A 57,671-nucleotide genomic window follows, 5' to 3' on the forward strand; every position below is an offset into this window, starting at 1 on the left:
CACGGCGCCGCGACGAACCGCCAACTCACGCAACCTGACACAGCATCGGCAACACACTCACACCTTGACCGAGCCGCCTAAACGATCGACGTTGGCCCGTACTGCGGTTTGTCGCAGGACCGAGTGCCGACGCTTGAGTATGAATGGGTCTTGTTGGAACCGGACATGACTCCGCTGGCCCATACGGTGCCGGCGGAGCATCGGTGGATCGAGCTCTCCGACGGTCGGGTCACCGTCTACGGAGTGTGTCCGCCAGATCCGTTTCAGCGGTGCCGTATCGAGCACCGGCTGGCCTGCTCGGCACAACGGCTACCGGATCTTTGGCCATGGTTGACGATGCTGCGAGCGGAGAACGGTCGGCGAGCGGAGCGGCAGTCGCAGGCTGACCCGGAGCCGCCAGAGCCTCCGGAGGAATGGCCAGATGCGGGGTAAGGGCCCGCGCTTCCGCAACAGCTCACCGAGCGGGGAAGGTGAGTCGCAGAACGATCTCGCCGTCGTCGATCTCCCCGGTGGGCTCGAACCCGAACTTCCGATAGAAGGGCCACGGTTCGCCGTCGCCGGGCTCGTAGCTGGTCAGCAGCTCGGTGGCGCCGTCCGCACGAACCAGGGCGGCGATCTGCGTGAGAGTCTCTCGACCGACCCCCCGCCCCTGGTGCCGCTTGTCGACGAGGAGGCGCCAGATGAAGTGCCGCCCCTTGTAAGGGCCGGCCGGCGGCTTCCACGAAAGCATGACGAACCCGACTGGCTCGTCGCCGCGGTACACGGCGCGGTACCAGGGGCTGGCCTCCGGTTTCTTGGTCGCCTCCTTGAGCGACTTGGACACGGAGGCGACGAACTGTTTCTGATCCCGTCGGACGCGGAGGGCACGAACAGCGTCCCGGTTGCCGTCGGTGATCTCCCGCAGGTGCACACCTGGAGGCCTCATGCCACACCCCTTCCTGCGTGCGGCGGCTGCGCCATCCGGGCCGACGTGAAGAGCCGCCACCGTGCGGCAGTCCGTTGTGTGCACGCACTATCAAGGACGTCAGGTTGGACGTCCTCGCAGCGTATTCGACGCCGCGAATCTGGAGCGTGACTGGCACGCCGGACTGTGGCCGCTCACCAGGCTGGCCGCGCTTATCGGCGACCATGAGGCAGCCGGCGGCGTCAGGAGGGATGTTCCGCACGTAGGTGCAGTGGTTCCGCAATAGTTCGGCAACAGGCGACAACGTGCTCGATCCGCGCCCGGCGGTCTCAGCAGTTTGCGCTATAGCGGATGCACCCGGGTGGTGGGGTGTGGCTGTGGTCCCACTCGTGCTGCGCAGCCGTCAGCGATCCGCCTGCCAGAAGGGCCACCAGCAGGTGTGCGATCACCGTCCAGCGGGCACGGAAGATTGCCGCGACAACTGCCAGAAGGAGTACGGCGATCAGCAGCATCCGTATCCGTTCGATGTGCGCCAGGCCGGCCGCGTCGATCCGTGCTTGCTCGCCTTGTGCTGCCCATGCCTCCAGGCCGTAGCCGTATATCCAGTCCAGCACGAGCCACGCGGTCTCCAACAGGAACAGCGGGATCGCGAGGGCGAGGTCCACGCCCAGGCGTGTTCCGTGCGACCAGGGGCGTCGGTGTTCCCGGGCTGGAAGCGTGTCGGTCATGGATGCAGGGTGCCGCGGCTGGTGGTGATGCGCATGAGTACCACTACTCAATCCTGGGCCTGGCATCCGCAACAGGCGCGGTACCTCTGCGGCGGTCCAAGAGCGGGCGTATCCGTCGCTGTCTGCGGACGTCGTCCGCCGGCCATGACGTTCTACGCCTCGCCCTCTCCGCTCCGAAGCGACGACAGGACCAGGCGCCCGTACCGTGTCGTCAAGGCCGCTGCCGTGGCGGCGACGGACAGCGCGAGTGCTATGAGCAGGTGTGTCACGGAGTCGTCGCCGAGGACTTGCAGGATGCTGAGGGCGGTGCCAAGGGGCAGGCCGAGGATGGTGAGGACGCCCAGGGCGCCGCTGATCTGCTGGCTTTCCTGTGTCTGTACGAGCCTGCTGTAGTCGGCGGCTTCGGCGAGGATCGCGTTGAAACGGGCGGGCAGCCGGTGCTGGTTTTGGAATGCGAGCAGCAGATCGTTCGCCGGGCCGTGAGCGGTGAGGTGTTGTCGCCAGTAGGTGCTGCGAAAGACGGCGATGTTCCGCTCCAGGCCGGCGACGCGATGTGCCAGCCGCGAAGACTCGAACACCCCGGAGAGTTCGTCGGTGAGCTCGTCGATGTGATCGCGCTGGAGAGCGCCGAGGAGCAGGGCGTCGAGGTAGACGGTTCGGGAGTGCAGTGCCCCGAAGTCGAAGAAGTCACCGGCACCGGTGTCGGGTCGGTGGCCGAGGAAGGCAGCTCCTTGTCGCAGTACCAGGGCGCTCCAGTCCGCCGAGATCCGCACGGTGTACTTGAGTTGTTCGTCGGCGCTCTCAGGTGGGAGGGGGAAGTCCTCCGGCGTGGAGCGTGAGGCCAGTTGCCATAGCCAGCGGTCCGCGGCGGCGGGCAGTTCCCCTTCCAGGCCCGCACGGAGGGCGGGAGCGTGCTGGGCCATTGGGGTCATGAAGGCGATGGTGTAGGGCCGTGCGGTGGCGAACGGTGCGCCCGGGGCACGGACGTCGGCGATGCCGGCGAGGAGCCCGGCCGGGTCGAACGGCCAGGTGAGCGGTTCGTCGGCCGAGGTCGGCCGCCGTCCGGCCACAGCCCGCAGCACCGGCAGCAGAGGTCGATCCATGCTGAAGTGCAGGACCGCGAGGGTGTGTTCCGGGTTGCCGGCAGTGGCCGCGCTCAGGAGTTCCATGCCGAGCAGGTGCATGCCGTCGTGTTTGACGTCCAGCGGCCTGTGCCAGCGGCGAGGCCGTCCGGGTGCCCCGTAAAGGGCGCGTGCCGAGGCGGGGGCGAAGTAGGTGGATCGCGTCTGGGTGTCGGTTCGGCGGCTGCCCAGCTCGAACGGGAAGGGCCCTTCGGCCCAGTTGGGGACGCGCAGCAGTTGCACGGGCAGGACGACGGTCAGCTCCTGGCGCGCACCTATGGCTTCGTCGAGCAGCGGAACGTCGGCGGTCACCGGTAGTACTCCGCCGGGTCGGGCTGGTCGAGGCGGATGACGAATTCCGCCCGGTCGGGGCTTTCGGCGCTGATGTGGAAGCGGACGCGTTCGCCGGTGCGGATGGTCCGGAATCCTTCGGTCACGATCTGCCGGTAGTCGAAGCCGTAGTATCGCTCGTCCTCGTCGTCCCGGACAATGTAAGAACTGAGCACACCGCGCGGTCCTCCGCCGCTCGGGCGTGTGTCGACGATGGTTCCTCGGCGGGGCCCGTCGCCGCTCATACTGCCGTCCCCTCTGTTCCGCCGCTATCGCTGTCGAGGTCCTGCACGCATCGGAAGCCGACCGCGTTGCTTGCACCGTGCTTCCGGTAGACGCTCTTGCTGCTGGCCTGCACCGCGCGCATCGGGTTGTCGTAGCTGCCGCCGCAGATGACGGCCTCGCCAGGGTCCGCCAGGCTGGTGGAGGTCCACTCCCAGCAGTTGCCCACCATGTCGAGGACGTTGAACGGTGAGCGGTTGCTAGGACGTTCCGTGACAGGCGTGACGCCGGCCCGGCGTACGGCGTCGCCCGCGAAGTCCCGGTACCACGCCTGGTACGTCACAACAGGCCGGCCGACCCACGAGTCGGCGCAGTTCACGCGGGTGCCGTCGGGCGTGTCGCCCCACGGGAACAGCCGCCCGTCGGCGCCGCGGGCGGCAGCCTCCCATTCGAGCGCGGTAGGCAGGCGCTTGCCTTCGAATGCGGCGAAGGCGTACGCGCTCCACCAGCTGACGCAGACGGCCGGGTGAGCGTCGTAGCGGGGGTTCTCGAAGTAGCCGGGCCGCCGCAGTCGGTCAGTCGAGGGGCGGTGTGTGACGTGGTCCGGCTGGTCTGGATGGTCCCACCGCGAGGTGCCGCCCGCGTCGAGAGCGTCGAGAAAACGGCGGTAGCGTGTGACCGTCACGGCATGGCGGTCGAAGCGTACGGGACGCTCGACGCGTCGCATCAGCAGCCGTTCAGCCGGACCGACTAGGTACGCCCCGGCGGGCAGCAAGCAGTCGTCAGTCTCCGGAGCACCGGGCATGCCGGCGAGGAAGGCGCGCACTTGCTCAGTGAGGAAGACACCGCCGGGAATGTCCGCTGCCGCGTTCCGGTTCGCGGGATCGGCGAGATACCGGGCGGCCAGCAATTCCTGGTACGCCGTGTGCACGAAGGCGACGTGATCGGCCCCGGCGGGACGCAGCAGTGGCGCGAGGACAAAGGCGTCGAGATCAAGCCGTCCCTCCATGAAGGCACCAGCGCCCAGCTGCCGGAATAAGTCAAGGAGCGAGAAGACCGTCCGGTCGGTGAGGAACGCCTGCCCGAACGTGGCGGGCAGGCGGCGCTCCAGATCGGGCTGCCCACGCTCGGCCAGCGTCCGCGTGACATGTGTGCCGAGGATGTCCGCCAGCGTCTGCCCCGACGGAAGCTCTAGCGTGGTGGTGAGTCGCTTCTCCAGTGGGGTGGCCTCGGGCTCGGCCAGGCGTACGACGTGGAAATGCGGTATGCGCGCCGGGTCCAGGCCGTTCGCGTACATCTGCTCGACCAACTGCTCGGAACGTCCTGCGCCGCTGTCCAGAAGTTGGCGTACCTGGGGTGAGTCCGCCAGGAAGGAGACCCGTGAACTCATGACCACAGCCGATTCGGCGGACAGGACGGCGGCGAGATCGGTGAAGAGCCGAAGGAATCCGGCGAGGCTCGATTCATCGACGCCCTCGTCCACGGCATCGAGCACGCACAGCGCGGTCCCGGACCGGATCAGGTAGAGGAAGAGGTCGTAGGCACGGGAGCGGTCCGACGGCGTCATGGCCGGCGCCAGCAGACGGCCTGCGTACTCGGAGAACGGTTCGTCCTTCGGTTTGAGGCCGAGGTCGAAGTAGAAGCGGAAGCGACGGACCTCAGGGTCGGCCGCCAGCGCGCGCAGAAGCGTGCTCTTTCCACTTCCGGGACGACCGGTCACCAATACGTTCGCACTGCCGCGCGCAAGTCGCGCGAGCAGCTCCGCCGCGTCCCCGGATTGCATCACCTGCGATTCACCGGTGCGCGGGTCGGTGGTCAGCGTCGCCGCAGCGACAGTGGCCCGCAGCTCGGCAGGGTCGACGGCAGAGACGAGAGGGGCGAGGTGATTGTCGAGATTGACGATGGCGTCGACGAAACCGTCGTAGCGCACGATCCGGAAGTCCAGGCCCAGCATCTGATGGAGCGCACCGGACGCCGTACTGCCGCCGCTGTCGTCGTCGAGGACGACGAACCGGGTGAGCTTGGGCAGGTGCGTCCGCAGCAATTCGCCACCGTTGGAGGCAAGGACGGTATTCAGGTCGTCCGCGTCCCGGGAGAGCATCAGCTCCACGTACTCCAGCCGCATCCCCGACTCGCGGCAGAACAGCTGGTACACGGTGTCGGGGCTGAGGACGAACCGCTTGGCCTGTCTGTAGCCGAGGGTGACGTACAGCCCGGCAAGGAACTCGCAGCGGCGCGCCACCTCGGGGGCCATGTCGGGTTCTCCGCCGAGCAGCGCAGCGCTACCCGTGTCGGTGAACCAGACAAGCACGTCGACGAGTCGGCGGACCGCCAGCAGACCGTCCTCGTCGCTGATGTCGTATCCGTCGTGCGTGGACCGGTTGCGGAGCCGCCGGATGTCGTCGAGCGCGTCCAGGACCGTACTGCTGCGGATGTAGGGACGGCAGCGCTTGACCAGGTCGTTCAGGGCCTTCGTCGAAGGGTCGCCCTCGACGCCGTGGTGCCGCCACAGCTCCTTGAGTAGCTTCTCGGTCAGTTTCCCGATCAGGGCGACCGCGTTCTCCGGATAACCGTCGTTGAGGGACCGCAGCGGCCGCTCCAGATCCAGCCCTAATCGATCCGCGATCCGCGAGTGGTCGTCGAGTTCACTCCTCAGACGCCGCAGCCGTTCGTCGACCACGGTGCTCACGCGCCTTCCCCTCGTCGCCACCCGAGGACGAAGGCAAACCGGTCCGGAAAGACGAGGACAGGCTCCGGGTGGGCGGCCTGCATCTCTTCGATGCCCTTCTCGACCTCACTGTCGGTGAAGGTGGACAGCAGTGACATGTAGCGGGCGCGCACCATGCCGAAGTACTTGTCCCGGTCGATGCGCAGCTCATGCTCGACATGGGTGAGACCGGCTTCCAGCCCGGCCGCACTCAAGTGCGCCTGGATGTCGGCCGGGTCCGGCTGCAGCTCCTCGAAGCGGTCGAGGGCCGCTTGGAACAGCGGGTACTGGATCGTGGCCGGGAGCATCACCACCAGCAGCCGTCCTCCGGGGGCCAGGCGCTCGGCCAGGCCCCGCAGCGTGCCCGCCTGATCGGTCACATGGTGCACCGACTCCTTCAGCCACATCGCGTCGAGCTGTTCGTACGGCAGGGCGGCGCGGCCTTCAGCGATGTCCTCTGCCGAAGCGACGATCGGCGCCAGGTCGGGCGGCGGTGTGCCGAGCTGACGGAGCATCGCCTCGGAAGGGTCGACGCACAGAATCGGATGGCGTGGCTGGAGCTGCTTGACCACTTCCCTGGCGAACAGGCCCGTTCCGGAGCCGATGTCGGCGATCCGGTCCGCGGAGCTGAGCCGCAGCGTCTCGGCGATCTGGCCGGACATCCAGGGAATGTAGTCCGGACCGTAGACCCAGTGCTCGTCGTACTCGGCTGCCAGTTCCTCGTAGTGCCCCCGCACCTCGCGCCGCTCCACGATCTCCCTCGTGTCTTTCGTGTGTCGCTGGCTGTGCCGGCGCTTGTGCCGCACAGGACATGTGCAGGCTATCGCGGGTAGGGAGACGGCAACAGGGTGTCACCTGGCCAGGGTTGGGCCTGTCGAGCCTGCCTCCAGCAGGGGCGAAGAGATGGAACACAGGGCGAAAACCCAGGCTGTTGTGCTGCCGCCGGGTGCTGCCCCGTCGGCCGGCGAGAGGGCGGGGAGTAGAGGCTAGAGGCGGATCTTGCTGTGGCGACCGTTGGAGTACCGCCGTAGGTGCCCTGGTGGAGGGACGCGGCCGAACTGGACAGGGCCGTCGGCGTTCCAGGTGGTGCCCCTGTAGTTCTTTGTACGGATAGGCGGCCGTGCACACAGTGGAGAAGCTGGTCCGTGCCAGCATCGCGAGGAGGGCCTGCTGGCCGGGGATGAGGCGGTGGTGCCGTACGCCGACGCTGGTCCAGTCGCTGCTGGCGACGATGCTGTTGCAGGCGTTCGCAGTGCGAGCTGGGCGCAACTCGGGGGAACGACGTCGATCAGCCTCGGAACCTGGTGAAGTCCGTCACCTTGGAGTAGGTGTTGCCCTTCAGGGCCTCGACGAAGGTGGTGAAGGCACCGGTTGGGATAGAGAGAGTGGCCCTGGGCGGGGATTTTGAGTCGCGGATGGCTATGTGGGTGCGGCGATGTGCAACCTCCACGCAGGCGTCGCCTTGGCCACCGCCGGAGTAAGACGACTTCTGCCAGGTATTGGGGGTCATCATGGACTCACAGCTCCTTCGTCATCTGGAGGATGAGGTCACGCGCACGTCCGGGTTCGAGCGATGCCGCTTCTACCCTAGGGAAGAGCGTTCGGTAGCGGCCGAGTTGGGCTTCGGCGTCGATGAACACAGGGCCATTGGGTCCGTCACGCACGACGGTGTCCAGCCTGGGGACCGGACCACCTGCATACACCATGGCGCTTCCTGCTCCGGCGAAGCCGTTCAGATCGAAGGGGGTGACGCGTACGGTGACGTGATCCGCTTCAGAGTGTTCCAGGACGCGGGCGAGCTGAGCCTGTGCTTCGGCTCGGTCACCGACCCTGATGCGCAGAGCTGCCTCGTGGATCACCGCCTCATACGGGAGCGGGTCGGGTCGTTCGATGATGACTCTGCGCTTCATCCGGTGTTGCACCGTGATCAAGGCCAAATGCGCCCCGTACCTGAAACACGGAAAACCCGCGCGGCAGACCTCGATGCTCAACTATGACGACTACACCATCGTCAGCATCTACGGCGCCAGGTACCGCGGAATCGTTCAGTACTGCCTGCTCGCCGGTGACGTCTTCCGACTGAACCGGTTGCACTGGGTCATGCAGTCCTCGCTGCTGTGCTCCCTGGCGAACAAGCATCGACCATGTCGAAGATGGCCCGCAAGTACAAGGTCACCATCCACACCCCGGCCGGGCCTCGCAAGTGTCTCCAGGCCGGCATCACCCGCGCCCCGAGCAGGAAACCGCTGATCGCACAGTTCGGTGGCATCCCACTCAAACGGACAGAAGTCCGCAGTCCTGAAGGACCGCGACCCTGCCCACAGTCCCCCTCGTCGGCGCGAGTTGACCAGGCGGCTGCTGGCAGGCTTCTGCGAACTATACGGACAGACCGAAAAAATCCAGGTCCACCAGATCCGCAAGCTAGCAGACCTCGACCGGCTCGGGCAGGAACAACCCAACTGGGCAGCCCTCATGGCCAGGAAACGACGCGAGACACTCGTAGTCTGCTCAACCTGCCACGACGGCATCCACGCTGGACGCGAAACCGCAGCTCACGGCAGTCACTGGAGAGCTCGTTGCGATTAACGTCGCACGACGGGTTCGGGAGGAGGTCGCTGGGAAAAGGAGCAGCTCCGCTGCCACCTCGCCCGGCGGCCCACCTCACGTTGGCCGCCGCGTAAGCCGCTCCGGCAACTTGAAGGTCTACGCGAAGTGCATGGATGACCAGGAGCAAGAGATGAACGGCACCTCATACAGGGTGCCTGGGAGGATTCGAACCTGTGCACACGACTCCGGAGGGCCCGTGTGTCGTGGGAGTCCGTGCAGGTCAGAGATGTCCTGCGAGGAACGTGAGTGTTGCGGTCCACGCCTGGTCCGCAAGATGAGTGCACACACTGCTACCTCTGAGATAGGCTAATTGGACCTGGCGTGGGGTCGGTAGGGGTGGGGAATGAGCAAGGGCCTGCAGGACATGCCGCTCGAGGTGCAGCACATCCGAAGCGCGCTGTTGCGGGAGTTCAAGGACCGTATCTCTATGGGGGACTTCGAAAAGAAGGACCCTACGGAACGCGAGACAGCCCTGCTGTCGAGAGCCGTTTCCGCTAAGGCCGCGCGTATTCTCACGGATTGCACGTCAGACGAGGCGGCAGCAGGGGTAATTGACGGCCGAGATGATTTCGGTATCGACTGTGTCGCGTTCTCCAACTCCGGGTCTGAACTTTGGCTAATCCAGGCCAAATGGAAAAACAAAGGAACCGCCGGCTTTGATACGGAAGCCGCCCTCAAGCTTGTGCATGGACTCAAGAAGCTCGATAATCGCGACCTCGATCACTTCAATGAGCGGCTGCAACTGCTCGCGGATCGCGTGCACGGTGTGCTTCGGCTTCCCACCTGTAAGGTCAATCTGATCATTGCCCTCATTGGCGACGGCCGTCTCTCTCCTGAGATCCAAAACATCCTCAATGATGCAGCCCATGAATTCGGCGGCCTTGGACGGACTGTCGAGTACAGAGTCCTAGACCAGAGAGACTTCCATCGAGCTGTTAGGGAAGACCTGGAACCCCAGCCCATCACTCTCAGGGCGACCATGGATAGGGAATGGTATACCAGGGAAACCCCGTACAAGGCTGTCATCGGAGAGGTCAGCGCTGACCAGCTCGCTCATTGGTATGGCGGCAAGGGGAACGACCAGGGCCATGACAAGGGTCACGGTGAGCGCCTTTACGACCGTAACGTTCGACAGTCGCTGGGCTTGACCGGGGTTAACCAGACCATGGTCGAGTCGATGATAGAAGATCCCGAAGGGTTCATGTACCGTCATAACGGAATCACGGTGCAATGCGACAGGATCGAACAGGAATATCATGCCAAGCGGGCAGTTGGTCAACCTACTACTCTCATCTTGCATAATGCGAGTGTGGTGAACGGCGCCCAGACGGTAACCTCGGCCTTCCGTGCCTATGAAAGGGACCCTGAGGCTGTCGCTGATGCCTACGTTCTAGTGCGGATCATTTCCCTTGATGGAGCGCCAGAGAATTTCGGGCGCTCGATCACCAAGGCGACAAATACCCAGAACCATATGGAGCGCCGGGACTTCATCGCAATCGACACCGTTCAAAGTGAAATTCAGAAGGATTTCCGGCTTTCCCTCGATAAGGAATACGTGTTCAGGCGGGGGGAGCTCGATCCCGCTCCGGAGTCGGGTTGTTCAGTCACCGAAGCTGCGACAGCCTTGGCGTGCATGCATAGGGAATCGTCCCTGGCTGTGCGGGTAAAGGGCTCCACAAATGTGCTGTGGGAAGAGGGACGCGGGGGCGCATACACACGGCTATTTGGGCAGCAGCCTACCGCTCAGCAGATTTGGCGTGCAGTGCAGGTTTTGAGGCTCGTGCGTGATCGGCTGACCGAGCTGCGTTCAAAGCTCTCCGGGCGTCCGGGCTCGGTGGTGGATAGTGGCTCCCTGCTAGTCGCTCATTTGGTGTTCCAGCGCATTGGCAGGGACAAGTTTGATGAGCCTGACGACGAATGGGCGGGTGTCTTTGCCGAGGTGCCCGCGCAAGTGGATGCTGTGCTCACATGCCTTGTTCCGATGGTGGACACACTTTTCACAAGTAAGAGTTTTGTCACGAGCACCTTTGCCAACGAGGAACGCTGTGCCCGTTTGGTCGCTGCCGTGCTCGGGATGCTCGAACGTGGCACCGGGCCGGACTCACCAATGAACTTGAGTGCGTTCATTGAGGGGGCCTCGCGGAATCGACGGCGCCGACCGCAGACCGTGCGTCTCCTTGTCGACCACGACGTAATTAAGGACGGTACCCCTCTCGTCTACGCGCCAAGCACCGCCGAAGAGGTGGCCATCGGGGCATGGCTCGACGCAGACCCGCGGCGTCGGCGAGCTAGTTGGGTCAATGATCGAAAGGCACCGCTTCTCTGGGAGGCTGACGGTAAGCGCTATTCGCCAACCGGACTTGTCTCTCAGATGTGGAACGCGGCCGACTGGAAAGAACAGTGGAGCACGGTCCAGGGCCCCAAGCAGTGGAAAATCTCAGGTGAGGGGACGCTTGTTGAGATCGCAGAGCGACTTTGGCGGCGAATCGTAGACGAGAGTGAAACAGAGGACGAGAGCTCGACCTAGCGCTTCAGATGGTGGGCGCGCCTGGCACCCCTGCACCCGGCTTGCGGCGGCAGCGGAACCAGGCGCGCACGGCAGGCAGGTTGCAGCTCCGCAGTGAGGCCGCCGACTACATTGGCCACTCCTCTATCTCTCAATCGGCCATCTGCATGCGCGGCTCAGCCACCTGATGAGCTTCGCCCTGGTCCGCTTGGGCTCGAGCCGGTGAGGAGCTTGCGGATATCGGCCTGAGCGCACACAGTGCAGGGCGGTGGACAGCTGTGTCGAGGGCGTGGGGTATATTGTGTCGTTTGGGATGGCCACTGGCGCATCGGGCGGCCGGCCTTCTATCGTTCGCTTAGGTGCCAATCGGAGGAAGCCCGTGACTGAGGTTCATGGTTCCCGCAGCAACATGTTCTGTGAGCGGGCGGTGTTGGGTAACGAGGCCAGCGTCGAACAGTTCTTTGTGAACCGGCTTATCTCCGCCCTCGACTACGCAGACGACCAGGTTCGCCCGAAAGAGTCCCTGGATGAATTGATGGTCAACCAGGGGCGCAGTCGCAAGAGGTACCGCCCGGATTATGCGCTCGAAGTCGACGGCACCGTGCGTTGGGTCATCGAGGCCAAGGCAGTGGGCGAGAGCCTTGAGTCCTTCGTCGGGCAGGCGGCCAGTTACTGCCACCACCTGAACGCTTCCCATCATGATGGCAACCCTGTCACTCATTTCTTGATGACTAATGGACTCACGACTGAGCTCTATCAATGGGACCGACAGGACCCGATTTTGAGGCTTTCATTCACTGATTTCGATGAGAGCAATCCGAAGTGGAAGCAGCTCAAGGAGATGCTGTGCCCCGATAGTCTCTCGTCGCGACGCTGGACGGTTCAACCGACGCTTTTTGAGTCTTCGCTCACCATCAATCAATCTTCCATCTCCGAAATTAACGCTGCTTTTGCTTGGTGTCACAAGCTCATCTATCGGCGGGAGAACTACAGCTATTCCGCGGCCTTCATGGAGTTCGTGAAGGTTGTCTTCTTGAAGTTGCTGAGTGATAAATCGGTGCATGGCAACAGCAGAGCTGTGTTCGCTGATGATGGATCGATTGCAGTTCCAGCCTCCGAGGTGAGATTTTCGCTGTCCTGGATCGAGAGGATGGAGGAAGATAGCCCCAACCCAGTGGCGGACATCCAGTTCCGCAACCTCGTTCGTCAACTGGAAGAGGAAATCAGGCAGCGCAAGAAGAAGCGCATCTTCAGTCCCGGTGAAATCCTCGACCTGTCGCCGGAGACCATAAAGGGTGTTGTCGGGAAGCTGGAAAAGATCGATCTTTACAGCATGGACTCGGACCTCAACGGTCGACTGTTTGAAACCTTCCTGAATGCAACTCTTCGAGGCAAAGATCTCGGGCAGTTCTTCACACCTCGTAGCGTTGTCAAACTGGCTACACGGCTAGCAGACCTGCAGGTGAGTCGCGAGCACGTCGACACCGTGATCGACGCGTGCTGTGGAACCGGCGGATTCCTTATTGAGTCGCTTTCCGATATGTGGGGGAAGGTTGAGGCGAGTCAAACTCTCTCCCCCTCGGAGAAGTCTCGTATTCGAGATGAGATCGCCACGGAACACATCTTTGGAATTGATGTAGCTAAAGAGCCAGCCCTGGCGCGAATTGCTCGGATCAACATGTACCTTCACGGCGATGGAGGCAGCCGTGTCTACCAGGTAGACGCTCTCGATAAACGCTTCCACAGTCATGCTGCTGAAAGTCAAGAGGTGCGCAGCGAGAAGGAAGAGTTCAAGCGCATCGCTGGGAAGCAAGTGTTCGACGTCGCGCTTACGAATCCTCCCTTCGCAAAGGAGTATGCGCGGAAGACGGACGCGGAGCGCCAGATCCTTGAACAGTACGTACTGGCTTATCAAAACACTGCTCGAAGCCGTACTCCCGTAGCCAGGCTGAAGTCCAGCATGATGTTCATCGAGCGTTATCACGATCTGCTGAAGCCCGGTGGACGGCTAGTGACCGTGATCGATGACTCAATTCTGGGTGGAGATCGTGAGGAAAGGGTGCGCTCTTTCATTCGCGAGAAATTCATTGTGGTGGCCGTCGTGTCACTTCCTGGGGACGCGTTTCAAAGGTCCCAAGCTCGAGTTAAGACCTCTATTGTGGTGCTGCAGAAAAAGAACTTCCCTGAGGAAGAGCAGCGACCCATTTTTATGTACTACTGCACCCGAGTCGGTATCGATGAGGTGGCGCGGCAGCGTGTCCTTCCGGTTGATGAGCTCAATCGGAAGGCTGCGGAGCAGGAGATTGAAGAGGTCGGCAAGCTTTATCGAGATTTCCTGAGTGGTGATAGCGCTATTAGCGACTGGATCGTGCCGGCTGAAGCAATCAGTAAGCGTATGGATGTAAAGGCATGTCTACCAAGTGCAGGTAGAAACGTAGAGAAGTGGGTGAGGGACGGCCACAGAGTCGCTGAAGTTGGAGAACTTCTTCGCTCCGCCTTCTTCGACCCAGAAGATGCCACCTTGCTGAGTTCTGATCGGTCCGAAGACGTCATCCTGGCCGCGGATAGCGATGAAATGGTTACTCTTCTCAGAGTGCGATATGACGGAACTCCCGAAGTGGGCGAGACGATCGCCGCTTCAGATTCCACATATGACACCCTTTACAGAGTGCGGGCTGGCGATATCGTCATTAGCCACATCAATGCAGTCCATGGTGCTGTTGCAGTGATTCCCGAGCAGCTGGATGGTCTGGTTGCTACAAAGGAGTACACGGTCTGTCGGCCGCGGGAGGGGTACCACCCGTTCTTGATCTGGCAGTTGCTACGGACGCCAGAGGCTAGAGCCGACCTTCTGCTTTCCTCAACAGGCATGGGTCGAACCCGAGTCGATTGGAGCATTGTGTCCAAGCTCCAGTTGCCCGTGCCCTCGGAGGAAGTAAGTAAAGCAACCGTCGAGGCAATTCAGAAAGCACGAGACTTGGAGCAGCAGGCTCGTGAGTTGTACCAATCGGCGGGCACGTCCATCGGCACTGCGTTGAACTTGGACAACGCAGAGGCACGAGCTCTGCTTGCTGCTTTTAAGCCTCCGCGGTAGCAGGACCTTAAGCGCTGTCCCGTAAATGATCTACGACGTGCCGATTGACCTGCCTGGTTCTTCGTCAGCCTGCGAGGGTGAGGTTGTGCAGGCGGGCAATGCCGAGCATGGCGTGGTGGACGCCGTCGCCCTTGAGACGGCAGTCTCGGAGGATCTTCCAGGTCTTCATGCGGGCGAAGGCGTGCTCCACGCGGGCGCGGACCTTTCGGTGGGAAGCGTTGTGTTCCTCCTTCCACGCGGGGAGTTCGGTCTGGCCTTTCTCTCGGCGGTGCGGGATGACCAGGCCGGTGCCTCGGTAGCCGCCGTCCGCGATGACGGTGGTCTTGCCAACCGCGTCTTTGGCGCCGGACAGCTCCCATGCCTTGCAGTCGTTGCGGTTGCCCGGCAGCGGCCGGCCGACAGCGACGACGAGCCGGGTGTCGGCGTCGACGACGACCTGGTGGTTGGTGGAGTACCGATAGTTCTTCGACTGCTCGGCGACGGTGTGGTCGCGGGTGGGCACCAAGGTGCCGTCCACGATCAGGACGGTGTCTTTGCGGAACCGCTTGCGCTGCTGCAGCGCGAGCGCCGGGCCGAGGCCGTCGATGATGCGGCCGACCGCGGACTTCGACACCCCGAACAGCGGGGCGAGTTGGCGCAATGTGAGGTTGGTGCGCCAGTACGCGGCGACCAGCAGCACCCGGTCCTCAAGCGGCAGACTCCACGGCCTGCCCTTGCGAACCGGATCCGCACCCTCACGCCGCAAGGAGGTAATCAGCTTGCTGAACTGACGTGGGCTCAACCCGGTGAACGGTCGTATCCAGGACGGCTCCGACGCCGTGATCACACCAGCCACGACGAGATCATTTCAGTTGCCGTCGCCCTGTCCCGAGGCCGATCCTGTGTGCTCGGTCAACGAGGAGGACGCGTGGGGCTCGTTCTGTTTCCAGGAGACGGCGACACCGGCAGCCCGGACGTGTCCTGGTCCTACACCGCCTTCGGAGTGTTCCGGCAGTGGCTGGCGCAGACCGAGGGGTTCGCACTGAACGAGATGCACGGCTTCGGAGGGCAACGCCCCTGGAACGACGTCTCCACCACCCTGGCACCACTTCTTGATCATCCCGACGACGACGGCCCCGACCTCACGCCGATCCAGTGCGCCGCGATCCTGCCCCGCCTGAAGGAGATCGCCGATCAGTCGCAAGAGGGACGCATCGACCCGCTCCTCCAGCGACACATCGACGACATCCGTCAGCTGGTCGTCGTCCTACAGCTCTGCATCGAGAAGGACGTCGATCTCCTCTTCGGCTGACGCCGGTCGGCGCTACAGGATCACTGTCGCCACCAGTTACGGGACAGCGCTTAGCCTGCGTGTGGACGCCGCAGTGACGATGCCGACCGCCCCAGACCAACACCGCTTGACTGATCAACCGCATCGGATGTCCGTCTCCGCCCCGCTTCAATCCGGCCAGCGCCCATGCCGCGCTCTGAGCAATCAGCCGCCTGATGCCCGAGAACGGGTCGTCGTGGCTGTTCTACCGGACCTACCCCGGCATGTACATCCCGCGCCCGATCGGCATCAGACCCGTCATCGCCGCCCGGGACCCCCGTGAACTGGCGTCCGAAGTCCTCGCCCTGACCAAGATGAACTGGAACCAGACCCGCCTGGACGGACGGCTCCCCGTCACCCTGCGCACCGCCAACCAGGTCAAGTCCGTCCTTCGCTTCTGCCCGCCCGACCAGGCTGTCGCCACCCGCTACGCCCACTACATGTAAGGCAAACCGGCAGGCGGCTGCCGATGCGAGCGGACGCTTCGGCCGCAAGCGGTAACCGGCGGACACATCACGGTCGCAGCGCGGCGCGAAGGCGCAGCCGCCGGGGACGTCGCCGAGTTCCGGGGGCATGCCGTCGATGGCGGTGAAGGCGCGGTCGGGGAGGGCCTGGAGGAGGCCGCGGCTGTAGGGGTGGCGGGGGCCTGGCTCGCCGAAGAAGGCGGCTGCGTCGGTGATTTCGACAATGCGGCCCGCGTACATGACCGCGACGCGCCTGAGCGCCTATGACCAGCCACCCGAGACAGACCTGTAGCGTCCGGGACGAGCCACGAAGCAGCAGCGATCGAGGAGTGCGCGGTTCAGGGCTTTATCACGGTGCCCGCCGTGCAGTGTGGTGAGGCTCCTTGCAGTCTTGGCGGCAGGGGGCACGCCGAGCTGTGCCTTCAGCTGAGAGCCTGCGCCGCATACAGCGCGCCAACCGCGGCGGCGAGAGTGCCCAGCAGTAGGCGAAGGAGCCGTTCGGGTATACGGGGTTGGAGGTGAGCGCCGAGGTAGCCGCCGGTCAGCCCGCCCAGTCCGCAGGCCAGTCCGAGGAGCCAGTCGGGGGCGATGTTGTCTCCTCCGGTGAGGGACAGCAATCCATAGGCGCCGGCGCTGACCAGTGAGGTCAGGAAGGTGGAGGCGAGCGCGGCAGGGGCGACCTGGGCGACGGGGATGCCGCGGCCCACCAGGATGGGCCCGAGTATTGAGCCGCCGCCGATGCCGTGGATTCCGCCGACCGTTCCGACGGCCACCGCCAGCGCGGTCACCGTACGCGGTGACGGTCCGGCCGGTGGGGCTGTGGTTGTGGGACGCAGAGTACGGGCGATGAGCCACAGGCCGAGCGGGAGCAGCAGGGCGGCGGCCAGGAGCCGGAAGACAGTTGGCCCTGGAATGGCGAAGACGCGGATGATCGCGCCGAGTATGACTCCGGGTAGCGTGCCGGCGTTCAGGCGGCGGGTCAGCGGGCCGTGGAGGAGACCGTCACGTCGGTGGCGCAGCAGGGCGCCAGGGTCGGCGACGACGTTGTAGAGCAGGTTCGTCGGTGTGACGGCTGGGCTGGGCACGCCGAGCACGCTCAGCTGTACGGGCAGCAGGAACACGGCGCCAGAGACGCCCACCGGTGCGGTGACGAGTGCGATCAGCACGCCCGCGGCGAACCCGATGGCCCCCGTTGACCAGTCCACCGTTCCCCCCCGTCCGAGCCGTCCGCTCAGTATCGGTCCCGGTCCGACGCTGCTGTACGGCGGCCTGCGATGTCCTGACCGGTGGAGTGTCCTGTGCCGCATCGTGCGAGCGGCGCCGTTCAACCGTCGCCTGCCCACCGAAGACTCCGGGTGCCTTGGCATGTGCCGCTCCGGCCGGCAGCCCAGGCCGCCGATCGTAGGTTCACGCCCGTCCGGAGATGCTCGGTGTCAACTGCGCAGCGTGTCCCAGTTGAGCGTGCGGTCGCACCAGCGGTTCAGGAGGGTGCGGTCGTGGCCGACGGCGAGCACGCCCGCGCCGGTGGTGTGGCGGTAGTTCTCGACGACCGTGACGAGTGCGGCGGTGGTGGAGGCGTCGAGCATGGCGGTCATCTCGTCGCAGATGAGCCAGCGTGGGCGTAGGACGAGGGCGCGGGCGAGGCAGGCACGTTGGAGCTGTCCGTCGCTGACTTCGTGGGGGCGTCTGGAGAGCAGGTCCGGGGTCAGGCCGACGGTTGCGGCGAGCTCGCCCACGCTCTCGGGTAGTGAGTCGCGGCGGCCGGTGGCGCGTAGTGGCTCGGCGATCATGTCGGTGAGCCGCAGTCTGGGGTCGGCGGAGAGGCGGGGCTGTTGGAAGACGATGCCGATGGCGGTGCGCTGTTTGCGCGGGGCGCGGTGGCGCCAGTGGCGTATCGGTGTGCCGTCGAGGCGGAGGGTTCCGGAGTCGGGGCGGTGCAGGAGTGCGGCGACGCGGGCGAGTGTGGATTTGCCGCAGCCGCTGGGGCCGAGCAGGCCGACGGCTTCGCCCGGTTCGACGGTGAGGGAGGCGCCTCGGACGACGGGGGCGTGGCGGTCGTATCCGGCGGTGATGGCGTGCAGTTCAAGCACGGGCGTCCTCCGCGACGTGTGGGTGGTGGCAGGCGACGGCGTTCGTCATCCGGGGCGCGGTGGCACACGTCCCGGTGGCACGGTCGCAGCGCGGTGCGAAGGCGCAGCCGTCGGGGAGGTCGCCGAGTTCCGGGGGCATGCCGTCGATGGCGGTGAAGGCGCGGTCGGGGAGGGCCTGGAGGAGGCCGCGGCTGTAGGGGTGGCGAGGGCCGGGGGCGCCGAAGAAGGAGGCTGCGTCGGTGATTTCGACGATGCGGCCCGCGTACATGACGGCGACGCGGTCGGCGATGCGTTCGGCGGCAGCGAGGTCGTGGGTGATCATCAGCAGGGCCCGGTCGGCGTCGTCGGTGTGGCGTCGTAGTTGGTCGACTGTGTGCTCGACCAGGTCACGGTCGAGTCCGGTGGTGGGTTCGTCGGCGAGCAGGAGAGGTGCGTCGCCGACCAGGGCCAGGGCGGTGGCGGCGCGCTGGGCGAGGCCGCCGGACAGCTCGTGCGGGTGGCGGTCGAGGTGGTCTGCGGGGAACGCCGCGCGTTCGGCTGCCGCTTCGGCAGCGGCGCGCAGGGCTGTGCGGCCCCGTACGCCGGTCAGTGCGGCGACCGTCTCCGCCAACTGGGAGCGGATGGTGCGGACGGGGGTCAGGTGCGCGGCCGGGCTCTGTGGGATGAGGCCGATCCGGCGGCCCCGTACGGTGCGGGCGAGGGTGCGCTCGTCGGAGGTGAGCAGTTCGAGGTCGCCGAGGCGGGCCTGGCCCGCGGTCTGGGCGTTGGCGGGGAGCAGGCCGAGGAGGGCGGAGGCGAGGACGGACTTGCCGCAGCCGCTCTCCCCGATCAGGGTGAGGCATTCGCCGGCCGCCACGTCGAAGTGCGCGTCGGTGACGGCGGCGATGCGGCGTCCGCCGGGCATCAGGAAGCGGACCGACAGCCCGCTCACCGACAGCACGGGCTGTCGCTCAGGGAGACTCACAGCATCAGCTCCGAACGGCGGCGAGGGTTGATCCGTTCCCGCCAGGCCCCGGCGAGGCCGGCGATGGCGAGGGTGGGGACGATGATGAACAGGCCGGGGAAGAGGGTCGGCCACCACTGTCCGGCCAGCAGTGAGCCGCGTGCGCTCTGGATGAGGTTGCCGAGGCTGGCCAGGTGGGTGGGCAGGCCGAGGCCGAGGAAGGACAGGGCCGACTCGTGCCACATGGCGTGCGGCACCATCAGGACGGCCGCGAGCGCGGCCTGGGGCAGCACACCGGGAAGCAGGTGCCGTACCGCGACCCGCCATCGCGACGCGCCGCCGGAGACGGCCGCGTCGATGTACGGGCGGGAACGCAGGGAGAGCACCTGGGCGCGGACGATCCGGGCGGTCGACAGCCAGTGGGTGAGCGCAACCGAGATGACCACCGGCCAGACGCCCGGCCGGAACATCGCGACGATGAAGATGCCGAGCAGCAGGTGGGGTACGGAGGAGACGGTGTCGACGACCCGCATGAGGGCGCGATCGGTCCAGCCGCCCAGAGCCCCGGCCGTGGCGCCCACGGCCGTGCCGATCACGGTCGCCGTGAGGGCAGCGGCCATGCCGACGAGCAGAGAGACCCGCAGCCCGTATACGCAGCGCAGGAGCAGGTCCCGGCCAACGTCGTCGGTGCCGAAGGGGTGTGCCCAGGAGGGCGGCAGCAGCTTGGCGGACAGGTCTACGGCCTGCTGGTCGAGCTGGACCAGCAGGGGTACGAGGAGGACGGCGAGAGCGGTCACGGTCACCAGCGCGGCCGAGGTTCGTACCCGCAGTGTGCGGGTCGAACGGCGGTTCGTGCCGGGGGAACGCCAGACGGTCCCGGACGGCTTCTCGGCGTCGACTGTGGCCTCAGCCATGGGAGTCACATTTCACTGAGCTTCACCCTCGGGTCGAACAGTCCGTAAAGGAGGTCGGCGAGCAGGTTGCCGATGAGGACGGCGGCGGTGGCCAGCGTGGTGAGGGCGGCGAGCAGGGAAAAGTCGACGGCGGTGGCCGCCTCGACAGTGGCCGCCGCGATGCCCGGCCAGCTGAAGACGCTCTCCACCAGCAGGGCGCCCGTGATCAGTTCGGGGACGCGGGAGCCGATCAGTGTGATGACCGGCAGCAGGCCGGAGCGCAGGGCGTGGCCGAGCAGGACGGTGCGCTCGCCCAATCCCCTGGCCCGAGCGCCGCGTACGGGGTCCTCCGCCAGGGCGTCGGCGACCCCTTGGCGTACGTAGAGGGTGAACCAGGGGAGCTGGGAGACGGCGAGCACGCCGGCGGGCAGGACCAGGTGGCTCGCCACCTGCCCCGGCGTGACCTGCTCGCTGGCGGTGTCCGTGAGACCGCCCGCCGGCAGGACGTCCAGTTGGAGGGCGAACAGCCAGACGGCCAGCAGCGCGATCCAGAAGACCGGAGCCGCCTCCAGGCTGTAGGCGAGCGAGCTGACGATCCGGTCGAGCCACGATCCGGGGCGCCGTGCGGCGAGCACCCCCAACAGCGTGCCCGCCAGCACGGCCGCGACGAACGCGACCGCGCACAACAGCGAGGACCACACGAGGCGTTCGCCGATCACCTGCGCCACCGGCTGCCGCATCACGCTGGACTGGCCGAGGTCTCCCCCGAGAGCGGACGTCAGCCAGTCCCACCAGCGGGCGGGGAAGGGCCGGTCCACGCCGAGGTTGTCCCGCAGCCGGTCCAGGGTCTCCTGGTCGGCGCCGAGGGCGGCCGTGCCCGCGTACGCCTTGACGGGGTCGAAGGGGGAGGCGGCGGCGATGGTGAACACGCCGAACGTGACGACGAGGAGGACGGGGACGGCGAACAGGATCCGCCGTCCCGCCAGGCGCGCCATCGCTCCCCAGGGCAGGGACGAGGCGCTCACTTCTTCGGCCGCCAGTCCTCTATGTTCCACCAGGGGCCGCTGGCGAAGCCGTGCTCGTGCGGCTCCAGTTGCGTGGTCAGCCCGGACCAGCGGTCGGCGAGCACGTAGAGGTGGTCGATGTGGGTGAGGAAGGTGTAGCCGGGGTCCTTCACGAGTGCGCGCTGAACTGTGCCGTAGGCGGCCTTGCGCATGGCCTGGTCCTGGCTGCGGCGGCCGGTGTCGAGCGCTTTGTCCACGGCCGGGTTGTCGTAGCGGGCCATGTTGTTGAAGCCGTCGCCGGCGAGCGAGGAGTGCAGCAGGGTGTAGAGGCCGAAGTCGGGGTCGCCGGTGCTGCCGAAGCCGGCGAGGACCGCGTCGCTCTTCATCCGCGGCTCGATGACCTCCCAGGTGGCGCTCTCCACCGTCACATCGATGCCGGCCTTCTTGGCGTCGGAGGCGTAGGCGAGGGCGTGGTCCTGGCGGACCTTGTCGCCCGAGGGGTAGAGGAGGGTGAAGGCCGCCCGTTGGCCGTCCTTGGCGCGGATGCCACCTTCGCCGGTCTTCCACCCTGCCTGGTGGAGGATCTGCTGGGCCTTGGTGAGGTCCTGGGGCCGCTCGATGCCTTTCGCGTACCAGGGGTCGTCGACGGGGAGAGGCCCGTACGCCGGCCGTCCCGCTCCGTCGAGGATCTTGTCGACCATGGCCTCGCGGTCGACGGCGGCGTCGAGGGCCTGCCGGACGGCGCGGTCGGCGGTGACCTTGTTCTCCTGCGGAAGGGTGACGGCGCGGAAGTCGTAGGACCTGGCGTCGTACGTCTTCAGCCCGTTGTTGTTCTTGAAGGTGGCGGCGAGGTTGGGCGGGAGGACCGCGCCGTCGAGGTCGCCGGAGCGCAGACGGGTGGCGCGTACGTTGTCGTCGGCGATGACGGCCGCGGTGAACGTCTTCACCGTCGGCTCCCCGCCCCAGTAGTGGGGGTTGGCCTTGAAGGTGAGCTTCTCGCCCTTGCTCCAGGCTGAGAGGACGTACGGGCCGGTGCCGACCGGCTTGGTGCTGAAGGAGCCGGTGTTGGGGTCCTGCTTGCCGGCGATGTGCTCGGGGACGATCGGCAGGACCGTGCGACTGGCGAACGGCGCGTAGGGGTACTTGAGCGTGAAGACCACCTTGTCGTCGCCGTCCGCCCGCACGTCCTTGATGGCGTCCAGTTCGCTGCGCGCGGTGTTGTTGGTCTTGGCGTCGAGGATCGTGTCGTATGTGAAGACCACGTCGGCGGAGGTGAGCGGCTCGCCGTCACTGAACTTCACGCCGTCACGTAGGGCGTAGGTGTAGGTGAGGCCGTCGGAGGCCACCTTGGGGAGTGCCTTCGCCAGGGCGGGTCTCAGCTTCAGGCCGGCATCGCGGGCAAGCAGGCCGTCGAAGATCTTGGAATTGCCGTCCTTGCCGTAGCCGAGCAGTGGGCTGAGGGTGTCCGGCTCGGACGCCACCCCGATCACGACGGAGCCGGCAGCCTTGCCGTCGCCTTCGCCGCTGCTGGGCGCCGAGCAGGCGGCGAGCCCGGTGACCATCGCCGCCGTGATGGCGGCACCTCGTATCCGACGGGTCGTCATCAGCCTCACCCTCTTGTTGCGATGAAATAGTTGTTGCCATCCATTTGCAGAAGAGGGCTACCCAAGGTCGTCGGGCGTCAGTCCGGTTCTCGGCCGTGATCCTTCGGGGTTGCGTGACAGACCACGGTGGGGCGGAGCAGTTCGGCGACAGCTACCTGCATTCGCCAGAGCGGGAGCGGCACGTCTGCCGCTGATCCGCCTCTGTTAGGCTCCCGACGTCTCCCTCGGGGGAAGTCCGGTGGAAGTCCGGCGCTGACCCGCAACGGTGTGCGCGGCGACCCGTGGTCGTTCGCGTGAGCCCGATCGCCCGTGGGTGGCGCGACCCGTTGACTGCTCGCCGTGGACTGCGAGAGGGGACCGCACGGTCATCGTGCCGTACGGGCTGTCTCCTTGAGTGAGGTGCCTCAGGCGGCCCCACGCGAAGGACCGCCCCGACCGTGCGCCGAAACCTCACCCCTGGCCGAATACCCCTGCCCGCCTTGGTACTTGGGCTCGGACTGCTGCTCCTGGTCTCACTCGTGTGCGGCGTCGGGCTGGGGGCCGCCGGCATCGGCTGGGCGGATGTGTTCCGGTTTCTGTGGGCCGGGAGCGCCGGCGGAACCGTGCATGCCGATGACGCCGCCGCATACACCATCGTCTGGGAGATCCGGCTACCGCGCGTCGTCCTCGGCGCGATCGTCGGGGCGGGTCTCGCGGCGGTCGGGGTGGCCGTGCAGGCGATGGTGCGCAACGCGCTCGCCGATCCCTTCGTGCTGGGTATTTCCTCGGGTGCGGCGGTCGGCGCCAATGCGGTCATCCTGCTGGGGGCGTTCGCCGGGCTGGGCGTGTGGGCGCTGTCGGTGTCGGCGTTCGCCTCGGCACTGGCGGCCATGGTCCTCGTGTATGCCGTGGCCCGGTCGCCGCAAGGGCTGACCCCGCTGCGGCTGATCCTGACCGGGACGGCGCTGGCGTACGGCTTCGAGGCCATCACCACGGTCATGGTGTTCGGGGCGGCCCGGGGCGAGGCGGCCCGCTCGGCGATGATGTGGCTGCTGGGCAGCCTGGGCGGGGCGACCTGGGCGCAGGTGCCGCTCGCCGCCGTGACCGTGGCCGCCGGGTGGGCGTGGCTGCGATGGCGGGCCGAACCGCTCAACGCACTCGCCATGGGCGACGAGACCGCCGCCGCACTGGGCGTCCAACCCGCCCGTCTGCGCCGGGAGTTGTTCGTCGTCACTGCCGCCGTGACCGGCACCGTGGTCGCGGTCAGCGGTGCCATCGGCTTCGTCGGGCTGATGGTCCCGCATGTCGTACGGATGCTGGTCGGGGCCGACCACCGGAAGGTGCTCGCGGTGGCGCCCCCAGCCGGGGCCGTGCTACTGGTCTGGGCGGACATCCTGTCCCGGCTCCTGCTCGCGCCCGCCGAGTTGCCCGTCGGCGTGATCACCGCGGTGGTCGGAGTCCCCGCCTTCCTGCTGCTCATACGGCGCGGGGGCTACGCGTTCGGAGGCCGGTGACGATGAGGCTCGACATCGAGGACGTGACGGTCGAGGCCGCCGGGATCCGGCTGGTCGAGGACGTACGGCTCGCTGTGGACAGCGGGGCGTTCGTCGGGCTCGTCGGCCCGAACGGCAGCGGCAAGTCGACGCTGCTGCGCTGCGTATACCGGGCGCTGCGCCCGGCCGGGGGAGTCGTACGTCTCGACGGGAACGACCTGCACGCCATGCAGCCGCGGGCCGCCGCACGGGAGATGGCCGCGCTGCCGCAGGAGTCGTCCGCCGAGTTCGACTTCACGGTCGCCGAGGTGGTCGCGATGGGCCGCCTTCCACACCGGAACCGCACGGCCGCCGAGGACCGCGCGGTGTGCGCTGCGGCCATGGAACGCACCGGCGTGGCACACCTCGCCGACCGCGGCTTCCTCGCCCTGTCCGGCGGCGAGAAACAGCGGGTCCTCATCGCCCGCGCACTCGCCCAGCAGCCCAAGGTGCTGGTCCTCGACGAACCCACCAACCACCTCGACATCGCACACCAATTGGAGGTGCTCTCGCTGGTCCGCGGCAGCGGGCTGACCGTGCTCGCCGCTCTGCACGACCTGAATCTGGCAGCCGCGCACTGCGACCTGCTGTACGTCATCGCCGGCGGCCGGACCGTCGTCTCCGGTCCGCCGCACGACGTACTCCAACCCGCCCTGCTCGCCGAGGTGTTCGGGGTGCGTGCGCACCCGGTGCGGCACCCGGAGACGGGCGCGGTCCAGCTCCTGTTCGACCTGCTTCAGCCCGTCAAGTAAGGACTCCCCAAGTAAGGACTCCCATGCGCAAGTTGCTCGCTGCCGCCCTCTGTCTCGCAGCCACCGTCACCGCAACCGGCTGCGGTGCGAGTGTCGAGTCGTCCGCGGACGCGAAGTCCCACGCCGTCTCGCTCACCAACTGCGGCAGGAAGGTGACGTACGACAAGGTCCCCCAGCGGGTTGTCACCAACGACGTCGGCATCACCGAGCTGATGTTCGCCCTCGGCCTGGAGAACCGCATGGCCGGGTTCGCCATGCCCGGCGACAAGGGCGACCTGACGGACGTGCCCTGGAAGGACGGCTACGACAAGGTCAAGTGGCTCTCCAAGGACTGGCTCACCAAGGAGAACGTCCTGGACGCCCGCGCCGACCTCGTCTTCGCCGGCTGGAGCTACGGCTTCCGCGAAGACAGTGGCTTCACCCCGGAGGCTCTTAAGAAGCTCGGTATCCCGACGTACATCCTCACCGAGTCCTGCCGCAACGGCCGCACCAAGACCTCGCGCGGTATCGTGCCGCCCCTGGACGCCCTGTACGCCGACCTCACCAACCTCGGGAAGCTCTTCGGTGTGGAGAAGCGGGCCGCCGCGCTGATCGCCGACTTCAAGAAGGAGATCGCCGACACCGCGGCGAAGGCCCCCGCCCACCGGCCCAAGGTCTTCCTCTACGACAGCGGTCAGGACCAGCCTTTGACGTCGGGCCGTTACGGCGCCCCCGACGAGATCATCAGCAAGGCCGGCGGGGACAACGTCATGCACGACATCGACGACTCCTGGACCGCCGTCGGCTGGGAGTTCGTCGTCGAGCGGAACCCGGACGTCATCGTCATCTGCAACTACGGCGACGTCAGCGCCGAACAGAAGCGGACGTTCCTGCTGTCGTACGCCCCGCTGCGCGGCGTCTCCGCCATCAAGCACAATCGGATCTTCGTCCTCGACTACGTCGACCTGGTGGAAAGCCCCCGCAACCCGTCCGCCATCGCCCGGCTCGGGGCGTACCTGCGGACGGTGTACCGGCACCAGTGAGGACCGTCAGCGGACCGCGCTGCGGCCCACGATCGCGCCCGCCCGGTCGATGCAGATCACGTCGACCGCGACGGGCGCCCCGCGCAGTACGGCGAGGGCCTCGTCGCGGGCTGCCGCCGCCACCAGGTCCCCGAGCGGGACCCCGGCAGCCGCGCACAACCGGAGTGCGGCCAGGCCCGTGCCGGCGTCCGCGACATCGACTGCGAGGGTCCCGTCCGCGCCGCCACGGCTGGCGAGTTCGGCCCGAGGAGCCCTTGCCGACGACCTGGGGTCGAGCGGAGGGCAGGTCCAGGTGGCCGGCGGCCGGCTTGGAGAGCTTGGCGAAGCCGCCGCAGATCGTGAGGCGGTCGACGGGATGGCGGCGGACGTACTTCAGCACCGCGCCCGCGAAGTCGCCATGTCGAGCAGGACGTCCTCGGGGAGGCCGTACGCGGTGACGACCGTCTTCTCCGAAGTCGAGCGGGTGCAGCCGGCCACGTGGGTGCGTCCGGCGACCCGTGCCACGTCGACGCCGCGCCGGATGGAGTCGATCCACGCCGAGCACGAGCACGGCACCACGATCCCCGTCGTCCCCAGGATGGACAGCCCGCCCAGAATCCCGAGCCGCGGGTTCCAGGTGGAGCGGGCGATCTCCTCGCCGTGGACGACGGAGACGGTGATCTCCACGTCTGTGCTGCCGCCGTTCGCGGCGGCGACCCGGGCGATGCGCTCGCGCATCATCTGGCGGGGCCACGCGTTGACGACCGGTTCGCCCACGGGCAGGGACAGGCCGGGCCGGGTGATCGTGCCGACGCCCGCGCCCGCCTTGAAGACGGCTCCGGTCCCGGCGGGCAGCCTTCGTACGGTCGCCCGGATCAGCGCGCCCTGGGTGACGTCCGGGTCGTCGCCCGCGTCCTTCGCAACCCCGGCCATGGCGGTCTCGTCCCTCAGTTCCTCTGCCGCCAGGGCGAACGACGGCGTCCGTCCCCTGGACAGCGTGATCGTCACCAGGTCGGGGAATTCGCCGGTCACCAGCGCGGTGCACCCGGCCGTCGCCGCCGCGTCGCGCAGGCACCGGGGGTCCATCCGGGCCACCTGTGGTTCCACGTACGGTCCGTGGACGCGCCCGAACCTCCCGCCTCGCCCCGCATGGAGGTGCTGGTCGACCGCGGCCCCCTTCACCCCCGACGGGGAGCGCGCGCTGCTGCGCCGGCACCGGATCGACATCGTCGTGACGAAGAACAGCGGGGGCACGGCCACCGCGCCGAAACTGACGGCCGCGCGCGAGGCCGGCCTGCCTGTGGTCATGGAGCGCAGGCAACCGGTCCCCGATGGCGTGCAGGCCGTGTCACTGCCGGAGCAACAGTAGCCACATGAGAGGCGGGCGATGTATCGCCCGCCTCTCACAGCTACGTGAACTGCTTAATTGCTGCCTTCGCGAGAAGCGAGTAACCCAGATAGAAGTGGCTGAGCTGGGCGACGACTTCTAGGTAGCGCAGCGTGTTCCATGCATGTTTAGCTTCATCGCTAGAAAGTTGGTCGAGTTCTTCCGCGCCATCTCCCCAGTGGATCAGGTCACCGTACAGGAAAAGTTTTATCAGTGCTTCCGGCTTGGCGTCGGCGTTAGGGATGCTTCCCGTGTGCCAGCCCCGCGCCTCACACACAGTGCGGTCTGCCATGTAGGTCAGGAGGTACGCGCGCAACTGTCCGTGAGCTCGGTTCCATCGCCTTTGTATCTCATCGCGGCGGTCGCGATCAGGGTCCGGGGTGCTGTGGATGCGGCGTCCGATAATCTTGCGCACCTTGGTGTAACTTGCTCGTTCCTCGTTGCTGTACAACTGTCGGAAGAGCACGGTGGTGCCTCTGATGGCTTCCCGAGGTGGAAATTTCGCCGTGAGTGTTTGTTTCTGACTTCCGTCTTCGGCGCGCTTGACGCTCAACTTAATTCCAGCATCGCTGCTGAGCACCGTTGACTCCGCTAGTTCTTCGCAACACCTGACGTAGCGTTTGATTATTCCGAGCTCTTCTGCGGAGAACCCATCCAACGAGGGGAGTTGTCGGGGGTCTGGCAGATCAAAAACGATCTTGAGTAGCTGCCACCAGTAGGAGTACCCAGCGGGGTTTGTTGTCCTGTCGGCGTAGGGAGGGGGGAACCGCAGTGGCTGAGGGAGGGCTGTCGCCCGAAACTCCTTGGCTGTGATCTCCACCCGTCGACCTCCTGTACGGACTGGACGACCCACCGAGGCTGTGTCGGAGGTGTGTCGTGAACGCTGAGAGACAACGAGAAAGAGCGGGAGTCAGTGAGACTGACTCCCGCTCTCTCGTGTCGGCATCTGCCCAGGTCTCTAATCAACTTTGGATGACCAGGCGAGTGCCCCCGGCAGGATTCGAACCTGCGCACACGGCTCCGGAGGCCGTTGCTCTATCCCCTGAGCTACGGGGGCGTGTCGGGTGTGGAGCTGTTGCTCGTTGCGACGGGTAGAACACTAGCAGGTCTCTCGGGGTGATCAGGAACGGGTTTGCGGTGGGTGGGGCTCCCTCGGACGGGTGGAAGTGGGGAAAAGCCGGACGCGGTGGCCGGTCCCGACCTACTCTCGTGGTGTGCCAGGCGCTTCGGGGCGGGTGCTTGTTGTGGACGACAACAAGGTCATCCGACAGCTGATCAGGGTCAATCTCGAACTGGAGGGTATCGAGGTCGTGACCGCGGCCGACGGTGCCGAGTGTCTGGATGTCGTTCATCAGGTGCGGCCCGACGTCGTGACGCTCGATGTCGTAATGCCCCGGTTGGACGGATTGCGTACCGCCGCGCAGTTGCGGGCCGATCCGCGGACGCATGATCTTCCGCTTGCCATCGTCAGCGCCTGTACGCAGAACGAGGTCGAGGGTGGGCTCGACGTCGGTGTCGACGCCTTCCTCGCCAAGCCCTTCGAGCCCGCCCAGCTCGTACGGCTCGTACGGCAGCTGCTTGAGCGGGGCCGCGAGGGGGCCGGGCGTCAGGTGGGTGGCGGGGGAGTGGGTGGCTCTCTCAGTGGTGATCTTGGTGGGGGCGACGAGGGCGGGGCCGATCTCCGTGGGATGGTCGGTGGTGCTCGGCTTGAAGACGGCCTCGAAGTGGGGGATGTCGGGGGAGGGGCGCGTACCCCTGACTCCGAGTTCTCCAGCTAGAAATGGGCGGCGGGGCGATCGGCGGGTGCGCCGCCTTGGGCAGGTAGTGCAGGCAGGACGTGAGGTGAGCTGCGTCGCCTGTCGCCTTGTCTGGCTCCTGCCTCGCCTTGCGCCAGCCGCACCCCACGACAGGACCTCCAGGCCCCGAGCCCGACCCCCCGGTCCCCGGCGTGCCGTCCTCGCGTGCGGCCCCCGCGACGGTGTCCGTATCGCGGACCCCGGCCGAACCTGTTCGCCTACCCGCTCCCCTCCTCCCCTACGCTTGTCCCGTGACCCCCGTCGAGTTCTCCCGTACCGTGCTGGGCGCGGTGCGTCGTGCCGTGGACGGGGGGGAGCTGAGCGTGACCGTGCCTGAGCGGGCCGTGGTGACCGCCCCCGGGCCCGGGGGGTGCGGGGACTACGCCACCAATGTCGCCCTGCAACTCGCCCGGTCGGCCGGGAAGCCCGCTCGGCGGGTCGCCGAGATTCTGCGGCCGTATCTCGTCGGCGCCGAGGGAATCGGGGACGTGGTCGTCACCGGCCCCGGGTTCATCAACATCAGCCTGGAGCCGGGCGCGGCATCCGTCGGTGCGCTCGTGCGTGAGATCCGGGACCGGGGCGCCGCCTACGGTCACGGTGACGCGCTCGCCGGGCAGATCGTCGCGTTGCGGGTGCCGTACGAGGCGCGGGCCGAGGTCGTCGCCGACGCGCTGGTGCGGATCGTGGCGGCCCAGGGCGGCCGGGTCGAGATCGGGCACGGTGAGCCGGTGAACCTGCGTCCCGTGCCGGCCCCGGAGGACCCCGCGCCGCTCGGGCCCGACGCCGCCCGCTGGGCGCTGCTGTATCCCGCCCCGCACGACCGGCCCCGGATCACCGCCGACCATCTGGTCCAGCGCGAGGGCAATCCCCTCTTCCGGGTCCGTTACGCGTACGCCCGCACCCGGGCCCTCACCCGCAACGCCGCCCGTCTCGGCTTCACCGCCGAACCCGGCGACGACCTGACCGACCCGACGGTCGCACCGGCCGACCCGACGGTCGCGCAGACCCAGCCGACGATCACAAGCACGGCCGCCCCGGCCCACCCGACGATCACGGGTACGGCCACCACCCCGGCCATGGCCACCACCCCGGCCGCACCAGCCACAGGCACCAGCACGGCCGCATCGACCCACCCCACGGCGACACAAACCCGCGGCATCCTCGCGACCCGCCCGTCCGCCGCGACCGTACGCCCGCTTCTCGCCGCCCTCGCCGATCACCCCCGCATCCTCCGCGCCGCAGCCCTGCACCACGGCCCGGACCGGATCGCGCGGCATCTCGTCGCCGTCGCCGATGCCGCGCTGCCGTTTCTGCCGACCGTTCTGCCGCACGGTGACGAGAAACCCTCGGCCGCCCACCGCGCCCGGCTCGCGCTTGCCGAAGCCGTCGGGACGGTGCTGGCCGGCGGCCTGTCCCTGCTCGGCATCGATGCCCCCGACCACCTCTGAGTGCCCCGGTGAAAGCCCTGGAGAGCACCGGAGCAAGCCTTGAGAGCCTGAGAGTCAGAGAGCCACTGTCATGAGTCGTTCCGCACATCCCGCCGGGCCCCGTCACGCCGATGTCCTCCCGGAGGGCCACTACTCCGCCCCGCCCACCGACCTCAACGCGCTCGACACCAAGGTGTGGGCGCACACCGTCGGCCGCGGCGCCGACGGTGTCGTCACCGTGGGCGGCATCGACGTCAAGCGGCTCGCCGAGGAGTTCGGCACGCCCGCGTACGTCCTCGACGAGGAGGACTTCCGCACCCGGGCGCGGGCCTGGCGCACCGCCTTCGGGCACGACGCCGATGTCTTCTACGCCGGGAAGGCGTTCCTGTCGCGGGCCGTGGTGCGCTGGCTGCACGAGGAGGGGCTCAACCTGGACGTGTGCTCCGGGGGCGAGCTGTCCACCGCGCTCCTGGCGGGCATGCCGCCCGAGCGGATCGCCTTCCACGGCAACAACAAGTCCGCCGAGGAGATCGAACGGGCCGTGCGGGCGGGCGTCGGCCGGATCGTCCTCGACTCCTTCCAGGAGATCGTGCGGGTCGCGCACATCGCGCAGTCCCTGGGGAAGCGGCAGAAGGTCCAGATCCGGGTCACCGTGGGCGTCGAGGCCCACACCCACGAGTTCATCGCCACCGCCCACGAGGACCAGAAGTTCGGCATCCCGCTGGCCGGCGGGCAGGCCGCGGAGGCGGTGCGGCGGGCGTTGCAGCTCGACGGTCTTGAGGTCATCGGGATCCACTCCCACATCGGGTCGCAGATCTTCGACATGTCCGGCTTCGAGGTCGCCGCCCACCGGGTGGTCGGCCTGCTCCAGGACATCCGGGACGAGCACGGTGTGGAACTGCCGGAGATCGACCTGGGCGGCGGGCTCGGGATCGCGTACACCAGCGACGACGACCCGCGTGAGCCGCACGAGATCGCCAAGGCGCTCACCGAGATCGTCTCCCGCGCGTGTGAGGCCGCCCGGCTGCGCACCCCGCGCATCTCCGTGGAGCCCGGCCGGGCCATCGTCGGGCCGACCGCGTTCACGCTGTACGAGGTCGGCACCGTCAAGCCGCTCGACGGGCTGCGGACATACGTCTCGGTCGACGGCGGCATGTCCGACAACATCCGGACCGCGCTGTACGACGCCGAGTACAGCGTGGCGCTCGTCTCCCGGGCGTCGGATGCCGGGCCGATGCTGTGCCGGGTCGTCGGCAAGCACTGCGAGAGCGGGGACATCGTGGTCAAGGACGCGTTCCTGCCGGCCGATCTGGCACCCGGTGACCTCATCGCGGTCCCGGCGACCGGCGCCTACTGCCGGTCCATGGCCAGCAACTACAACCATGCGCTCAGGCCGCCGGTGGTCGCGGTGCGCAGCGGTGAGGCCCGGGTGATCGTGCGGCGCGAGACGGAGGAGGACCTGCTGCGGCTCGACGTCGGGTGAGCCCGGCGCCGGGTGGATCCGCCGTCGCGTGACACTGGGGGTCCGGCATCGGGTACGACCACCGCGTCGGGCGACGGCAGCGGGCGACGGCGTCTGTGAGGCCGGAAGATCTCCGGTTTTCCGTCCCGGCACAATGAAATAGACGTCTCACGATCCGGACGAAGGGTAGAAACCGCCGTCCGGTGAGTGAGACTGGTCCAACCGTAGACGGTATGAGGAAACGAGGTCGGATGATGCGTACGCGTCCGCTGAAGGTGGCGCTGCTGGGCTGTGGGGTTGTCGGCTCAGAGGTGGCGCGCATCATGACGACGCACGCCGACGACCTCGCCGCCCGTGTCGGAGCGCCGGTGGAACTGGCGGGCGTGGCCGTGCGCCGGCCCGACCGGGTGCGCCAGGGCATCGACCCGGCCCTGGTCACCACCGACGCCACCGCCCTGGTCAAGCGCGGGGACATCGACGTCGTCGTCGAGGTGATCGGCGGCATCGAGCCCGCCCGCACCCTCATCACCACGGCCTTCGAGCACGGCGCCTCCGTCGTCTCCGCCAACAAGGCGCTGCTCGCCCAGGACGGCGCCGCGCTGCACGCCGCGGCCGAGGAGAACGGCGAGGACCTCTACTACGAGGCCGCCGTCGCCGGTGCCATCCCGCTGATCCGGCCGCTGCGCGAGTCGCTCGCGGGGGACAAGGTCAACCGCGTGCTCGGCATCGTCAACGGCACGACCAACTTCATCCTCGACAAGATGGACTCCACGGGGGCCGGCTACCAGGAGGCGCTGGACGAGGCCACCGCCCTCGGATACGCGGAGGCCGATCCGACCGCCGATGTCGAGGGCTTCGACGCCGCGGCCAAGGCCGCCATCCTCGCCGGGATCGCCTTCCACACGCGCGTGCGCCTCGACGACGTCTACCGCGAGGGCATGACGGAGGTCACCGCCGCCGACTTCGCCTCGGCGAAACAGATGGGCTGCACCATCAAACTGCTCGCCATCTGTGAGCGGGCCGAGGACGGCGGGTCGGTCACCGCGCGCGTGCACCCCGCGATGATTCCGCTGACCCACCCGCTCGCTTCCGTGCGCGGCGCGTACAACGCCGTGTTCGTGGAGTCGGACGCCGCCGGGCAGCTCATGTTCTACGGTCCCGGCGCGGGCGGCGCGCCCACCGCGTCCGCGGTCCTCGGCGACCTGGTGGCCGTGTGCCGCAACCGGCTGGGCGGGGCCACGGGGCCCGGCGAGTCGGCGTACGCCGCGCTGCCCGTATCGCCCATGGGCGACGTCGTCACGCGCTACCACATCAGCCTCGACGTCGCCGACAAACCGGGCGTTCTCGCCCAGGTCGCCACCGTGTTCGCTGAGCACGGTGTTTCCATCGATACGGTTCGGCAGCAGGGTAGAAATCAAAGCAGCGGCGACGCAGTCGCCATCGAACAGGGTGGCGGTGGGCGACGGGAGGGCGGGGAGGCATCCCTCGTCGTCGTCACCCACCGCGCCTCCGACGCGTCCCTGTCCGGGACCGTCGAGGCGCTGCGCAAGCTCGACACCGTGCGGGGTGTCGCCAGCATCATGCGGGTTGAAGGAGAGTAACCAGCAATGACCCACCAGTGGCGCGGAATCATCGAGGAGTACCGGGACCGGCTGCCGGTATCCGACACCACACCGGTCGTGACGCTCCGTGAGGGCGGCACGCCCCTCGTGCCCGCGCAGGTGCTCTCCGAGCGCACGGGCTGCGAGGTCCACCTGAAGGTGGAGGGTGCCAACCCGACGGGGTCCTTCAAGGACCGCGGCATGACCATGGCCATCAGCAAGGCCAAGGAGGAGGGGGCCCAGGCGGTCATCTGCGCCTCCACCGGCAACACCTCCGCCTCCGCCGCCGCGTACGCGGTGCGTGCCGGGATGGTCTCGGCCGTGCTGGTCCCGCAGGGCAAGATCGCGCTCGGCAAGATGGGCCAGGCGCTGGTGCACGGTGCGAAGATCCTCCAGGTCGACGGCAACTTCGACGACTGCCTCACGCTCGCCCGTAACCTGAGCGACAACTACCCGGTGGCGCTGGTCAATTCGGTCAACCCGGTGCGTATCGAGGGGCAGAAGACGGCCGCCTTCGAAATCGTGGACATGCTGGGCGACGCCCCGGACATCCATGTGCTGCCGGTCGGCAACGCGGGCAACATCACCGCGTACTGGAAGGGTTACCAGGAGTACGCCGCCGACGGTGTGGCGGCCCGGACCCCGCGGATGTGGGGCTTCCAGGCGTCGGGCAGCGCCCCGATCGTACGAGGCGAGATCGTCAAGGACCCCTCGACCATCGCCACCGCCATCCGCATCGGCAACCCCGCGTCCTGGCAGTACGCGCTGCGTGCCCGAGACGAGTCGGGCGGCCTCATCGACGAGGTGACGGACCGTGAAATCCTGCGTGCCTACCGGCTGTTGGCCGCGCAGGAGGGCGTCTTCGTGGAGCCCGCGTCCGCCGCGTCGGTGGCCGGCCTGCTGAAGGCCGCCGAGCAGGGCCTGGTCGACCCCGGTCAGCGCATCGTCTGCACGGTCACGGGCAACGGCCTCAAGGACCCCGACTGGGCCGTCGCGGGCGCCCCGCAGCCGGTCACCGTCCCGGTCGACGCGGCCTCCGCGGCCCAGCGGCTGGGGCTGGCCTGACGGTCTCGGCGGCCGAACCGGCAACCCCGTCGGACGGGTCAACCGGGTCGGCCTTCCCGGCGTCCTAACCTGGGGACTCCCTAGGAGGGGTGCACGGGGGGCTTGCGACACGCATCGTGCGCCTCCCGTGCGCCCTATGTCGCCGCAGAACCTTCCTTCGATAGGCTGTACAGAACCCGCCTGCCGCATATGCCCGCGCATACAGCGGTGCCGCGCCGTCTCCGCGGCCCGAGGTCAGGTCACGTACGTACGTATCGAATGTCATTCGACAAGCACGCAGCTCAAGGAGAGTCATCGAGCGATGGCCGGTCCAGCGTTCCGCGCCGCCGCCGTCCGGGTGCGCGTTCCCGCCACCAGCGCCAACCTCGGCCCGGGCTTCGACGCCCTCGGCCTCGCGCTGGGGCTCTACGACGACGTGGTCGTCCGGGTGGCCGACTCCGGACTGCATATCGACATCGCGGGCGAGGGCAGCGAGACGCTCGCACGTGACGAGAACCATCTCCTCGTACGCTCCCTGCGCACCGCCTTCGACCTGCTGGGCGGACAGCCCCGGGGCCTGGAGATCGTCTGCGCCAACCGCATTCCGCACGGCCGTGGCCTGGGCTCCTCCTCGGCCGCCATCTGCGCGGGCATCGTCGCCGCGCGGGCGGTGACCATAGGCGGCGAGGCCCGGCTCGACGACCCCGCCCTGCTGGAACTGGCCACCGAGATCGAGGGCCACCCCGACAACGTGGCGGCGTGTCTGCTCGGCGGTTTCACCCTGTCCTGGACCGAGGAGGGTGCCGCCCGGGCCATCAGGATGGAGCCCGACAATTCCATCGTTCCGGTGGTTTTCGTGCCCGGGAGGCCGGTTCTCACCGAGACCGCGCGCGGTCTGCTGCCGCGCACCGTGCCGCACGTCGACGCCGCCGCCAACGCGGGCCGCGCCGCCCTGCTCGTCGAGGCCCTGACCAGGCGCCCCGAGCTGCTGCTGCCCGCCACCGAGGACCGCCTCCACCAGGAGTACCGCGCACCGGCGATGCCGGAGAGCACCGCGCTGGTGGAGCGGCTGCGCGCCGACGGGATCCCCGCGGTGATCTCCGGCGCCGGACCCACCGTCATGGCGCTTGCCGACGCCGGCACCGCCGACAAGGTGCAGGCCCTGGCGGGCACCGGCTGGGCCGCCAACCGGCTGGGCCTCGACCTCCGGGGAGCGAGCGTGCTTCCGCTTGCGACCTGACACCCGGTTGCCGGATTTGGAGAGGGGGAATGTTTGTTGGATCCGGTAGTGTTAACCTCAAGTCTGCACCCGACCCCACCATGGCGAGGTGCTTCGTGTCCCCGTCCGGGACAGACATTCTTCCGGGAGCCTCCCAAGCCACTTCGTGTCCTGTACGTCGTACCTGGGCAGTACGCCGCACTAGGGCACTGAGCGGATCGCCGGGCACGCTCCGGAATCGGTGCGACCACGCCACGTGACACTGGGTGCCACGGCTCAAGGAAGCGCCATCACCAGAAATCTCTTCCGCCGCTTTGGCGGACCACCGCCCCGGCACGGTCCACACAGCAAGGGCCGAAGCCGGACAGCACAACCGGTCGCCGAGCCAGACAGGCCGACGTCCGCTCCAGGGAAGGACCCTTCGTGAGCGACACCACCGATCTGATGGGCGCACGTGTCGAGGAGACCGCTGCCGCGCCCGCCACGGACGCCTCCGCGCCTGCCAGCGGTGCCGGCTCCCGGCGGCGCCGCGGTGCCGGCCTTGAGGGCATGGTGCTGGCCGAGTTGCAGCAGGTCGCATCCGGCCTCGGCATCAGGGGCACGGCGCGCATGCGCAAGAGCCAGCTGATCGAGGTCATCAAGGAGGCGCAGGCCGGGGGCGCCCCCGCCGGGGCAAGTGCCCCCGCGGCCAAGGCGGACGCCACCGAGACCAAGCCGAAGCGCCGTGCCACCTCCCGGACCCGTACGGGTGAGGAGGCGGACAAGAAGACCGCCGGCAAGGCCGAGGCCCCCGCCGACAAGGCCGTGACCCAGCAGCAGATCGAGATCCCCGGCCAGCCCTCTCCCAAGGTCGCGGCCCCCGCCGAGCAGGCGGGCACCGAAGACGGCGCCCCCGCCGAGCGCCGTCGGCGCCGCGCCACCGCGGAGGCGGGCAGCCCCGAAACCGTCGTCGCCGAGGCGAAGACCGAGACCAGGGCCGAGACGCCTGCCACCAAGCCGACATCGGCCGAGCAGGCCGGCGGCTCCGCGCAGGGCGAGGCCAAGGGCGACGGCGGCGAGGGCGAGGGCCGCGGCCGTCGCGACCGCCGCGAGCGCGGGCGGGACCGTGACCGTGACCGCCGGGGCAAGGGCGACGAGCAGCAGGGCCAGGGCCAGGGCGGCCGGCAGCAGAACCAGCAGGGCGGCCGCCAGGACCGGCAGCAGCAGCAGGACGACGACGACTTCGAGGGCGGGCGCCGTGGCCGGCGCGGCCGCTACCGTGACCGCCGTGGCCGCCGTGGCCGTGACGAGATCGCCGAGCCGCAGCTCGCCGAGGACGACGTCCTGATCCCCGTCGCGGGCATCCTGGACATCCTCGACAACTACGCCTTCATCCGTACGTCCGGTTACCTTCCGGGTCCGAACGACGTGTACGTCTCCCTCGCCCAGGTCCGCAAGAACGGCCTGCGCAAGGGCGACCACATCACCGGCGCGGTCCGCCAGCCCAAGGAAGGCGAGCGGCGCGAGAAGTTCAACGCGCTGGTCCGTCTGGACTCCGTCAACGGCATGGCCCCCGAACACGGGCGCGGCCGACCGGAGTTCAACAAGCTGACGCCGCTGTACCCGCAGGACCGGCTCCGCTTGGAGACCGACCCCGGCGTGCTCACCACCCGGATCATCGACCTCGTCTCGCCCATCGGCAAGGGCCAGCGCGGTCTGATCGTGGCCCCGCCGAAGACTGGCAAGACCATGATCATGCAGGCGATCGCCAACGCGATCACTCACAACAACCCCGAGTGCCACCTGATGGTCGTCCTCGTCGACGAGCGTCCGGAAGAGGTCACCGACATGCAGCGGTCGGTCAAGGGCGAGGTCATCTCCTCGACCTTCGACCGCCCGGCCGAGGACCACACCACGGTCGCCGAGCTGGCCATCGAGCGGGCCAAGCGGCTGGTGGAACTGGGCCACGACGTCGTCGTGCTGCTCGACTCGATCACGCGTCTGGGCCGGGCCTACAACCTGGCCGCGCCGGCCTCCGGCCGCATCCTGTCCGGTGGTGTCGACTCGACCGCCCTCTACCCGCCGAAGCGGTTCTTCGGTGCGGCCCGCAACATCGAGGACGGCGGCTCGCTGACCATCCTTGCCACCGCCCTGGTGGACACCGGGTCCCGCATGGACGAGGTGATCTTCGAGGAGTTCAAGGGCACCGGCAACATGGAGCTGAAGCTGGACCGGAAGCTCGCCGACAAGCGGATCTTCCCGGCGGTGGACGTCGACGCGTCCGGTACGCGTAAGGAAGAGATCCTGCTCGGCAACGAAGAGCTGTCCGTCGTCTGGAAGCTGCGTCGTGTTCTGCACGCGCTCGACCAGCAGCAGGCGATCGAGTTGCTGCTCGACAAGATGAAGCAGACCAAGTCGAACGTCGAGTTCCTGATGCAGATCCAGAAGACGACGCCTGCGCCTGGTAACGGCGACTAGGCGCTCCGCTGGGTTTGGCCGGGGTGCGGCGCCGTTGGGCGTCTGCGGTCGGTTGGGTGCGGGTGGGGTGTGGTTTTGCGCAGTTCCCCGCGCCCCTTTGGGGGGCTGGCTGTCGTGGGGTGGGTGCGGGTGAAGTGTGGTTTTGCGTAGTTCCCCGCGCCCCTTGGGTGGGCTTTGGGTCGGTTCTCGTCGTTGAGTGACGGGGGCCGGCCCTTTGGCGCTGATAGGAACGGGTGTGCTGTCTTGCACCCCTTCCAACGCTTGTTCAGCTGGGGGGACTTCTTTGCCTACCACCATGTCCGGCGGCCGTCACAGACGCCGGATACGCATCGGGCTGCCCGTCGCCGCCGTCGGCGTCGCCGCTGCCCTCGCCGCCATGCTGCTGACCACCTCCGCGGGCGCGACCACCGCCGTGCCGACCCCGACGGTCGAGCCGGCCCTCGCCACACCGTCGCTCACCACGCTGGAGCAGCGCGTCGCGGGCGCCCTCGCCGGCGACGACACTCCGGGACAGCCGGTCGAGAAGGCGTCGCTGAGCGCGGACACCCGCGCCACCGGCATCGACCCGAAGATCATCGGCGGCAGCCAGACCACCATCACCTCGGCCCCGTGGATGGCCCAGCTCTGGTACTACGACGACCGGGGCACCACCACCGAGAGCGACGACATCGGCTTCTTCTGCGGCGGCTCGGTCGTCTCGCCGACGAAGATCCTGACCGCCGCACACTGCGTCAAGGGCTACAACTGGAAGGCCAACGGCGCGATCGTCACCGGCACCGCCCAGCTGCCGACCACCGACGCCTCCGGCGGCACGGACCTGCACGGCGGCACCGTCACCGGCGTACTGCGCCAGTGGAACCAGGCGTCGTACAGCGCGAGCACGCTCGACAACGACATCGCGGTGCTCACCCTGGGCGCCCCGGTCAAGGCCACGCCGATCCGGATGACGACGTCCGGCGACACCGCCTCGTACGTGTCGGGCACCAGCGCCAAGGTGTACGGCTGGGGCCGCACCAGCTCCACCACCGACGACATCTCCGGGACGCTGAAGACGGCCACGCTGCCCGTCCAGTCGGACACCACCTGCGCCGGCTACTACGGCGCCGACTTCGTCAAGGGCCACATGGTGTGCGCGGGCAAGCCCGCCACCGGCAGCGACACCGGGACCACCTCCGCCTGCAACGGCGACTCCGGAGGCCCGCTCGTGGTCGGCGGCCGGATCGTGGGCGTCGTCTCCTGGGGCGTGACGGACTGCGTCGCCAAGGGCGCCTACAGCGTCTTCACCAAGGTCAGAGCCTACGTCGGCGCCGCCTACGCACAGGTCGACGACGCTAACCTCAGCTACACCGACGGCAAGGCCGACGTCTGGGTGCGCGCCGCCGCCACCAAGACCGGCTACGAGAAGGACTCCAAGGGGACCTCGTTCGCCGCCCGTATCTCCTGGGGCAACTGGAACGGCGTCAACGTCGTCCTGCAGACCGACCTCAACCGCGACGGCATCCAGGACCTGGTGGTCCGCGACAGCGGCACCGGCGACATCTACTGGATGCACTATGTGATCGCCAGCGGCTCCTGGGCGCAGACGAAGATCTTCACCGGCTGGAAGACCCGTACCCGGATCATCACGCCCGGTGATGTCACCGGCGACTACCTGCCCGACGTCCTGTCCGTCGACTCCGGCGGGACCCTGTGGATCTACCCGGGCAAGGGCAACGGCACCTTCGGCTCGCGCGTGCAGGTCGGCACGGGCTGGAACCAGTACAACGTCGTGCGCGGTCACGGCGACTTCAACGGCGACGGCAAAGCCGATCTGCTCGCGCGCAAGAGCAGCACCGGGGACCTGTACCTGTACAAGGGCACCGGCAAGGCCGGCAGCGGGGCGTTCTCCGCCCGGGTCAAGGTCCGCAGCGCCTGGACCGGCTTCAACGCCTTCGACGCCGTCGGTGACTTCACCGGCGACGGCAAGGCCGACTTCCTGGCCCGCACCAAGAGCGGCACGCTCTACCTGTACAAGGGCAGCGGCAAGGGCACCAGCGAGATCTTCACCACAAGGGTCTCGCTCGGCACCGGTTACCAGCAGTACGACATCTGGGGCTGAAAGCCCAGGTGAGCCGGACCTGTCCGGTTCGATTCCTTACTCGCTGTGCCCGCCCCTGCACAGGGCGGGCACAGCGAGTCATGCAACCCTGTCCCCGGTTTCGCCGTCTGACCAGGCAGAGCGACGATGGTGCGACAGGCACCGCGACCGACCCTGGAAGCAGGGGGTAACCGAAGCACCCGACCAGGACCGAGGAGCACATGTCCGCCGAGAGCACGCCGGGGCCCGGCATACCCGAGTCCGGCACCAAGCGGTCCCGCCATCGCAGGACACGCAAGCGCAGCAAGGCCCTGCTGATCACGGCCTGGACGGCCGCGGGCATCGTGGTGCTGGGCGGCACGGGCGCCGGATACGTGTACTTCAAGCTCAACGGCAACATCAAGAGCGTCGACATCAACCAGGCCCTGGGCACCGACCGGCCCACGAAGGCCGACAACGGCTCCGAGAACATCCTGGTCCTCGGCTCGGACTCGCGTTCCGGCTCCAACGAGAAGCTCGGCGGCGGCGCCGACGACGGCGGCGCCCGCTCCGACACGGCGATGATCGTCCACATCTACGAGGGCCACAAGACGGCCGGTGTGGTCTCCGTCCCCCGCGACACGCTGGTCGACCGGCCCGAGTGCACCGACACCGACGGCGGCAGCCACCCGGCCGCGAACGGCGTGATGTTCAACTCCGCGTACTCCACCGGCGGCGCCGCCTGCGCGGTCAAGACCGTCGAATCCCTCACCGGCCTCCGCATGGACCACTATCTGGAGGTCGACTTCAGCGGCTTCCAGAAGCTCATCGACGAACTGGGCGGGGTCACGGTCACCACCACCCAGGACATCGACGATCCGCAGAGTCATCTCGACCTGACGGCCGGCACCCACCAGCTGACCGGTGAGCAGGCGCTCGGCCTGGTCCGCACCCGGCACGGCGTCGGCGACGGCTCCGATCTCGGCCGCATCCAGCTCCAGCAGGCGTTCGTCAAGGCGCTGGTCGAGCAGGTCAAGCAGATCGGCGTGCTCACCGACCCGACGAAGCTGTACGGTCTCGCCGACAGCGCCACCAAGGCCGTCACCACCGACTCCGACCTCGGCTCGGTCAATTCGCTCGTCAGCTTCGCGAACGGCCTCAAGGGCATCAGCGCGGCGCACATGACCATGGTCACGATGCCGGTCCAGTACGACCCCGCGAACCCCAACCGGGTCCTCCTCGACAAGACGAAGTCCCAGCTGATCTGGAACGCGCTGAAGAACGACAGCCCGATCTCGAAGTCAGCCACCCACCGAACAGCAACCGGCAATGCCAAGGACGTCATCACGACCCCCTGAACCCCCGGCCGCCGGCACATGCCCGCGGCACCCCCTTGGGCCCCCAAGGGCCGCGAGGAACGACGCGCCCGGCCACGACGACGCGGCACCCGCCCACGGCGCTAACGGGGCACCCTGTTGGGCGCAGGGGCACGGGTCAGCGCCCCGCAAGGGGCGCGAGGAACGGCGCGCCGAGCCACGACAAACCGGCACCCGCCCACGGCGCTAAAGAGGCACCCCATTAGGCGCGCCCGGCCACGACGAAGCCGCACTCGCCCGCGGCGAGCCCGCGGCACGCGATAAGGCGCGCCCGGCCACGACGAAGCCGCACTCGCCCGCGGCGAGCCCGCGGCACGCGATAAGGCGCGCCCGGCCACGACGAAGCCGCACTCGCCCACGGCGAGCCCGCGGCACGCGATAAGGCGCGCCCGGCCACGACGAAGCCGCACACGCCTGCGGCGAGCCCGCGGCACCCCCTTGGGCGCCCGGCGGAATAGAAGACCCGCACAGCCGGTTTTGGGGGATGGCCCCAGTCCTGGCAGACTGGTACGTCGGCTCCGGTTCACGCCTCCGCACCCCGCGGTTGCGACCCGGCGCCCTCCCGAAACCTAGGAGACACCTTGAAGCGCGACATCCACCCCGCGTACGTCGAAACGCAGGTCAGCTGCACCTGTGGCGCGTCGTTCACCACCCGCAGCACCATCGAGTCCGGCACCATCCGGGCCGAGGTCTGCTCCGAGTGCCACCCGTTCTACACGGGCAAGCAGAAGATCCTCGACACCGGTGGCCGTGTGGCCCGCTTCGAGGCCCGCTTCGGCAAGGCTGCCGCCGGCTCCAAGAAGTAGCGAGCCCCCATTCGCCGGTCCACGGCCGTGCCCCTCACCGGGGCACGCCCGGGACCGGCGTTTTTGGTCGCCCGCCTTCCCCTTTTCCGAGCAGTACAGGAGCCCCAAGATGTTCGAGGCCGTCGAGGAACTCGTCGGTGAGCACGCCGACCTGGAGAAGCGGCTCGCCGATCCGTCGGTGCACGCCGACCAGGCCAACGCGCGCAGGCTCAACAAGCGCTACGCCGAGCTGACTCCGATCGTCGCCGCCTACCGCTCCTGGAAGCAGACCGGCGACGACATCGACACGGCCCGTGAACTGGCCGCGGACGATCCGGAGTTCGCCGCCGAGGTCAAGGAGCTGGAGAAGCAGCGCGAGGAACTCACCGAGAAGCTGCGCTTCCTGCTGATCCCGCGCGACCCCAGCGACGACAAGGACGTCATCCTGGAGATCAAGGCGGGCGCGGGCGGCGACGAGTCGGCCCTTTTCGCCGGCGACCTGCTGCGCATGTATCTGCGCTATGCCGAGCGCGTCGGCTGGAAGACCGAGATCATCGACTCCACCGAGTCCGAGCTGGGCGGCTACAAGGACGTCCAGGTCGCGGTGAAGTCCCGCGGGCAGACCGAGCCGGGGCAGGGCGTATGGGCCCGGCTGAAGTACGAGGGCGGGGTGCACCGGGTGCAGCGGGTGCCCGCCACCGAGTCGCAGGGCCGGATCCACACCTCGGCGGCCGGTGTCCTCGTCACCCCGGAGGCCGAGGAGGTGGACGTGGAGATCAACCCCAACGACCTCCGTATCGACGTCTACCGGTCCTCCGGACCGGGCGGCCAGTCCGTCAACACCACCGACTCCGCCGTGCGCATCACGCACATCCCGACCGGAGTCGTCGCCTCCTGCCAGAACGAGAAGAGCCAGTTGCAGAACAAGGAGCAGGCTCTGCGTATCCTGCGCTCCAGGCTGCTCGCCATGGCACAGGAGGAGGCGGAGAGGGAAGCCGCGGACGCCCGGCGCAGCCAGGTCCGCACCGTCGACCGCTCCGAGAAGATCCGTACGTACAACTTCCCGGAGAACCGCCTCTCGGACCACCGCGTCGGCTTCAAGGCGTACAACCTGGACCAGGTCCTGGACGGCGAACTCGACGCGGTGATCCAGGCCTGTGTCGACGCGGACTCGGCGGCGAAGCTGGCCGCCGCCTAAGGCACCCAGGACGACTGGGCGACGTACCGAACACCGGAGGACGAGCGTGCAGCAACCTTTTGGGGGGCGACCCCCGACCTCCCGCAGCGTGCTGCTCGCGGAGGTGGCCCAGGCCACCCAGCGGCTGGCGGACGCCGGCGTGCCCTCGCCCCGCAACGACGCGGAGGAACTGGCCGCGTTCGTGCACGGCGTGAAGCGGGGCGAGCTGCACTCGGTGAAGGACTCCGACTTCGACGCCCGCTACTGGGAGGTCGTCGCCCGCCGCGAGCAGCGCGAGCCGCTCCAGCACATCACCGGGCGCGCCTATTTCCGGTATCTGGAGCTACAGGTCGGACCGGGGGTCTTCGTGCCGAGGCCGGAGACCGAGTCGGTGGTCGGCTGGGCCATAGACGCCGTGCGCGCCATGGATGTGGTCGAACCGCTCATCGTGGACCTGTGCACCGGCTCCGGCGCCATCGCGCTCGCCCTCGCCCAGGAGGTGCCGCGCTCGCGCGTGCACGCCGTCGAGCTGTCCGAGGAAGCCCTCCAGTGGACCCGTAAGAACATGGCGGGCTCCAGGGTCGACCTGCGTCAGGGCAACGCCCTGGACGCCTTCCCTGACCTCGACGGCCAGGCCGACCTCGTCATCTCCAACCCGCCGTACATCCCGCTCACCGAGTGGGAGTACGTCGCCCCCGAGGCCCGCGACTACGACCCGGAGCTGGCCCTGTTCTCCGGCGAGGACGGCCTCGACCTGATCCGTGGCCTGGAACGCACCGCGCACCGGCTGCTGCGGCCCGGCGGCGTCGTGGTCATCGAGCACGCCGACACCCAGGGCGGCCAGGTGCCGTGGATCTTCACCGAGGAACGGGGCTGGGCCGACGCGGCCGACCACCCCGACCTCAACAACCGCCCCCGGTTCGCGACCGCCCGCAGGGCCCTGCCGTGACACCGACGCGCGCGGCGGCCGGGCCGAGCGGGCCGACCGAGGGCACCCCGGAGGCGAACCGAGCGACAACAGAAGGAGACCGCTAGACATGGCACGGCGATACGACACCAATGACGCCACCGACCGTACGACGGGTCTGCGTGAGGCCGCGTCCGCCGTCCGCCGGGGCGAACTCGTGGTGCTGCCGACCGACACCGTCTACGGCATCGGCGCCGACGCGTTCTCCGCGGAGGCCGTGGCCGACCTGCTGGAGGCCAAGGGCCGGGGCCGCAGCATGCCCACGCCCGTCCTCATCGGTTCCCCGAACACCCTGCACGGCCTCGTCACGGACTTCTCGGAGATGGCCTGGGAGCTGGTCGACGCGTTCTGGCCGGGCGCCCTCACGCTGATCGCCCGGCACCAGCCGTCGCTGCAGTGGGACCTCGGCGACACCCGGGGCACGGTCGCCGTGCGCATGCCGCTGCACCCGGTCGCCATCGAGCTGCTGACCGAGGTCGGCCCGATGGCCGTGTCGTCGGCGAACCTCACCGGCCACCCGGCGCCGGAGGACTGTGACGCCGCCCAGCAGATGCTCGGGGACTCCGTCTCCGTCTACCTCGACGGCGGCCCGACCCCCGGCAACGTGCCGTCGTCCATCGTGGACGTCACGGGTGAGGTGCCGGTGCTGCTGCGCGAGGGCGCGCTCACCCCGGACGAGCTGCGAAAGGTCGTACCCGACCTTGAGGTGGCGAATTGACGGCCCCTGAAGCGGGGCGTGGCATAGGAAACGGGGACAGCAGCGCGGAGGAGACGACGACCTTCGGATTCCCGCGCGACACCTTCCGCATCCTCCACGTCAGCACCGGCAACGTGTGCCGCTCGCCCATCACCGAGCGGCTGACCCGCCATTTCGTGCTGGAGCGCCTCGGCATCCTGGGCGGCGGGCTGATCGTGGAGAGCGCGGGCACCTGGGGTCACGAGGGCGCGCCGATGGAGGCCAACGCGGAGGCCGTGCTGGCCGAGTTCGGCGCGGACGCCTCCGGCTTCACCGGCCGGGAACTCCTCGACGAGCATGTGATCACGGCCGACCTGGTGCTGACCGCCACCCGCGACCACCGGGCCCAGGTCATCTCCATGGGCCATTCGGCCGGGCTGCGGACCTTCACGCTGAAGGAGTTCACCCGGCTGGTCCGGGCGATAGACCCGACGACGCTGCCGCCGCTGGAGGACGGCCTGGTCGCGCGGGCCCGCGCGCTGGTCCGGGCGGCCGCAGCGCTGCGCGGCTGGCTGCTGGCGCCCACGGCCGAGGCCGACGAGGTCTACGACCCGTACGGCGCGCCCCTGACCTTCTTCCGGTCCATCGGCGACGAGATACACGAGGCCCTGGACCCGGTGGTCACGGCCCTCACCGGTGTCCCCGCACGGATGTAGCCGACCGCGCACCCCTTCCGCCCCGGGCCTACAGTGGACGTACGTCACCGTCGACCGCCCGGGAGCCCGTCATGTCGGTCACCCACACCCTCGTAGAGGCCGATGTGCTGCGCGGGCAGGACCCCGAGCTGGCCGAGATCCTGCTGGGCGAGCTGGCCCGGCAGTCGACCACCCTTCAGCTGAGCGCGGCCGAGAACTACGCGTCCCCGGCCGTGCTGGCGGCGCTCGGCTCGCCGCTCGCCAACAAGTACGCGGAGGGCTACCCGGGCGCCCGCTACCACGGCGGCTGCGAGCTGGCGGACGTCGCCGAGCGGCTCGCCGTGGACCGGGCCAGGGCGCTGTTCGGCGCCGCGCACGCCAACGTCCAGCCGCACTCCGGCTCCTCCGCGGTGCTCGCCGCGTACGCCGCCCTGCTGCGGCCGGGCGACACGGTCCTCGCCCTCGGGCTGTCCTACGGCGGCCATCTCACCCATGGCTCGCCCGCCAACTTCTCCGGCCGCTGGTTCGACTTCGTGGGCTACGGGGTGGACGCGGAGACCGGGCTCATCGACCGGGACCAGGTGCGGGCGCTGGCCCGCTCGCACCGGCCCAAGGCGATCGTGTGCGGGTCCATCGCCTACCCGCGGCACCTGGACTACGCGTTCTTCCGGGAGGTGGCCGACGAGGTCGGCGCGTATCTCATCGCGGACGCCGCCCATCCGATCGGGCTCGTCGCCGGGGGAGCGGCGCCCAGCCCGGTGCCGTACGCCGACATCGTGTGCGCCACCACGCACAAGGTGCTGCGCGGGCCGCGCGGCGGGATGATCCTGTGCGGGGCCGAACTGGCCGAGCGTGTCGACCGGGCCGTGTTCCCGTTCACACAGGCCGGGGCCCAGATGAACGCCGTCGCCGCGAAGGCCGTGGCCTTCGGTGAGGCGGCGCGGCCGGCGTTCGCCGCGTACGCCCGGCAGGTGGTGGCCAACGCGCGGGTGCTGGCGGCCCGGCTGGCCGCCGAGGGGCTGGCGGTGACCACCGGCGGCACGGACACCCATCTGATCACCGCCGATCCGGTGCCGCTCGGCGTCGACGGGAAGACGGCGCGGGGCCGGCTCGCCGCCGCCGGAATGGTCCTCGACTGCTGTGCGCTGCCCCACGGCGAGGCGCGCGGGCTGCGGCTGGGCACCGCCGCGCTGACCACGCAGGGCATGGGGGAGGCGGAGCTGGACCGGATCGGGGCGCTGCTTGCGGGGGTGCTGCGCGGTGAGGTCGACCCGGTCGGGGCCCGCGCGGAGGCGCGCGAGCTGGCCGGTGGATTTCCGCCGTATCCCGGCTGAATGCGGGTAGGCGCAGGGTCGTGTATGTGTCGCGCAGCCACGCGTGCAACCATCGTCGCTACCCGGAAGTCCCCATACATATGCGTCCCTCGCTAGGGTGTGGGGCTGTGATGGCCAGCGAGACCTGTGGGGAAGCCTGTGCGTGAATACCTGCTGACGCTCTGCATCACGGCCGCGGTGACGTACCTGCTGACAGGGCCGGTACGGAAGTTCGCGATCGTGGCCGGGGCGATGCCGGAGATCCGGGCGCGTGATGTGCACCGGGAGCCCACTCCGCGCCTCGGCGGGATCGCCATGTTCTTCGGCCTGTGCGCGGGCCTGCTGGCGGCCGACCATCTGACCAACCTCAACGAGGTCTTCACCAAGTCCAACGAGCCGCGGGCGCTGCTGTCCGGGGCCGCGCTGATCTGGCTGATCGGTGTCCTGGACGACAAGTTCGAGATCGACGCCCTGATCAAGCTGGGCGGGCAGATGATCGCGGCGGGCGTGATGGTCATGCAGGGCCTGACCATCCTGTGGCTGCCCATCCCCGGTGTCGGCAATGTGGCGCTGACCCCGTGGCAGGGCACGCTGCTGACGGTGGCGCTGGTCGTCATCACGATCAACGCGGTGAACTTCGTGGACGGTCTGGACGGCCTCGCGTCGGGCATGGTGTGCATCGCCGCCGCGGCGTTCTTCCTGTACGCCTACCGGATCTGGTACTCGTACGGCATCGAGGCCGCCGCCCCGGCCACGCTGTTCGCGGCGATCCTGATGGGCATGTGCCTGGGCTTCCTGCCGCACAACATGCACCCCGCGCGGATCTTCATGGGCGACTCCGGCTCGATGCTGATCGGCCTGGTGCTGGCCGCGGGTGCGATCTCCATCACGGGGCAGGTCGACCCGGACGCGCTGAACCTGTACGCCGGTTCGGAGAAGGCGGCGGTGCACCAGACGGTGCCCGTGTACATCCCGCTGCTGCTGCCGCTGACGATCATCGCGGTGCCGGCCGCCGACCTGGTGCTGGCGATCGTGCGCCGCACATGGCGCGGCCAGTCGCCGTTCGCCGCCGACCGCGGGCATCTGCACCACCGGCTCCTGGAGATCGGCCACTCGCACAGCCGGGCGGTGCTGATCATGTACTTCTGGTCGGCGCTGATCGCCTTCGGGGCGCTGGCCTACTCCGTGAACTCCGCGTCGATGTGGATCGTGCTCGGTGTGGTCTTCCTCAGCGCGATCGGCCTGGTGCTGCTCCTGCTGCCGCGGTTCACGCCCCGGGCCCCGCGCTGGGCCGAGCACTTCGTGCCGCCGCGCTACCGGCGCCGGCGGGTGCCGGCGCCCGTGGCAACCGGCCCCGGCACGGCGCCAGTTGAGGACGAACAGCGTGCTCCGGTCACCGCCGGGGTCAATGGGGCGAGCGCCATCGGCCCTCGTTCGCGCCTCCTGGACGGGCGCAACGCGGGTACGTCTCGCTGACGCCCAAGGTAAGAATCTGACGAGAGCATTGCCAAGTCGTGGGGTAGCAAAAGCCCCAATACCAGACAACTGGGCTGGGTTCTTGCACAAACGCGCGCTGTCACCCTCATGTGTGACAGCAAGCACACCTACCAGGTAAAGACCTCATCAAATAGTTTGTGATACGGTTCACGAGAACCCCGGACACAGCCGACGGGCCCCCGTGCCACAGTCCATTGGTGTGAGGTCTCGCCCACTCAGCCCGGGGCTACGCTCGTCCATGACGACACCCCTCGCCCCCTGTGAAAAGCGGAGTTGCCGCCATGCCGTCCAATGACGTCCGGACCCTGGCCCAGGCCGCCGTGCCCACGGCTGCCGTCGGCGCGCTCGCCGCCGTCGTCAGCGCGGTGGTCGCGGGCGGCAAGGGAGCCATCGGGGCGGGCGTCGCGACGCTGGTGGTGATCCTGTTCATGGGGCTCGGCCTCTACGCCCTGCAGCGCACCGCCGCATCGCTCCCGCACCTGTTCCAGGCCATGGGCCTGATGCTCTACGCGGCGCAGATCCTGCTGCTGTTCGTGTTCGTCGCGGCGTTCAAGAACACCACGCTGTTCAACCCCCGGGCCTTCGCGCTCACGCTCGTCCTCGCCACCCTCAGCTGGATCGCGGCCCAGACGCGTGCGCACATGAAGTCCAAGATCCTCTACGTCGAGCCCGGTTCGGCCGCTCCTGTGAGCGGCGACAGGTCCGAGAAGTCCGGGCACTCGTCGTGAGAGGTAGGGCCGGGATAAAGGCGCATGAGAGATGCTGCTATCGTCCGGTGCCAACTGCGGCATCGCGGGCGCGGGCATCCGAGCTGACGCCTGCTCAATCGCGAGGCGAGATGTCCCCCAGCCGCCCCCACATCCGTAACACCAGTCCAGTGCCGAACCGCGGCCGTGCGCCGCGCCGACACAACGAGGTTGCCGTACCCATGCGCCACGCAGAAGGAGCCCGCGGTGAGTGCTGACCCGACGCAGGTGCTCGCCTTCGAGACCGACTGCCACATCTTTGACGGCTGTGGCTTCCCCGCTCCGGGCCTGCACTCGTTCCTGTTCGAGCCCCTCTGGGGCAATGCGGACAGCAACCAGTACTTCAACAAGCCGATGCTGCTGGCCCTGCTCGGCTCGATCATCATCGTCGGGTTCTTCTGGGCCGCCTTCCGCAGGCCGAAGGTCGTGCCCGGCAAGCTCCAGATGGTGGCCGAGACCGGCTACGACTTCATCCGGCGCGGCGTCGTGTACGAGACGATCGGCAAGAAGGAGGGCGAGAAGTACGTCCCGCTGATCGTCTCGCTGTTCTTCTTCATCTGGATGATGAACCTCTGGTCGATCGTCCCGGTCGCCCAGTTCCCGGTGACGTCGATCATCGCCTACCCGGCAGTCCTGGCCTTGATCGTCTACGTGCTGTGGGTCTCGCTGACCTTCAAGCGGCACGGCTTCGTCGGCTTCTTCAAGAACGTCACGGGCTACGACAAGTCGCTGGGCGCGGTGCTGCCGCTCGCCATGACCATCGAGTTCTTCTCGAACCTGCTGGTGCGGCCCTTCACCCACGCGGTCCGGCTCTTCGCGAACATGTTCGCGGGCCACACCCTGCTGCTGCTCTTCACGATCGCCAGCTGGTACCTGCTGAACGGCATCGGCATCGCCTACGCGGGCGTCAGCTTCATCATGACCATCGTGATGACGGCCTTCGAGCTCTTCATCCAGGCACTGCAGGCGTACGTCTTCGTGCTGCTGACGTGCACCTACATCCAGGGCGCGCTCGCCGAGCACCACTGAGCACCCCGCACCCCGACCCCCAAGTCGTCCGGTGGCCAACCCCCACCGGTCCGTAAAGAAGAAGGAAGAACTGGCATGTCCCAGACCCTTGCCGCTGTTTCCGGCTCGCTCGGCTCCATCGGTTACGGCCTTGCTGCCATCGGCCCCGGCGTCGGCGTCGGCATCATCTTCGGTAACGGCACCCAGGCCCTGGCCCGCCAGCCCGAGGCGGCCGGCCTGATCCGCGCCAACCAGATCCTCGGCTTCGCCTTCTGTGAGGCGCTCGCCCTCATCGGCCTGGTCATGCCGTTCGTCTACGGCACCTGATCGGCCGACCGATCAGCGACAGCCCCCTAGACGAAAGGCACTGACATGAGCCCGATGCTCATTGTGGCGGCCGAGGAGATGGAAAACCCCCTCGTTCCGCCGATTCCCGAGCTTGTCATCGGCCTGCTCGCCTTCGTCATCGTCTTCGGCTTCCTCGCCTGGAAGCTCCTTCCGAACATCAACAAGGTTCTGGAGCAGCGCCGCGAGGCCATCGAGGGCGGTATCGAGAAGGCCGAGGCCGCGCAGACCGAAGCCCAGAGCGTCCTTGAGCAGTACAAGGCGCAGCTCGCCGAGGCCCGGCACGAGGCCGCGCGGCTGCGCCAGGAGGCGCAGGAGCAGGGTGCCGCGCTCATCGCCGAGATGCGCGCCGAGGGCCAGCGGCAGCGTGAGGAGATCGTCGCCGCCGGTCACACCCAGATCGAGGCCGACCGCAAGGCCGCCTCGGCCGCGCTGCGCCAGGACGTCGGCAAGCTCGCCACCGAACTGGCCGGCAAGCTCGTCGGTGAGTCCCTTGACGACCATGCCCGGCAGAGCCGCGTGATCGACCGCTTCCTCGACGAGCTCGACGAGAAGGCCGAGGCGGCGCGATGAACGGAGCGAGCCGCGAGGCACTGACAGCCGCACGTGAGCGTCTCGACGCGCTGACGGACGCCACGTCCGTGGACGCGGCGCGGCTCGCCGACGAGCTGGCGGCCGTCACCGCGCTGCTCGACCGCGAGGTGTCGCTGCGTCGGGTCCTCACCGACCCGGCGCAGCCCGGCGAGGCCAAGGCCGAGCTGGTCCAGCGCCTGGTCGGCGGCCAGATCAGCGGCCCGGCCACGGACCTGGTGTCCGGTATGGTCCGCTCCCGCTGGTCGCAGCCGCGCGACCTGGTGGACGCGCTGGAGGAGCTGGCCGATGTGGCCGACCTCACGGCCGCGCAGCGGGTGGGCCGGCTCGACAGCGTGGAGGACGAGCTGTTCCGGTTCGGCCGGATCATCTCCTCCAGCACCGAGCTGCGCGCCGCGCTCACCAACCGTGGCGCCGGCACCTCGGCCAAGACCGAGCTGCTGCACCGGCTGCTCGGGGGCCGGGCCGATGCGACCACCGAGCGTCTGGTGACGCGCCTTGTGACCGCGCCGCGTGGACGTAGCCTGGAAGCGGGAATCGAAGCCCTGTCCAAGCTCGCCGCCGAGCGACGGGACCGCACGGTCGCCGTCGTCACCTCGGCGGTACCGCTGAGCGACACACAGAAGCGGCGCCTGGGCGCCGCCCTGGCGAAGCTCTACGGCCGCACGATGCACCTCAACCTCGATGTGGATCCGGCGGTCGTCGGCGGTATCCGGGTGCAGGTCGGCGACGAGGTCATCAACGGCTCGATCGCGGACCGGCTGGAGGACGCCGCCCGCCGCATGGCGGGCTAGCAGCAACTCAAGAAGCAGTACGTACTGATGGCGGCCCTGGTTGGGCCGTGCAGAGGATTCACCTCCAGATGGGGGGAGTCCCCATCCCCCCAAGTGAAACTTCGGGCCCAACAAGGAGAGCAGGGAACCCAGATGGCGGAGCTCACGATCCGGCCGGAGGAGATCCGGGACGCGCTGGAGAACTTCGTCCAGTCGTACAAGCCGGACGCGGCCTCGCGCGAGGAGGTCGGTACGGTCACCCTTGCCGGCGACGGCATCGCGAAGGTCGAGGGCCTGCCCTCGGCCATGGCCAACGAACTGCTGAAGTTCGAGGACGGCACCCTCGGCCTCGCGCTGAACCTGGAAGAGCGCGAGATCGGTGCCATCGTCCTCGGTGAGTTCAGCGGCATCGAGGAGGGTCAGCCGGTGCAGCGCACCGGTGAGGTCCTCTCCGTCGCGGTCGGTGAGGGCTACCTCGGCCGCGTCGTCGACCCGCTCGGCAACCCGATCGACGGTCTCGGCGAGATCGAGACCGACGGCCGTCGTGCCCTCGAACTGCAGGCCCCCACGGTCATGCAGCGCAAGTCGGTGCACGAGCCGATGGAGACGGGCTACAAGGCCGTCGACGCGATGACCCCGATCGGCCGCGGCCAGCGCCAGCTGATCATCGGTGACCGCCAGACCGGCAAGACCGCCCTGGCCGTCGACACGATCATCAACCAGCGCGACAACTGGCGCTCCGGCGACCCGAACAAGCAGGTCCGCTGCATCTACGTCGCCATCGGCCAGAAGGGCTCCACCATCGCGTCGGTCCGCCGCGCGCTGGAGGAGAACGGCGCGCTGGAGTACACGACCATCGTCGCCGCCCCGGCGTCCGACCCGGCCGGCTTCAAGTACCTGGCGCCCTACACCGGCTCGGCCATCGGCCAGCACTGGATGTACCAGGGCAAGCACGTCCTGATCATCTTCGACGACCTCTCGAAGCAGGCCGACGCCTACCGTGCCGTGTCCCTGCTGCTGCGCCGCCCGCCGGGCCGTGAGGCCTACCCGGGTGACGTCTTCTACCTGCACTCCCGGCTGCTGGAGCGCTGCGCCAAGCTCTCCGACGACATGGGTGCCGGCTCGATGACCGGTCTGCCGATCGTCGAGACCAAGGCCAACGACGTGTCGGCGTTCATCCCGACCAACGTCATCTCCATCACCGACGGCCAGTGCTTCCTGGAGTCCGACCTGTTCAACGCCGGTCAGCGGCCGGCCCTGAACGTGGGCATCTCGGTCTCCCGCGTCGGTGGCTCCGCCCAGCACAAGGCGATGAAGCAGGTCTCCGGCCGGCTCCGCGTGGACCTCGCCCAGTTCCGTGAGCTGGAGGCGTTCGCCGCCTTCGGTTCCGACCTGGACGCCGCGTCCAAGTCCCAGCTGGAGCGCGGTCAGCGCATGGTCGAGCTGCTGAAGCAGGACCAGTACCAGCCGATGGCCACCGAGGACCAGGTCGTCTCCGTCTGGGCCGGCACCACCGGCCGGATGGACGAGGTGCCGGTCGCCGACATCCGCCGCTTCGAGAAGGAGCTGCTTGAGTACCTGCACCGCAAGGAGCAGGGCCTCATGACCTCCATCAGGGAGGGCGGCAAGATGTCCGACGACACGCTGGTGGCCGTGGCCGACGCGATCGCGGACTTCAAGAAGCAGTTCGAGACCTCCGACGGCAAGCTGCTCGGCGAGGACGCTCCGGCCGCTGCCGCCAAGTGACGTAAGGAAGGGACCTGACTCATGGGAGCCCAGCTCCGGGTCTACAAGCGTCGCATCCGATCCGTCACCGCGACCAAGAAGATCACCAAGGCGATGGAGATGATCGCCGCCTCGCGCGTCGTCAAGGCGCAGCGCAAGGTGGTGGCCTCCACGCCGTACGCGCAGGAACTGACCCGCGCGGTCACGGCGGTCGGCACCGGTTCGAACACCAAGCACCCGCTCACCACGGAGGCGGAGAACCCGACCCGTGCCGCGGTCCTGCTCCTGACGAGCGACCGCGGTCTGGCCGGCGCCTTCAACTCCAACGCCATCAAGGCGGCGGAGCAGCTGACCGAGCGCCTGGAGCGCGAGGGCAAGCAGGTCGACACGTACATCGTCGGCCGTCGCGGGCTGGCCCACTACAACTTCCGTGAGCGCAAGGTCACGGAGTCGTGGGCCGGTTTCACCGACGAGCCGACGTACGCGGACGCCAAGAAGGTCGCGGAGCCTCTGATCAAGGCCATCGAGCAGGACACGGCGAACGGCGGTGTGGATGAACTCCACATGGTCTTCACCGAGTTCGTGTCGATGATGACGCAGACGGCGCTGGACGCCCGACTGCTGCCGCTGCGCCTCGACGAGGTGGCGGAGCAGCGGCCCAGCGGCGAGATCCTTCCGCTGTACGACTTCGAGCCCTCGGCGGAGGACGTCCTCGACGCCCTGCTGCCGCGCTACGTGGAGAGCCGTATCTACAACGCGCTCCTCCAGTCGGCCGCTTCGAAGCACGCCGCCACGCGGCGCGCGATGAAGTCGGCCACCGACAACGCGGGCGAGCTGATCAACACGCTCTCCCGGCTTGCCAACGCGGCCCGCCAGGCCGAAATCACCCAGGAAATCAGCGAGATCGTCGGTGGCGCGAGCGCCCTGGCCGACGCGACCGCGGGGAGTGACCGATAAATGACCACCACTGTTGAGACCGCGACGGCTACGGGCCGCGTCGCCCGGGTCATCGGCCCGGTCGTCGACGTGGAGTTCCCCGTCGACGCGATGCCGGACATCTACAACGCCCTGCACGTGGACGTCGCCGACCCGGCGAACGAGGGCGAGAGGAAGACGCTGACCCTGGAGGTCGCCCAGCACCTGGGTGACGGCCTGGTCCGTACCATCTCCATGCAGCCCACCGACGGTCTGGTCCGCCAGGCCCCGGTGACGGACACCGGCTCCGCCATCTCCGTCCCCGTCGGCGACTTCACCAAGGGCAAGGTGTTCAACACCCTCGGTGAGGTGCTGAACGTCGGCGAGACCTACGACGGCGAGCGCTGGCCGATCCACCGCAAGGCGCCGAACTTCGACGAGCTTGAGTCGAAGACCGAGATGTTCGAGACGGGCGTCAAGGTCATCGACCTGCTCACCCCGTACGTCAAGGGCGGCAAGATCGGCCTGTTCGGCGGCGCCGGCGTCGGCAAGACGGTGCTCATCCAGGAGATGATCTACCGTGTCGCCAACAACCACGACGGTGTCTCCGTGTTCGCCGGGGTCGGTGAGCGCACCCGTGAGGGCAACGACCTCATCGAGGAGATGACCGACTCGGGCGTCATCGACAAGACCGCCCTGGTCTTCGGTCAGATGGACGAGCCCCCGGGCACCCGTCTGCGCGTCGCGCTGGCCGGCCTCACCATGGCCGAGTACTTCCGTGACGTCCAGAAGCAGGACGTGCTGTTCTTCATCGACAACATCTTCCGCTTCACGCAGGCCGGTTCCGAGGTCTCCACGCTGCTCGGCCGCATGCCGTCCGCGGTGGGCTACCAGCCGAACCTGGCCGACGAGATGGGTCTCCTCCAGGAGCGCATCACCTCGACCCGCGGTCACTCGATCACCTCGATGCAGGCGATCTACGTCCCCGCCGACGACCTGACCGACCCGGCCCCGGCCACCACCTTCGCCCACCTCGACGCGACGACGGTGCTCTCCCGTCCGATCTCCGAGAAGGGCATCTACCCCGCCGTGGACCCGCTGGACTCCACGTCCCGGATCCTGGACCCGCGCTACATCTCGGCGGACCACTACGGCGCCGCGATGCGCGTGAAGACGATCCTGCAGAAGTACAAGGATCTCCAGGACATCATCGCGATCCTCGGCATCGACGAGCTGGGCGAGGAGGACAAGCTCGTCGTCCACCGGGCCCGTCGTGTGGAGCGCTTCCTGTCCCAGAACACCCACGTCGCCAAGCAGTTCACCGGCGTGGACGGCTCGGACGTGCCGCTCGACGAGTCGATCGCCGCGTTCAACGCGATCTGCGACGGTGAGTACGACCACTTCCCCGAGCAGGCGTTCTTCATGTGCGGTGGTATTGAGGACCTCAAGGCCAACGCCAAGGAGCTGGGCGTCTCCTGAGCCCCCGTGCTCGTCCGAGAGGGGCGCGGACCCATCCCTTGCGGGGCGGGTCCAGCCCCTCTCTCCGCGCCCATGAGAGCCCATTAGAATTGACCCCACACCCGGCACCTCCGCCGGGTGGTGACCCGAGGAGCCACCCTTGGCTGCTGAGCTGCACGTCGAGCTGGTCGCCGCCGACCGTAAGGTCTGGTCCGGTGAGGCAACCCTGGTCGTCGCGCGCACCACGTCCGGCGACATCGGCGTCATGCCCGGTCACCAGCCGCTGCTCGGTGTGCTGGAGTCGGGCCCGGTGACCATCCGTACGAGTGATGGTGGAACGGTCGTCGCCGCGGTGCACGGCGGTTTCATCTCGTTCGCGGACGACAAGCTGTCGCTGCTGGCCGAGATCGCCGAACTGTCGGACGAGATCGACGTCCAGCGCGTGGAGCGGGAATTGGAGCGCGCGAAGGCGGAAGGCGATGCCGTCGCCGAGCGACGTGCGGACGTCCGCCTGCGTGCGGCGACGACGCGCTGACCGAGGACGCCTCCCAGTCCTCTAGGCTCTGGGGGAGCGTCGTGCGATGACGTCACTCAGCCGCGGCCGGTACCGGAGCAATCCGGTACCGGCCGCGGCTGAGGCAGATGTGGGTGATTTTTCCGTTCCGTTACCTAGGAGACGAGGAGGTCGGTGCCGATGGTCCTCGCTCTGACTGTGTGCGGAGTCGTGGTAGCGCTCGTGGTGGTGGGGCTGTTCCTGTTCGGACTGCGCCGCCGGCTCATCCAGCGCTCCGGGGGGACGTTCGACTGTTCGCTGCGCTGGGACGTGCCGGAGAAACCCGACACCAGCGGCAAGGGATGGAGCTACGGCGTCGCCCGCTACAACGGCGACCGCATCGAGTGGTACCGCGTCTTCTCCTACGCCTACCGTCCGCGTCGCGTCCTGGAGCGTTCCGCGATCGAGGTGGCCGGCCGCCGGGTCCCGGAGGGCGAGGAGGAACTGGCCCTGCTCTCCGACGCGGTGATCCTGGCCTGTGCCCATCGCGGCACCCGCCTCGAACTCGCCATGAGCGAAGACGCGCTGACCGGTTTCCTCGCGTGGCTTGAAGCAGCCCCGCCCGGCCAACGGGTGAATGTGGCCTAGCCGCATTCACCCGTTGGGTGGGGCCCCGGACGAGGTCCCAGGAAGCGTCAATACCGCTCACTGCCCGTTGTTCCGGCGAACCTTCTTGCGAGCAGCCTTACGACAGGCCGGTGTTGACGGCGCTCACCAGCTCACCGTTGCTTGTGTCACCGCTGAACTCCCAGACGAACGCGCCGCCCAGACCCTGGGACTTGGCCCACGCCATCTTCGTGGCGATGGTCGCCGGGGTGTCGTACGACCACCA

52 protein-coding genes, 1 tRNA gene, 4 pseudogenes and 1 riboswitch (1 of these 58 running past the window's edge) are annotated in these 57,671 nt (G+C 68.1%); of the genes and pseudogenes, 37 read left to right on the plus strand and 20 right to left on the minus strand.

All coding sequences use genetic code 11. The features are described from left to right. Positions 1 to 108 precede the first annotated feature (108 nt). Positions 109 to 432, plus strand: coding sequence for a DUF6083 domain-containing protein (locus ACFYTE_RS31985; protein ID WP_388718160.1), 324 nt, complete (start codon positions 109 to 111; stop codon positions 430 to 432). Positions 433 to 454: 22 nt separating this feature from the next. Here ACFYTE_RS31985 and ACFYTE_RS31990 read toward each other — a convergent pair whose 3' ends face one another. The 8 genes and pseudogenes from ACFYTE_RS31990 to ACFYTE_RS32025 all read right to left on the minus strand — a co-directional run. Beyond that, complete coding sequence (locus ACFYTE_RS31990) at positions 455 to 925, minus strand: GNAT family N-acetyltransferase (protein WP_388718163.1); 471 nt, start codon at positions 923 to 925, stop codon at positions 455 to 457. A gap of 308 nt (positions 926 to 1,233) precedes the next feature. Then, entirely contained in the window at positions 1,234 to 1,632 is a 399-nt protein-coding gene (locus tag ACFYTE_RS31995; protein WP_388718166.1) for a DUF6234 family protein, read from the minus strand. A 152-nt stretch (positions 1,633 to 1,784) separates the two neighbouring features. Beyond that, positions 1,785 to 3,065, minus strand: a complete 1,281-nt coding sequence (locus ACFYTE_RS32000) for a hypothetical protein (protein ID WP_388718169.1) — start codon at positions 3,063 to 3,065, stop codon at positions 1,785 to 1,787. Beyond that, positions 3,062 to 3,259, minus strand: a complete 198-nt coding sequence (locus ACFYTE_RS32005) for a hypothetical protein (protein WP_366904656.1) — start codon at positions 3,257 to 3,259, stop codon at positions 3,062 to 3,064. The genes ACFYTE_RS32000 and ACFYTE_RS32005 overlap by 4 nt, the downstream gene beginning before the upstream one ends. 65 nt (positions 3,260 to 3,324) lie before the next feature. Beyond that, a complete protein-coding gene (locus ACFYTE_RS32010) occupies positions 3,325 to 5,994 on the minus strand; it encodes an SUMF1/EgtB/PvdO family nonheme iron enzyme (protein ID WP_388718172.1) in 2,670 nt (889 codons plus the stop codon). After that, the gene (locus ACFYTE_RS32015; protein WP_388718175.1) at positions 5,991 to 6,764 is read right to left on the minus strand and encodes a class I SAM-dependent methyltransferase; all 774 of its coding nucleotides are present in this window, start codon (positions 6,762 to 6,764) and stop codon (positions 5,991 to 5,993) included. Before ACFYTE_RS32015 ends, ACFYTE_RS32010 begins: the two co-directional genes overlap by 4 nt. Positions 6,765 to 7,300: 536 nt before the next feature. Further along, positions 7,301 to 7,525: a DUF397 domain-containing protein gene (locus ACFYTE_RS32020; protein WP_388718178.1), complete on the minus strand. Its 225-nt coding sequence runs from the start codon at positions 7,523 to 7,525 to the stop codon at positions 7,301 to 7,303. 4 nt (positions 7,526 to 7,529) lie between these two features. Further along, positions 7,530 to 7,940 (minus strand): annotated as a pseudogene (locus ACFYTE_RS32025) (Scr1 family TA system antitoxin-like transcriptional regulator); the annotation flags it as partial. 55 nt (positions 7,941 to 7,995) lie between these two features. Between ACFYTE_RS32025 and ACFYTE_RS32030 the strand changes: the two are divergent. The 4 genes from ACFYTE_RS32030 (at position 7,996) to ACFYTE_RS32045 (ending at position 14,219) form a co-directional block, all read left to right on the plus strand. Beyond that, complete coding sequence (locus ACFYTE_RS32030) at positions 7,996 to 8,262, plus strand: group II intron reverse transcriptase/maturase (protein ID WP_388718403.1); 267 nt, start codon at positions 7,996 to 7,998, stop codon at positions 8,260 to 8,262. A gap of 12 nt (positions 8,263 to 8,274) precedes the next feature. After that, complete coding sequence (locus ACFYTE_RS32035; RefSeq protein ID WP_388718181.1) at positions 8,275 to 8,598, plus strand: hypothetical protein; 324 nt, start codon at positions 8,275 to 8,277, stop codon at positions 8,596 to 8,598. 364 nt (positions 8,599 to 8,962) lie between these two features. Beyond that, positions 8,963 to 11,146: an AIPR family protein gene (locus ACFYTE_RS32040; RefSeq protein ID WP_388718185.1), complete on the plus strand. Its 2,184-nt coding sequence runs from the start codon at positions 8,963 to 8,965 to the stop codon at positions 11,144 to 11,146. Between the two features lie 358 nt (positions 11,147 to 11,504). Next, entirely contained in the window at positions 11,505 to 14,219 is a 2,715-nt protein-coding gene (locus ACFYTE_RS32045; protein ID WP_388718188.1) for an N-6 DNA methylase, read from the plus strand. A 64-nt stretch (positions 14,220 to 14,283) separates the two neighbouring features. Here the strand turns inward: ACFYTE_RS32045 and ACFYTE_RS32050 are convergent, their stop codons facing one another. After that, entirely contained in the window at positions 14,284 to 15,054 is a 771-nt protein-coding gene (locus ACFYTE_RS32050; protein WP_388718191.1) for a transposase, read from the minus strand. 72 nt (positions 15,055 to 15,126) lie between these two features. On the opposite strand from ACFYTE_RS32050, the gene ACFYTE_RS32055 reads away from it, so the two are divergent. Together ACFYTE_RS32055 and ACFYTE_RS32060 are read left to right on the plus strand one after the other, a co-directional pair. Continuing rightward, a complete protein-coding gene (locus tag ACFYTE_RS32055; protein WP_388718194.1) occupies positions 15,127 to 15,510 on the plus strand; it encodes a hypothetical protein in 384 nt (127 codons plus the stop codon). Positions 15,511 to 15,704: 194 nt separating this feature from the next. Beyond that, positions 15,705 to 15,974: a hypothetical protein gene (locus ACFYTE_RS32060; RefSeq protein WP_388718197.1), complete on the plus strand. Its 270-nt coding sequence runs from the start codon at positions 15,705 to 15,707 to the stop codon at positions 15,972 to 15,974. 9 nt (positions 15,975 to 15,983) lie between these two features. Here the strand turns inward: ACFYTE_RS32060 and ACFYTE_RS32065 are convergent. The 7 genes and pseudogenes from ACFYTE_RS32065 to ACFYTE_RS32095 form a co-directional block, all read right to left on the minus strand. Next, positions 15,984 to 16,244 (minus strand): annotated as a pseudogene (locus ACFYTE_RS32065) (oligopeptide/dipeptide ABC transporter ATP-binding protein); the annotation flags it as partial. Between the two features lie 170 nt (positions 16,245 to 16,414). Beyond that, on the minus strand, positions 16,415 to 17,197 hold the full coding sequence (locus tag ACFYTE_RS32070; protein ID WP_388718200.1) for a sulfite exporter TauE/SafE family protein: 783 nt from the start codon (positions 17,195 to 17,197) through the stop codon (positions 16,415 to 16,417). A 228-nt stretch (positions 17,198 to 17,425) separates the two neighbouring features. Further along, positions 17,426 to 18,082 carry an ABC transporter ATP-binding protein gene (locus ACFYTE_RS32075; protein ID WP_388718202.1) on the minus strand — a complete coding sequence of 219 codons (657 nt, stop codon included), beginning with the start codon at positions 18,080 to 18,082 and terminating at the stop codon, positions 17,426 to 17,428. Then, complete coding sequence (locus ACFYTE_RS32080; protein ID WP_388718405.1) at positions 18,075 to 18,986, minus strand: ABC transporter ATP-binding protein; 912 nt, start codon at positions 18,984 to 18,986, stop codon at positions 18,075 to 18,077. Before ACFYTE_RS32080 ends, ACFYTE_RS32075 begins: the two co-directional genes overlap by 8 nt. A 56-nt stretch (positions 18,987 to 19,042) precedes the next feature. Beyond that, on the minus strand, positions 19,043 to 19,939 hold the full coding sequence (locus tag ACFYTE_RS32085) for an ABC transporter permease (protein WP_388718205.1): 897 nt from the start codon (positions 19,937 to 19,939) through the stop codon (positions 19,043 to 19,045). Between the two features lie 5 nt (positions 19,940 to 19,944). After that, entirely contained in the window at positions 19,945 to 20,913 is a 969-nt protein-coding gene (locus tag ACFYTE_RS32090; RefSeq protein ID WP_388718407.1) for an ABC transporter permease, read from the minus strand. Between the two features lie 26 nt (positions 20,914 to 20,939). After that, a complete protein-coding gene (locus ACFYTE_RS32095) occupies positions 20,940 to 22,526 on the minus strand; it encodes an ABC transporter substrate-binding protein (RefSeq protein ID WP_388718209.1) in 1,587 nt (528 codons plus the stop codon). 227 nt (positions 22,527 to 22,753) lie between these two features. Next, positions 22,754 to 22,835, plus strand: a riboswitch (cobalamin riboswitch). Positions 22,836 to 22,996: 161 nt separating this feature from the next. On the opposite strand from ACFYTE_RS32095, the gene ACFYTE_RS32100 reads away from it, so the two are divergent. From ACFYTE_RS32100 to ACFYTE_RS32110, 3 genes are read left to right on the plus strand one after another with little or no spacing between them, the layout of a single operon-like run. Continuing rightward, positions 22,997 to 24,019 carry a FecCD family ABC transporter permease gene (locus tag ACFYTE_RS32100; protein ID WP_388718409.1) on the plus strand — a complete coding sequence of 341 codons (1,023 nt, stop codon included), beginning with the start codon at positions 22,997 to 22,999 and terminating at the stop codon, positions 24,017 to 24,019. 2 nt (positions 24,020 to 24,021) lie between these two features. Further along, positions 24,022 to 24,789, plus strand: a complete 768-nt coding sequence (locus ACFYTE_RS32105; RefSeq protein WP_388718212.1) for an ABC transporter ATP-binding protein — start codon at positions 24,022 to 24,024, stop codon at positions 24,787 to 24,789. Between the two features lie 23 nt (positions 24,790 to 24,812). After that, positions 24,813 to 25,811: an ABC transporter substrate-binding protein gene (locus ACFYTE_RS32110; protein ID WP_388718215.1), complete on the plus strand. Its 999-nt coding sequence runs from the start codon at positions 24,813 to 24,815 to the stop codon at positions 25,809 to 25,811. Between the two features lie 6 nt (positions 25,812 to 25,817). On the opposite strand, the pseudogene ACFYTE_RS32115 reads toward ACFYTE_RS32110, so the two are convergent. After that, positions 25,818 to 26,941 (minus strand): annotated as a pseudogene (locus ACFYTE_RS32115) (cobalt-precorrin-5B (C(1))-methyltransferase). Between ACFYTE_RS32115 and ACFYTE_RS32120 the strand changes: the two are divergent. After that, positions 26,886 to 27,159, plus strand: a pseudogene (locus tag ACFYTE_RS32120) (precorrin-6A/cobalt-precorrin-6A reductase); the annotation flags it as partial. The pseudogenes ACFYTE_RS32115 and ACFYTE_RS32120 overlap by 56 nt on opposite strands. Positions 27,160 to 27,199: 40 nt before the next feature. Here ACFYTE_RS32120 and ACFYTE_RS32125 read toward each other — a convergent pair. Beyond that, on the minus strand, positions 27,200 to 27,757 hold the full coding sequence (locus ACFYTE_RS32125; RefSeq protein ID WP_388718218.1) for a hypothetical protein: 558 nt from the start codon (positions 27,755 to 27,757) through the stop codon (positions 27,200 to 27,202). Positions 27,758 to 28,162: 405 nt separating this feature from the next. Further along, positions 28,163 to 28,234: transfer RNA gene (locus ACFYTE_RS32130), tRNA-Arg, on the minus strand. Between the two features lie 109 nt (positions 28,235 to 28,343). Between ACFYTE_RS32130 and ACFYTE_RS32135 the strand changes: the two genes are divergently transcribed. The 26 genes from ACFYTE_RS32135 to ACFYTE_RS32260 all read left to right on the plus strand — a co-directional run bounded on the left by ACFYTE_RS32135 (position 28,344) and on the right by ACFYTE_RS32260 (position 57,427). After that, complete coding sequence (locus ACFYTE_RS32135; protein WP_388718411.1) at positions 28,344 to 28,955, plus strand: response regulator; 612 nt, start codon at positions 28,344 to 28,346, stop codon at positions 28,953 to 28,955. A gap of 269 nt (positions 28,956 to 29,224) precedes the next feature. Beyond that, entirely contained in the window at positions 29,225 to 30,421 is a 1,197-nt protein-coding gene (nrtL, locus tag ACFYTE_RS32140) for an ArgS-related anticodon-binding protein NrtL (RefSeq protein WP_388718221.1), read from the plus strand. Between the two features lie 70 nt (positions 30,422 to 30,491). Continuing rightward, a complete protein-coding gene (gene lysA, locus ACFYTE_RS32145; RefSeq protein WP_388718224.1) occupies positions 30,492 to 31,883 on the plus strand; it encodes a diaminopimelate decarboxylase in 1,392 nt (463 codons plus the stop codon). Positions 31,884 to 32,113: 230 nt separating this feature from the next. Continuing rightward, the gene (locus ACFYTE_RS32150; protein ID WP_388718413.1) at positions 32,114 to 33,463 is read left to right on the plus strand and encodes a homoserine dehydrogenase; all 1,350 of its coding nucleotides are present in this window, start codon (positions 32,114 to 32,116) and stop codon (positions 33,461 to 33,463) included. A gap of 6 nt (positions 33,464 to 33,469) precedes the next feature. After that, entirely contained in the window at positions 33,470 to 34,528 is a 1,059-nt protein-coding gene (gene thrC / locus ACFYTE_RS32155; protein ID WP_388718227.1) for a threonine synthase, read from the plus strand. Between the two features lie 301 nt (positions 34,529 to 34,829). After that, positions 34,830 to 35,747, plus strand: coding sequence for a homoserine kinase (gene thrB, locus ACFYTE_RS32160; protein WP_388718230.1), 918 nt, complete (start codon positions 34,830 to 34,832; stop codon positions 35,745 to 35,747). A gap of 402 nt (positions 35,748 to 36,149) precedes the next feature. After that, positions 36,150 to 38,183 (plus strand): transcription termination factor Rho, encoded by a 2,034-nt coding sequence (gene rho / locus ACFYTE_RS32165; protein WP_388718233.1) that lies wholly within the window; start codon positions 36,150 to 36,152, stop codon positions 38,181 to 38,183. Between the two features lie 295 nt (positions 38,184 to 38,478). After that, on the plus strand, positions 38,479 to 40,281 hold the full coding sequence (locus tag ACFYTE_RS32170) for a trypsin-like serine protease (RefSeq protein WP_388718236.1): 1,803 nt from the start codon (positions 38,479 to 38,481) through the stop codon (positions 40,279 to 40,281). 200 nt (positions 40,282 to 40,481) lie between these two features. Further along, positions 40,482 to 41,597, plus strand: a complete 1,116-nt coding sequence (locus ACFYTE_RS32175; RefSeq protein WP_388718240.1) for an LCP family protein — start codon at positions 40,482 to 40,484, stop codon at positions 41,595 to 41,597. A gap of 599 nt (positions 41,598 to 42,196) precedes the next feature. Next, positions 42,197 to 42,421 carry a 50S ribosomal protein L31 gene (gene rpmE, locus ACFYTE_RS32180; protein ID WP_014675000.1) on the plus strand — a complete coding sequence of 75 codons (225 nt, stop codon included), beginning with the start codon at positions 42,197 to 42,199 and terminating at the stop codon, positions 42,419 to 42,421. Positions 42,422 to 42,530: 109 nt separating this feature from the next. After that, on the plus strand, positions 42,531 to 43,598 hold the full coding sequence (prfA, locus tag ACFYTE_RS32185; protein ID WP_388718243.1) for a peptide chain release factor 1: 1,068 nt from the start codon (positions 42,531 to 42,533) through the stop codon (positions 43,596 to 43,598). 88 nt (positions 43,599 to 43,686) lie between these two features. Further along, on the plus strand, positions 43,687 to 44,526 hold the full coding sequence (gene prmC, locus ACFYTE_RS32190; protein ID WP_388718246.1) for a peptide chain release factor N(5)-glutamine methyltransferase: 840 nt from the start codon (positions 43,687 to 43,689) through the stop codon (positions 44,524 to 44,526). An 88-nt stretch (positions 44,527 to 44,614) separates the two neighbouring features. Next, positions 44,615 to 45,262 carry an L-threonylcarbamoyladenylate synthase gene (locus tag ACFYTE_RS32195; protein WP_388718249.1) on the plus strand — a complete coding sequence of 216 codons (648 nt, stop codon included), beginning with the start codon at positions 44,615 to 44,617 and terminating at the stop codon, positions 45,260 to 45,262. Beyond that, positions 45,259 to 45,936 carry a protein-tyrosine-phosphatase gene (locus ACFYTE_RS32200; protein WP_388718252.1) on the plus strand — a complete coding sequence of 226 codons (678 nt, stop codon included), beginning with the start codon at positions 45,259 to 45,261 and terminating at the stop codon, positions 45,934 to 45,936. Before ACFYTE_RS32195 ends, ACFYTE_RS32200 begins: the two co-directional genes overlap by 4 nt. A gap of 71 nt (positions 45,937 to 46,007) precedes the next feature. Beyond that, positions 46,008 to 47,249 carry a serine hydroxymethyltransferase gene (glyA, locus tag ACFYTE_RS32205; RefSeq protein ID WP_388718255.1) on the plus strand — a complete coding sequence of 414 codons (1,242 nt, stop codon included), beginning with the start codon at positions 46,008 to 46,010 and terminating at the stop codon, positions 47,247 to 47,249. Between the two features lie 138 nt (positions 47,250 to 47,387). Then, positions 47,388 to 48,704, plus strand: coding sequence for an MraY family glycosyltransferase (locus tag ACFYTE_RS32210; protein WP_388718258.1), 1,317 nt, complete (start codon positions 47,388 to 47,390; stop codon positions 48,702 to 48,704). Positions 48,705 to 49,006: 302 nt separating this feature from the next. Further along, positions 49,007 to 49,453: a hypothetical protein gene (locus ACFYTE_RS32215; protein WP_388718261.1), complete on the plus strand. Its 447-nt coding sequence runs from the start codon at positions 49,007 to 49,009 to the stop codon at positions 49,451 to 49,453. Between the two features lie 225 nt (positions 49,454 to 49,678). Next, on the plus strand, positions 49,679 to 50,500 hold the full coding sequence (atpB, locus tag ACFYTE_RS32220) for a F0F1 ATP synthase subunit A (protein WP_388718264.1): 822 nt from the start codon (positions 49,679 to 49,681) through the stop codon (positions 50,498 to 50,500). A gap of 75 nt (positions 50,501 to 50,575) precedes the next feature. Then, entirely contained in the window at positions 50,576 to 50,806 is a 231-nt protein-coding gene (gene atpE, locus ACFYTE_RS32225; RefSeq protein ID WP_028804225.1) for an ATP synthase F0 subunit C, read from the plus strand. 45 nt (positions 50,807 to 50,851) lie between these two features. Beyond that, positions 50,852 to 51,397, plus strand: a complete 546-nt coding sequence (locus ACFYTE_RS32230; RefSeq protein ID WP_388718267.1) for a F0F1 ATP synthase subunit B — start codon at positions 50,852 to 50,854, stop codon at positions 51,395 to 51,397. Continuing rightward, positions 51,394 to 52,209 (plus strand): F0F1 ATP synthase subunit delta, encoded by an 816-nt coding sequence (locus ACFYTE_RS32235; protein ID WP_388718270.1) that lies wholly within the window; start codon positions 51,394 to 51,396, stop codon positions 52,207 to 52,209. Before ACFYTE_RS32230 ends, ACFYTE_RS32235 begins: the two co-directional genes overlap by 4 nt. Before the next feature lie 132 nt (positions 52,210 to 52,341). Next, on the plus strand, positions 52,342 to 53,934 hold the full coding sequence (atpA, locus tag ACFYTE_RS32240; RefSeq protein WP_388718273.1) for a F0F1 ATP synthase subunit alpha: 1,593 nt from the start codon (positions 52,342 to 52,344) through the stop codon (positions 53,932 to 53,934). Positions 53,935 to 53,955: 21 nt separating this feature from the next. Then, the gene (locus tag ACFYTE_RS32245; RefSeq protein ID WP_388718276.1) at positions 53,956 to 54,870 is read left to right on the plus strand and encodes a F0F1 ATP synthase subunit gamma; all 915 of its coding nucleotides are present in this window, start codon (positions 53,956 to 53,958) and stop codon (positions 54,868 to 54,870) included. Continuing rightward, positions 54,871 to 56,307 carry a F0F1 ATP synthase subunit beta gene (gene atpD / locus ACFYTE_RS32250; RefSeq protein ID WP_388718279.1) on the plus strand — a complete coding sequence of 479 codons (1,437 nt, stop codon included), beginning with the start codon at positions 54,871 to 54,873 and terminating at the stop codon, positions 56,305 to 56,307. A gap of 139 nt (positions 56,308 to 56,446) precedes the next feature. Further along, entirely contained in the window at positions 56,447 to 56,821 is a 375-nt protein-coding gene (locus tag ACFYTE_RS32255) for a F0F1 ATP synthase subunit epsilon (RefSeq protein ID WP_351739899.1), read from the plus strand. A gap of 159 nt (positions 56,822 to 56,980) precedes the next feature. Then, complete coding sequence (locus ACFYTE_RS32260; RefSeq protein WP_388718284.1) at positions 56,981 to 57,427, plus strand: DUF2550 domain-containing protein; 447 nt, start codon at positions 56,981 to 56,983, stop codon at positions 57,425 to 57,427. A gap of 97 nt (positions 57,428 to 57,524) precedes the next feature. Here ACFYTE_RS32260 and ACFYTE_RS32265 read toward each other — a convergent pair whose 3' ends face one another. After that, a protein-coding gene (locus tag ACFYTE_RS32265; RefSeq protein ID WP_388718287.1) for a glycosyl hydrolase family 18 protein crosses the window boundary here: on the minus strand, positions 57,525 to 57,671 show its end. 1,674 nt of this gene lie beyond the right edge of the window; only the last 147 of its 1,821 coding nucleotides appear in the window; its start codon lies off the right edge, out of view; the stop codon is at positions 57,525 to 57,527.

This window comes from Streptomyces sp. NPDC004629 (genome assembly GCF_042873595.1).
Taxonomy (GTDB): domain Bacteria; phylum Actinomycetota; class Actinomycetes; order Streptomycetales; family Streptomycetaceae; genus Streptomyces.

Coding starts and splice junctions, on each gene's coding strand:
- ACFYTE_RS32170 (WP_388718236.1), top strand. CDS start 38,479: ATGTCCGGCGGCCGTCACAGACGCCGGATACGCATCGGGCTGCCCGTC.
- lysA (WP_388718224.1), top strand. CDS start 30,492: ATGAGTCGTTCCGCACATCCCGCCGGGCCCCGTCACGCCGATGTCCTC.
- glyA (WP_388718255.1), top strand. CDS start 46,008: ATGTCGGTCACCCACACCCTCGTAGAGGCCGATGTGCTGCGCGGGCAG.
- ACFYTE_RS32195 (WP_388718249.1), top strand. CDS start 44,615: ATGGCACGGCGATACGACACCAATGACGCCACCGACCGTACGACGGGT.
- ACFYTE_RS32230 (WP_388718267.1), top strand. CDS start 50,852: ATGAGCCCGATGCTCATTGTGGCGGCCGAGGAGATGGAAAACCCCCTC.
- atpD (WP_388718279.1), top strand. CDS start 54,871: ATGACCACCACTGTTGAGACCGCGACGGCTACGGGCCGCGTCGCCCGG.
- atpA (WP_388718273.1), top strand. CDS start 52,342: ATGGCGGAGCTCACGATCCGGCCGGAGGAGATCCGGGACGCGCTGGAG.
- ACFYTE_RS32060 (WP_388718197.1), top strand. CDS start 15,705: ATGCCCGAGAACGGGTCGTCGTGGCTGTTCTACCGGACCTACCCCGGC.
- ACFYTE_RS32235 (WP_388718270.1), top strand. CDS start 51,394: ATGAACGGAGCGAGCCGCGAGGCACTGACAGCCGCACGTGAGCGTCTC.
- ACFYTE_RS32110 (WP_388718215.1), top strand. CDS start 24,813: ATGCGCAAGTTGCTCGCTGCCGCCCTCTGTCTCGCAGCCACCGTCACC.
- ACFYTE_RS32090 (WP_388718407.1), bottom strand. CDS start 20,913: ATGGCGCGCCTGGCGGGACGGCGGATCCTGTTCGCCGTCCCCGTCCTC.
- ACFYTE_RS31995 (WP_388718166.1), bottom strand. CDS start 1,632: ATGACCGACACGCTTCCAGCCCGGGAACACCGACGCCCCTGGTCGCAC.
- ACFYTE_RS32260 (WP_388718284.1), top strand. CDS start 56,981: ATGGTCCTCGCTCTGACTGTGTGCGGAGTCGTGGTAGCGCTCGTGGTG.
- ACFYTE_RS32040 (WP_388718185.1), top strand. CDS start 8,963: ATGAGCAAGGGCCTGCAGGACATGCCGCTCGAGGTGCAGCACATCCGA.
- ACFYTE_RS32080 (WP_388718405.1), bottom strand. CDS start 18,986: ATGCCCGGCGGACGCCGCATCGCCGCCGTCACCGACGCGCACTTCGAC.
- ACFYTE_RS32085 (WP_388718205.1), bottom strand. CDS start 19,939: ATGGCTGAGGCCACAGTCGACGCCGAGAAGCCGTCCGGGACCGTCTGG.
- ACFYTE_RS32030 (WP_388718403.1), top strand. CDS start 7,996: ATGCTCAACTATGACGACTACACCATCGTCAGCATCTACGGCGCCAGG.
- prfA (WP_388718243.1), top strand. CDS start 42,531: ATGTTCGAGGCCGTCGAGGAACTCGTCGGTGAGCACGCCGACCTGGAG.
- ACFYTE_RS32245 (WP_388718276.1), top strand. CDS start 53,956: ATGGGAGCCCAGCTCCGGGTCTACAAGCGTCGCATCCGATCCGTCACC.
- ACFYTE_RS32150 (WP_388718413.1), top strand. CDS start 32,114: ATGATGCGTACGCGTCCGCTGAAGGTGGCGCTGCTGGGCTGTGGGGTT.
- ACFYTE_RS32175 (WP_388718240.1), top strand. CDS start 40,482: ATGTCCGCCGAGAGCACGCCGGGGCCCGGCATACCCGAGTCCGGCACC.
- thrB (WP_388718230.1), top strand. CDS start 34,830: ATGGCCGGTCCAGCGTTCCGCGCCGCCGCCGTCCGGGTGCGCGTTCCC.
- ACFYTE_RS32105 (WP_388718212.1), top strand. CDS start 24,022: ATGAGGCTCGACATCGAGGACGTGACGGTCGAGGCCGCCGGGATCCGG.
- atpE (WP_028804225.1), top strand. CDS start 50,576: ATGTCCCAGACCCTTGCCGCTGTTTCCGGCTCGCTCGGCTCCATCGGT.
- ACFYTE_RS31990 (WP_388718163.1), bottom strand. CDS start 925: ATGAGGCCTCCAGGTGTGCACCTGCGGGAGATCACCGACGGCAACCGG.
- ACFYTE_RS32215 (WP_388718261.1), top strand. CDS start 49,007: ATGCCGTCCAATGACGTCCGGACCCTGGCCCAGGCCGCCGTGCCCACG.
- ACFYTE_RS32095 (WP_388718209.1), bottom strand. CDS start 22,526: ATGACGACCCGTCGGATACGAGGTGCCGCCATCACGGCGGCGATGGTC.
- ACFYTE_RS32020 (WP_388718178.1), bottom strand. CDS start 7,525: ATGATGACCCCCAATACCTGGCAGAAGTCGTCTTACTCCGGCGGTGGC.
- thrC (WP_388718227.1), top strand. CDS start 33,470: ATGACCCACCAGTGGCGCGGAATCATCGAGGAGTACCGGGACCGGCTG.